The 57,671-nt window shown below is 67.3% G+C and carries 48 protein-coding genes (2 of these 48 cut by a window edge); 17 read left to right on the forward strand and 31 right to left on the reverse strand.

What is annotated here, in order from left to right:
• Window positions 1-598: the 3' portion of an IclR family transcriptional regulator gene (locus tag JL37_RS23525; RefSeq protein WP_043547346.1), read on the forward strand. 164 nt of this gene lie to the left of the window's left edge; the window shows 598 of its 762 coding nt (coding positions 165-762); the start codon falls outside the window, past its left edge; it ends in the stop codon at window positions 596-598.
• A 37-nt stretch (window positions 599-635) separates the two neighbouring features.
• Here JL37_RS23525 and JL37_RS23530 read toward each other — a convergent pair whose 3' ends face one another.
• Together JL37_RS23530 and JL37_RS23535 are read right to left on the reverse strand one after the other, a co-directional pair.
• Window positions 636-2,192: an FAD/NAD(P)-binding protein gene (locus JL37_RS23530; protein ID WP_231570419.1), complete on the reverse strand. Its 1,557-nt coding sequence runs from the start codon at window positions 2,190-2,192 to the stop codon at window positions 636-638.
• On the reverse strand, window positions 2,189-3,157 hold the full coding sequence (locus JL37_RS23535) for a tripartite tricarboxylate transporter substrate binding protein (protein ID WP_043547348.1): 969 nt from the start codon (window positions 3,155-3,157) through the stop codon (window positions 2,189-2,191). Before JL37_RS23535 ends, JL37_RS23530 begins: the two co-directional genes overlap by 4 nt.
• A 290-nt stretch (window positions 3,158-3,447) precedes the next feature.
• Here JL37_RS23535 and JL37_RS23540 point away from each other — a divergent pair, with 290 nt between their 5' ends.
• The 8 genes from JL37_RS23540 to JL37_RS23575 all read left to right on the forward strand — a co-directional run bounded on the left by JL37_RS23540 (window position 3,448) and on the right by JL37_RS23575 (window position 10,888).
• Window positions 3,448-4,617 carry a CaiB/BaiF CoA-transferase family protein gene (locus JL37_RS23540; RefSeq protein ID WP_043547350.1) on the forward strand — a complete coding sequence of 390 codons (1,170 nt, stop codon included), beginning with the start codon at window positions 3,448-3,450 and terminating at the stop codon, window positions 4,615-4,617.
• Window positions 4,614-5,336, forward strand: coding sequence for an enoyl-CoA hydratase/isomerase family protein (locus tag JL37_RS23545; protein ID WP_043547351.1), 723 nt, complete (start codon window positions 4,614-4,616; stop codon window positions 5,334-5,336). Before JL37_RS23540 ends, JL37_RS23545 begins: the two co-directional genes overlap by 4 nt.
• 31 nt (window positions 5,337-5,367) lie before the next feature.
• Entirely contained in the window at window positions 5,368-6,201 is an 834-nt protein-coding gene (locus JL37_RS23550) for a CoA transferase subunit A (RefSeq protein ID WP_043547355.1), read from the forward strand.
• The gene (locus JL37_RS23555) at window positions 6,194-6,928 is read left to right on the forward strand and encodes a CoA-transferase subunit beta (RefSeq protein WP_043547357.1); all 735 of its coding nucleotides are present in this window, start codon (window positions 6,194-6,196) and stop codon (window positions 6,926-6,928) included. The genes JL37_RS23550 and JL37_RS23555 overlap by 8 nt, the downstream gene beginning before the upstream one ends.
• A gap of 9 nt (window positions 6,929-6,937) precedes the next feature.
• Window positions 6,938-8,416: a class I adenylate-forming enzyme family protein gene (locus JL37_RS23560; protein ID WP_043547358.1), complete on the forward strand. Its 1,479-nt coding sequence runs from the start codon at window positions 6,938-6,940 to the stop codon at window positions 8,414-8,416.
• Between the two features lie 190 nt (window positions 8,417-8,606).
• Complete coding sequence (locus JL37_RS23565; RefSeq protein WP_052097571.1) at window positions 8,607-9,188, forward strand: SMI1/KNR4 family protein; 582 nt, start codon at window positions 8,607-8,609, stop codon at window positions 9,186-9,188.
• Between the two features lie 29 nt (window positions 9,189-9,217).
• The gene (locus JL37_RS23570) at window positions 9,218-9,847 is read left to right on the forward strand and encodes a hypothetical protein (RefSeq protein WP_043547359.1); all 630 of its coding nucleotides are present in this window, start codon (window positions 9,218-9,220) and stop codon (window positions 9,845-9,847) included.
• 24 nt (window positions 9,848-9,871) lie between these two features.
• On the forward strand, window positions 9,872-10,888 hold the full coding sequence (locus JL37_RS23575; RefSeq protein ID WP_043547360.1) for a hypothetical protein: 1,017 nt from the start codon (window positions 9,872-9,874) through the stop codon (window positions 10,886-10,888).
• Between the two features lie 37 nt (window positions 10,889-10,925).
• On the opposite strand, the gene JL37_RS23580 is transcribed toward JL37_RS23575, so the two are convergent.
• From JL37_RS23580 to JL37_RS23605, 6 genes are all read right to left on the reverse strand, one after another.
• Window positions 10,926-11,825 carry a GntR family transcriptional regulator gene (locus JL37_RS23580; RefSeq protein ID WP_043547531.1) on the reverse strand — a complete coding sequence of 300 codons (900 nt, stop codon included), beginning with the start codon at window positions 11,823-11,825 and terminating at the stop codon, window positions 10,926-10,928.
• Between the two features lie 5 nt (window positions 11,826-11,830).
• Entirely contained in the window at window positions 11,831-12,883 is a 1,053-nt protein-coding gene (pdxA, locus tag JL37_RS23585; RefSeq protein ID WP_043547361.1) for a 4-hydroxythreonine-4-phosphate dehydrogenase PdxA, read from the reverse strand.
• On the reverse strand, window positions 12,880-14,097 hold the full coding sequence (dtnK, locus tag JL37_RS23590; RefSeq protein ID WP_043547362.1) for a D-threonate kinase: 1,218 nt from the start codon (window positions 14,095-14,097) through the stop codon (window positions 12,880-12,882). The genes pdxA and dtnK overlap by 4 nt, the downstream gene beginning before the upstream one ends.
• On the reverse strand, window positions 14,094-15,125 hold the full coding sequence (locus JL37_RS23595; protein ID WP_043547364.1) for a 2-keto-3-deoxygluconate permease: 1,032 nt from the start codon (window positions 15,123-15,125) through the stop codon (window positions 14,094-14,096). Before JL37_RS23595 ends, dtnK begins: the two co-directional genes overlap by 4 nt.
• A 145-nt stretch (window positions 15,126-15,270) precedes the next feature.
• Window positions 15,271-17,388: a TonB-dependent siderophore receptor gene (locus tag JL37_RS23600; RefSeq protein WP_043547365.1), complete on the reverse strand. Its 2,118-nt coding sequence runs from the start codon at window positions 17,386-17,388 to the stop codon at window positions 15,271-15,273.
• 249 nt (window positions 17,389-17,637) lie between these two features.
• Window positions 17,638-18,162 (reverse strand): MarR family winged helix-turn-helix transcriptional regulator, encoded by a 525-nt coding sequence (locus JL37_RS23605; protein WP_043547366.1) that lies wholly within the window; start codon window positions 18,160-18,162, stop codon window positions 17,638-17,640.
• A 154-nt stretch (window positions 18,163-18,316) separates the two neighbouring features.
• On the opposite strand from JL37_RS23605, the gene JL37_RS23610 reads away from it, so the two are divergent.
• Both JL37_RS23610 and JL37_RS23615 read left to right on the forward strand, forming a co-directional pair.
• Window positions 18,317-19,291, forward strand: a complete 975-nt coding sequence (locus JL37_RS23610) for a Bug family tripartite tricarboxylate transporter substrate binding protein (RefSeq protein WP_043547368.1) — start codon at window positions 18,317-18,319, stop codon at window positions 19,289-19,291.
• Between the two features lie 8 nt (window positions 19,292-19,299).
• Window positions 19,300-20,868 (forward strand): sulfatase-like hydrolase/transferase, encoded by a 1,569-nt coding sequence (locus tag JL37_RS23615; RefSeq protein WP_043547370.1) that lies wholly within the window; start codon window positions 19,300-19,302, stop codon window positions 20,866-20,868.
• Between the two features lie 15 nt (window positions 20,869-20,883).
• On the opposite strand, the gene JL37_RS23620 is transcribed toward JL37_RS23615, so the two are convergent.
• From JL37_RS23620 to JL37_RS23665, 10 genes are all read right to left on the reverse strand, one after another.
• Window positions 20,884-22,587: an AMP-binding protein gene (locus tag JL37_RS23620; RefSeq protein ID WP_043547371.1), complete on the reverse strand. Its 1,704-nt coding sequence runs from the start codon at window positions 22,585-22,587 to the stop codon at window positions 20,884-20,886.
• Between the two features lie 14 nt (window positions 22,588-22,601).
• Complete coding sequence (locus JL37_RS23625) at window positions 22,602-23,192, reverse strand: chalcone isomerase family protein (protein ID WP_043547373.1); 591 nt, start codon at window positions 23,190-23,192, stop codon at window positions 22,602-22,604.
• Window positions 23,156-23,701 carry a DUF4442 domain-containing protein gene (locus tag JL37_RS23630; RefSeq protein WP_043547375.1) on the reverse strand — a complete coding sequence of 182 codons (546 nt, stop codon included), beginning with the start codon at window positions 23,699-23,701 and terminating at the stop codon, window positions 23,156-23,158. The genes JL37_RS23625 and JL37_RS23630 overlap by 37 nt, the downstream gene beginning before the upstream one ends.
• 17 nt (window positions 23,702-23,718) lie before the next feature.
• Window positions 23,719-24,915, reverse strand: a complete 1,197-nt coding sequence (locus JL37_RS23635; protein ID WP_043547378.1) for an acetyl-CoA C-acyltransferase — start codon at window positions 24,913-24,915, stop codon at window positions 23,719-23,721.
• A gap of 142 nt (window positions 24,916-25,057) precedes the next feature.
• Window positions 25,058-27,448 carry a 3-hydroxyacyl-CoA dehydrogenase/enoyl-CoA hydratase family protein gene (locus JL37_RS23640; protein WP_043547381.1) on the reverse strand — a complete coding sequence of 797 codons (2,391 nt, stop codon included), beginning with the start codon at window positions 27,446-27,448 and terminating at the stop codon, window positions 25,058-25,060.
• Between the two features lie 47 nt (window positions 27,449-27,495).
• Window positions 27,496-28,818, reverse strand: coding sequence for an OmpP1/FadL family transporter (locus JL37_RS23645; RefSeq protein ID WP_043547382.1), 1,323 nt, complete (start codon window positions 28,816-28,818; stop codon window positions 27,496-27,498).
• A gap of 31 nt (window positions 28,819-28,849) precedes the next feature.
• Complete coding sequence (locus tag JL37_RS23650; protein WP_043547383.1) at window positions 28,850-30,817, reverse strand: 3-hydroxyacyl-CoA dehydrogenase NAD-binding domain-containing protein; 1,968 nt, start codon at window positions 30,815-30,817, stop codon at window positions 28,850-28,852.
• The gene (locus JL37_RS23655; protein WP_043547385.1) at window positions 30,814-32,109 is read right to left on the reverse strand and encodes an acetyl-CoA C-acetyltransferase; all 1,296 of its coding nucleotides are present in this window, start codon (window positions 32,107-32,109) and stop codon (window positions 30,814-30,816) included. The genes JL37_RS23650 and JL37_RS23655 overlap by 4 nt, the downstream gene beginning before the upstream one ends.
• Before the next feature lie 12 nt (window positions 32,110-32,121).
• A complete protein-coding gene (locus tag JL37_RS23660; RefSeq protein ID WP_043547386.1) occupies window positions 32,122-34,470 on the reverse strand; it encodes an acyl-CoA dehydrogenase in 2,349 nt (782 codons plus the stop codon).
• Window positions 34,471-34,498: 28 nt separating this feature from the next.
• Window positions 34,499-35,170 carry a TetR/AcrR family transcriptional regulator gene (locus JL37_RS23665; protein ID WP_043547387.1) on the reverse strand — a complete coding sequence of 224 codons (672 nt, stop codon included), beginning with the start codon at window positions 35,168-35,170 and terminating at the stop codon, window positions 34,499-34,501.
• Between the two features lie 385 nt (window positions 35,171-35,555).
• Here JL37_RS23665 and JL37_RS23670 point away from each other — a divergent pair, with 385 nt between their 5' ends.
• From JL37_RS23670 to JL37_RS23680, 3 genes are all read left to right on the forward strand, one after another.
• The gene (locus JL37_RS23670) at window positions 35,556-37,160 is read left to right on the forward strand and encodes a hypothetical protein (protein ID WP_043547388.1); all 1,605 of its coding nucleotides are present in this window, start codon (window positions 35,556-35,558) and stop codon (window positions 37,158-37,160) included.
• Between the two features lie 565 nt (window positions 37,161-37,725).
• Entirely contained in the window at window positions 37,726-38,475 is a 750-nt protein-coding gene (locus JL37_RS23675; RefSeq protein ID WP_043547389.1) for a response regulator transcription factor, read from the forward strand.
• Window positions 38,476-38,832: 357 nt separating this feature from the next.
• Window positions 38,833-39,501: a response regulator transcription factor gene (locus tag JL37_RS23680; RefSeq protein ID WP_043547391.1), complete on the forward strand. Its 669-nt coding sequence runs from the start codon at window positions 38,833-38,835 to the stop codon at window positions 39,499-39,501.
• 176 nt (window positions 39,502-39,677) lie between these two features.
• Here the strand turns inward: JL37_RS23680 and JL37_RS23685 are convergent, their stop codons facing one another.
• The 13 genes from JL37_RS23685 to JL37_RS23745 are packed head-to-tail and all read right to left on the reverse strand — an operon-like array spanning window position 39,678 to window position 53,102.
• A complete protein-coding gene (locus JL37_RS23685) occupies window positions 39,678-40,925 on the reverse strand; it encodes a glycosyltransferase WbuB (RefSeq protein WP_043547392.1) in 1,248 nt (415 codons plus the stop codon).
• Window positions 40,922-41,482, reverse strand: a complete 561-nt coding sequence (locus JL37_RS23690; RefSeq protein WP_043547395.1) for a putative colanic acid biosynthesis acetyltransferase — start codon at window positions 41,480-41,482, stop codon at window positions 40,922-40,924. The genes JL37_RS23685 and JL37_RS23690 overlap by 4 nt, the downstream gene beginning before the upstream one ends.
• Window positions 41,479-42,366, reverse strand: coding sequence for a glycosyltransferase family 2 protein (locus JL37_RS23695; protein ID WP_043547398.1), 888 nt, complete (start codon window positions 42,364-42,366; stop codon window positions 41,479-41,481). Before JL37_RS23695 ends, JL37_RS23690 begins: the two co-directional genes overlap by 4 nt.
• A gap of 13 nt (window positions 42,367-42,379) precedes the next feature.
• Window positions 42,380-43,510, reverse strand: a complete 1,131-nt coding sequence (locus JL37_RS23700; RefSeq protein ID WP_043547399.1) for a glycosyltransferase — start codon at window positions 43,508-43,510, stop codon at window positions 42,380-42,382.
• Window positions 43,503-44,795 (reverse strand): O-antigen ligase family protein, encoded by a 1,293-nt coding sequence (locus tag JL37_RS23705; RefSeq protein WP_043547401.1) that lies wholly within the window; start codon window positions 44,793-44,795, stop codon window positions 43,503-43,505. Before JL37_RS23705 ends, JL37_RS23700 begins: the two co-directional genes overlap by 8 nt.
• A 27-nt stretch (window positions 44,796-44,822) precedes the next feature.
• Window positions 44,823-45,725 (reverse strand): glycosyltransferase family 2 protein, encoded by a 903-nt coding sequence (locus JL37_RS23710; protein ID WP_043547402.1) that lies wholly within the window; start codon window positions 45,723-45,725, stop codon window positions 44,823-44,825.
• 28 nt (window positions 45,726-45,753) lie between these two features.
• Entirely contained in the window at window positions 45,754-47,070 is a 1,317-nt protein-coding gene (locus JL37_RS23715) for a lipopolysaccharide biosynthesis protein (protein WP_043547403.1), read from the reverse strand.
• A 24-nt stretch (window positions 47,071-47,094) separates the two neighbouring features.
• Entirely contained in the window at window positions 47,095-48,048 is a 954-nt protein-coding gene (locus tag JL37_RS23720; RefSeq protein WP_043547404.1) for a GDP-L-fucose synthase, read from the reverse strand.
• A gap of 6 nt (window positions 48,049-48,054) precedes the next feature.
• The gene (gmd, locus tag JL37_RS23725; protein WP_043547405.1) at window positions 48,055-49,164 is read right to left on the reverse strand and encodes a GDP-mannose 4,6-dehydratase; all 1,110 of its coding nucleotides are present in this window, start codon (window positions 49,162-49,164) and stop codon (window positions 48,055-48,057) included.
• Window positions 49,165-49,174: 10 nt separating this feature from the next.
• Entirely contained in the window at window positions 49,175-49,720 is a 546-nt protein-coding gene (locus tag JL37_RS23730; RefSeq protein ID WP_231570420.1) for a VanZ family protein, read from the reverse strand.
• 34 nt (window positions 49,721-49,754) lie between these two features.
• On the reverse strand, window positions 49,755-51,185 hold the full coding sequence (locus JL37_RS23735) for a mannose-1-phosphate guanylyltransferase/mannose-6-phosphate isomerase (protein ID WP_043547408.1): 1,431 nt from the start codon (window positions 51,183-51,185) through the stop codon (window positions 49,755-49,757).
• A gap of 5 nt (window positions 51,186-51,190) precedes the next feature.
• Window positions 51,191-51,703: a GDP-mannose mannosyl hydrolase gene (locus tag JL37_RS23740; RefSeq protein ID WP_369798626.1), complete on the reverse strand. Its 513-nt coding sequence runs from the start codon at window positions 51,701-51,703 to the stop codon at window positions 51,191-51,193.
• Window positions 51,693-53,102, reverse strand: coding sequence for an undecaprenyl-phosphate glucose phosphotransferase (locus JL37_RS23745; RefSeq protein WP_043547409.1), 1,410 nt, complete (start codon window positions 53,100-53,102; stop codon window positions 51,693-51,695). Before JL37_RS23745 ends, JL37_RS23740 begins: the two co-directional genes overlap by 11 nt.
• A 249-nt stretch (window positions 53,103-53,351) precedes the next feature.
• On the opposite strand from JL37_RS23745, the gene JL37_RS23750 reads away from it, so the two are divergent.
• The 3 genes from JL37_RS23750 to JL37_RS23760 form a co-directional block, all read left to right on the forward strand.
• Window positions 53,352-54,488: a polysaccharide biosynthesis/export family protein gene (locus tag JL37_RS23750; RefSeq protein ID WP_043547410.1), complete on the forward strand. Its 1,137-nt coding sequence runs from the start codon at window positions 53,352-53,354 to the stop codon at window positions 54,486-54,488.
• 61 nt (window positions 54,489-54,549) lie between these two features.
• Window positions 54,550-56,811: a GNVR domain-containing protein gene (locus tag JL37_RS23755; protein WP_043547411.1), complete on the forward strand. Its 2,262-nt coding sequence runs from the start codon at window positions 54,550-54,552 to the stop codon at window positions 56,809-56,811.
• A gap of 21 nt (window positions 56,812-56,832) precedes the next feature.
• On the forward strand, window positions 56,833-57,671 hold the 5' portion of the coding sequence (locus JL37_RS23760; RefSeq protein ID WP_043547412.1) for a phosphomannomutase/phosphoglucomutase. Its footprint extends 565 nt past the window's final position; the window shows 839 of its 1,404 coding nt (coding positions 1-839); the start codon lies at window positions 56,833-56,835; its stop codon lies off the right edge, out of view.

The raw sequence follows: 57,671 nt of genomic DNA on the forward strand, positions 1-57,671 counted from the left end.
CGACGACGGCGGCGGCTATCGCGGCGCCGTGCGCCTGTTCGAGCTTGCGGCCCGCCAGTTGGCGCAACTGGATGTGCGCAAGCTGGCCGCGCCGTTCATGCGCGCGCTGGCGGACCATACCGGCGAAACCGTGCACCTGTCGGTGCTGGACGGTTTCGACGTGGTCTACATCGACAAGATCGACAGCCCGCAACCGATACGCGCCTATTCCATGGTGGGAGGGCGGGCTCCCGCCTATGCCGTGGCAACCGGCAAGGCCTTGCTGGCCTATCAGGCCGACGGCTATGTCGAACGCTATGCCGACAAGCTGTTGCGCCACACGCCTTCGACCATCGTGTCCATGCCCCTGCTGAAGGACGAGCTGCACAAGATCGCGCGCGCCGGCTACGCGGTCAACCGGGGAGAATGGCGCGAAGGCGTGGGCGGGTTGGCCGTGACCGTGCTCAACAGCCTGGACCAGCCCGTGGCCGCGGTGGGCATATCCGGCCCATTGGACCGCTTGAGCGCGGCCAGGATGAAGCAATTGGCGCCCGAGGTGTCGGCCTGCGCCCAGTCCATTTCGCAGGGGATGGGCTACCGCCGGGGTTTTCTGGGCTAGGGCCTGTTCATACTAAATCGAGCCTTGCACAGGCCAGTCATCGGGCGGCCGGCCGCGCAATTTCCTTGGCGATGCGGCGGGCCTGGTCGCGGGCGAGCCGCGAATTCACGTCCATGGACGTGGTCCAGAAATACGTGCCGCCCGCGAGGCTGCCCAGTACGGACAGGGCGGGCTGGATCTCGCCGCGCGCGTTCTTCAGGCAGCCCGTGCCGTAGTCCAGCGCCAGGCCGCCATGGGGATCGGGCTTCGCATGTTCCTCCCGCAACAGGGTGGCCACCAGCGGATCATCCGTGCGCAGCGCGTCCACGGAGAAGCTGGTGGCGTTGACCAGATAGCGGCTGGAATGCGTTGAGATTTCGCCGGAGGCGCCGCGCAGGCGGGTGTGGAACAGTCCGCTCGCGCCGTCGTGCCGGCTGTCGAGGTAGCCGGCGCCGATTTGCAGCTGGCCCGCGCGGAACAGGCTCTGGAGCTTCAGCGCATTGCGCATGGGGAAGGTGGCTCGCCGCGCCATCCACAGCGAGCGCCATTGCGACTGGAACCTGCCGCGTTCCGCGTCGGGCATCAGATGCCAGATCTGGTCCACGGCGGCGTTGGTCGCGGCCGCCACGGCCTGCCACGGCCGGGCCGCCAGCGCGGACCGCCTGATCTCTTCGTCCAGCGCCATCCGCGCATCGCCCGCCAGGCCGAACAGATCGTCCGTGTCCACGCTGCCGCCCAGAGCCAGCACCTCTTCCTTGAGCGCGGCGGCGATCACGTCCACGGACAGGCCGCCGCCATGCCTCGCGGCAAGCTGGATGGCGCCGTCCCGGCTGAGTTGCCGCAGGCTGTCCGGCGGCCGGTTGTGGGGGCTGCGCACCGAGGGCAGGCGGCCATTGCGGGACACGCACAGGATAGGGCCGCGATGGGCGGCCTGCTGCAGGGCGGCCACGGCATCCACGGCGCTCAGGCTCGTGCCGATGACGCAGACGGCGGCATCCGGCGCGATGCCGCCGGCCAGCGCCTGCACGGGATAGGGGCTATTGAAGTAGCCGGGCGCGTCCCGCAGTTCCGGGAATGCCTGCGAGGGCAGGTTGCCATTGCATAACGCCACATAGCGCGCGGTGCAGGGCTGGCCCTGCTCGGGCTCGATGCGCGCGCCGCCGAGAGGCAGCGGCGCCACGCGGCGCACCCGGCTGCGCGTGTGCGTGAGCGTGGTGCCCAGCGCGCGCGCCAGGTCCTGGGCGCGCGCATAGACCGCGCGCATGTAGGCGCCGAACAGCGGGCGGGGCAGGAAATCCGAGGGGGCGATGGTGTCAGCGCCGTGCGCGCGCAGCCACGCCGGATCCTGTGCGCGCAGCCATTCCACGAAGTCCAGCCGATGGTCGGCCAGCGCCGACATATTGCCGGCCGGGATATTGAGCAGGTTGCTGGAAAGATCGTCCTGGTAGGCGCCGCCCGGGCCAGGCTCGGCCTGCGGTTCGAACAGGCGGATAACGGGAGGGCGGCGGGCGGGATCCAGGGACAGCAGGAACTGATAGAGAAAGCTGACGGCCACCGAGCCGCCGCCGACAATGGCCAGGTCCGCGTTCGAGGACGCCGTTTGCGGTGCGGTCATTTGGCTGCCGACAGGCGCACGACTTCAGCCCAGCGGGAAACTTCCTGCTTGAGCACGCGGCTGGTGTCGGCGGGCGTGGTGGCCACGGCATCGGCGCCCAGCTTCAGCGCGGCCTGCTGCACCGAGGGCATGGCGGCGGCTTTCTGCATTCCGGCCGAGAGCTTGTCCACCACGGCGGGCGGAGTGCCGGCCGGCGCCAGCAGCGCGTAGGTTGTCGCGACGGAGTAGTCCTTGACGCCCTGTTCGATCAGGGTTGGCAGATCGGGCAGCGCCGTGGCGCGCTTGGCCGTGGTGACGCCCAGCAGCCGGATCTTACCGCTGGCGAGCTGCGGCAGCAGCGCGGGCAGCGTTTCGATGACCATGTCGATCTGGCCGCCCAGCAAATCCGTGATCGCCGGGCCGCTGCCGCGGTACGGTACGTGCATGAGGCGGGCGCCGGTCGCGACCTGGAAGAGTTCGCCCGCCATGTGCTGGGAAGTGCCTGGCCCCGCCGATCCGTAGGTGATGGCGCCGGGCTTGCTCTTGGCCAGGGCGATGAGCTCCTGGACATTCTTGGCGGGGATCCTGCTGCTGTTCACCGCCACGGCCATGGGCATGCTGGTGGCCATGGACACGCCGACGAAGGCGGTGCCGAAGTCATAGCCTGGCTTGTCCGGCATGGCGGCATGGATCGCATGGCTGCCCACGGCGCCCATCAGCAGCGTGTAGCCGTCGGCCGGCGATTTGGCCACGTACTCCGCGCCGATTTCGCCGCCGGCGCCGGCCTTGTTCTCCACTACCACGCTCTGGCCCAGGTAGTCCCCCAGGTGCTGCGCATAAATGCGGGCGGCGGCGTCCGTCGCGCCGCCGGGCGGGAACGGCACCACCATGCGCACGGGTTTCGCGGGCCAGGCGTCGGCCGCGGCGGGGCCGCCCGCCAGCGCCAGGACCGCGCCCGCCAGGGCAATGCGCCACAACTTATTCATGGAAGTCTCCTTTGGTGCCGTTGGTGCCGGCATGCGTGGGGAGCGGCCGCGGCTGCGGGCGCATTCGTGGCTGCCGTCATTTTATAAATCCTAAATATTAGGATGTATGTATCAATAAATGATTTACGTAGAATTCCACACGGTGATATGCTGGTCAAGAATTAAGCGGGTAACCTAGGGATTGCACTAGGATTCATCTGCCAGAGCGGCATGATGCCACTGCCAACAGGCTCGCTCTTATAATATTTTTCGAGTCCCAAATATTGAATTTTCATAACGAGAGGTCAGACATGACACCCAGTGCGGCACTAGCCGGCATCACGGTGCTGGAGATTTGCAACGTCGCGGCGGGCCCGTTTTTCGGCCTGCTGGTGGCGGAAATGGGCGCCGACGTCATCAAGGTCGAGAATCCCGAAGGCGGCGATACGCTGCGCAGCTGGCCGCCGATCTCCGACGGCTACAGCGAGAACTTCGCGTCCCTCAACCGCAACAAGCGTTCGGTGACGCTGAACCTGAAGGACGCGGGCGATCTGGCCCTGGCGCGCGAATTGGCGTCCACCGCGGACGTGCTGATCGAGAACAACCGGCCGGGCGTGATGGATCGCCTGGGGCTGGGCTACGCGCAATTGCGCGAAGCGAATCCCAAGCTGGTCTATTGCTCGATTTCGGCCTACGGCCAGTCGGGGCCGCGTTCGCAGGAAGGCGGCTTCGACCTGACGATCCAGGCCATGAGCGGCTTGATGAGCGTGACGGGCGAAGCCGGCGGGGAACCTGTGAAGTGCGGCGTGCCGGTGGCGGATTTTTCGGCGGGCCTGTATGGCGCCTTCGCCATCGCGTCGGCCTTGCGCGCGGCGCAGGCCAGCGGGCAGGGCACGCACATCGACGTGCCGATGCTGGGCGCCACGCTGGGCATCGCTGCCTTGCAGACCTCGGAGTTCTTCGGCAGCGGCCGGGATCCGGTCAAGCTCGGTTCGGCGCACCCGCGCAACGCGCCGTACCAGGCCTTCCGGTGCAAGGGCGGCTACTTCGGCATGGCGGCGGGCAACCAGGCCCTGTGGAAGAGCGTATGCGCCACCGTCGGCCGCGAAGACCTGCTGTCCGATTCGCGCTTTACCGACACCATCTCCCGCGCGCGCAACCAGACCGCGCTGCGCGAGATCCTGGAGGCGATCTTCGAGGCCGAGGATGCGCAGGCCTGGCTCTCGCGCTTCCGCGCCGCGGGCGTGCCGTGCGCGCCGATCAACACCTATTCGGAAGTGCTGGCCGACCCGCAGGTGGAACACATGGGCTGGGTGCAGCCGGTGGAGCTGCCCAACGGCGTGCGCACGCGCACCTTCGGCCTGCCGGTGCGCTTCGATGGCGAGACGACCGCATTGCGCCGCCGTCCGCCCGCGCTGGGCGAGCACAACGACGAAGTGCTGGGCGCGCTGCGCGCGGGCAAGAAAGGAGCGGCGGCATGAGCGGGGCGCTGCGCATCGACAAACAAGGCGCCCGGCATGTGCTTACGCTGGCGCGGCCCGAAAAGATGAACGCCTTGTCGGCCGACCTGGTCGAGGCGTTGATTGCGGCGCTGGACGAGGCCGAGGCGGAGGGCGCCCGGCTCATCGTGCTGAAGGGCGAGGGCAAGAATTTCAGCGCGGGTTTCGATTTCGGCGATTGGCAGGCGCAAAGCGAAGGCGACCTGCTGCTGCGTTTCGTGCGCATCGAGATGTTGCTGCAGCGGTTGGCGGGCTCGCCCTGCCTGACCCTGGCGTTGGCGCATGGCCGCAATTTCGGCGCGGGCGTGGACCTGTTCGGGGCCTGCAAATGGCGAGTGAGCGCGCCGGACGCCACGTTCCGCATGCCGGGGCTGAAGTTCGGCCTGGTGCTGGGCACGCGGCGTTTCGCCAGTTTGGTGGGCGCGGAGCGCGCGCGGGCCGTCCTGGAGCAGGCCGCCACGTTCAGTGCGGAAGAGGCCTTGCGGGACGGTTTCGCCAGCAGGCTCGCCACGGCGCAGGAATGGCCGGACATCGAACAGCAGGCGCTGGAAACGGCATCCGCCCTGACTTGCTCCAGCCGCGTCCAGCTATATGAAGCGCTGTCGACGGAAACGCCGGACGCCGATCTGGCCCGCCTGGTGCGCTCGGCGGCCCAGCCCGGCCTGAAGGCGCGCGTGGCGGCGTATCTGCAGGCGCGCTAGCGGCACAAGACAAAGCAGCAAAGGAGACAACATGGCATCGGGATTCAATCAGAAGAACAAGCAGTGCTCGCTGGCGGAGCTGGCGGCGCTGGTGCCCAACGGCGCGTCGATCGCCTTGGGCGGCAGCTTTCTGCACCGCGGGCCGTTCGCCTTCGTGCGCGAACTGATCCGCCAGGGGCGGCGCGACCTGGAACTGGTCAAGCAGTCGCCGGGCTATGACGTGGACATCCTGTGCCGCGCGGGCGCGCTGCGCCGCGTGCGCGCGGGCATCGTCGCCATGGAAGGGAACTTCGGCCTGGCGCCCTGGTACCGCAAGGCCGTGGAGCGCCGCGAGATCGAACTGGAGGAACATGCCTGCGCCAGCCTTACCGCGGGGTTGAGGGCGGCCGCGTTCGGCGTGCCGTTCCAGCCTTGCGGAGGCCTGCACGGCAGCGGGCTGCCCGAACTCAATGGCTGGAAGTGCCTGGACGATCCCTACGGAAGCGGGCAGAAGACCTGGGTGGTGCCGGCCATCCGGCCCGACTTCGCCGTGATCCAGGCTTCCGAGGTGGACGCGCAGGGCAACGTGCGCGTGCAGGGCACGGCGCACTGGGACCGCATCATGTCGCGCGCCGCGGGCAGCGTGCTGGTGGTGGCCGAGAAGCTCGTGGACAGCGCCGTGTTCGAGGCCAATCCGGAATCCACCCTGATCCCGTTTTTCATGGTGCAGGCGTACGCGGTGGTGCCGCAGGGCGCATGGCCAGGCTCCTGCTGGCCCGATTACGCCATCGACTATCCGGCGGTGGAGGCATACATGGACAAGCAGGGCGATCTGCAGGCGCACATGGCCGCGGCGCCCGAAGCGCGGGAGGTGAATCATGGCTGAGCAATGGTCGGGCTTTTCGTACATCGTGACCAACCTGGCGCGTTTCATCCGGCCGGACGAGATCACGTTCAGCGGCGTGAACTCCACCATGCCGATGCTGGCCTGCCTGCTGGCCAAGCGCGCCTACGATTGGGACTTCGTCTACATCAACGTGGCCGGCGGCGTGAACCCGCGGCCTTCGCACATCCCGCTGTCCAGCTCGGATCCGGTGCTGGCGGAACACACCGCGTCGATTTTCTCGAATGAGGACTTCTACGATCTGTGCACCCGCGGCCGCATGGATCTGACCTTCCTGGGCGCGGCGCAGATAGACGGAGAGGGCTGCGCGAACAATTCCTGCATCGGCAACTGGCACGAGCCCAAGGTGCGGCTGCCGGGCGGCGGGGGCGGCGCGGTGATGCTGCCGACCGCCAGGCGCGCCTGCACATGGCGCACGGAGCATTCGCGCCGCACCTTCGTGCCCAAGCTGGACTTCATGACGTCCTGGGGCGGGTTCCATGGCGTGGTGACGCCCATCGCGGTGTTCATCAAGCGCGACGGGCGGCTCGCACTGCAATCGTGGCATCCCGAGTCCAGCCTGTCCGAGGTGCGCGAGCGCACGGGTTTCGAGTTCGACGCCACGGGCGCGGCGCCGTCCGCGCCGCCCACCGCCGCCGAGGCCCGCGCCTTGCGCGAGCTCGATGCGGACGGGCAGTTCGAACGCGACGCTGCGGTCACGCTCCGCTAGGAGGCCAGCATGACGATAGTCGATGCCACCCTGGCGGCGGCGTGCGCGCGCGCCTGGATCCAGCCGCAGTGGGCGGCGCGCCCCGCCATCGTGACCGCGCAGGGCGTGCTGGCCTACGAGGACCTGCATCGCCGGGTCGGGCGTGTCGCGGGCGGCCTGCGCGCCGCCGGCGTCGCGCGCGGCGCCTATGTGGCGGTCGCCATGGAGCGCTCGCTGGAACAGGTGCTGGCCATACTGGGCGTGATGGCGGCGGGCGCGTGTCCGTGCCCGCTGGAGCCCCGGCTGGCGGCCGACGAGACCGCGAGGCGCGTGGCGGCGGTCGGCCTGGAATGGATGCTCTACGACGAAGCCAATGCCGGAACCGCCCAGGCCAGCGGCCTGGCGCCGGCGCGCCGGCTGGACGCGGAACGCATCGCGCACGGTCCGCAGGATTGGACCGGCGCCGGCGAGGTGGCGCCCCAGGATCCCGGCCTGCTGCTGTTCACTTCCGGCAGCACGGGAAACCCCAAGGGCGTGCTCCTGAGCCATCGCGGCCTGGCGAACAATGCCCGCGGCGTGCTCGCGCACACGGGGCTGACCCCGCAAGACCGCCTGCTGCACGTGATGCCGCTGCATCACACCAACGCGCTGAACAACCAGATTTTCGCGCCGTTGCTGGCCGGGGCCAGCGTGGCGCTGGCGGGCCGCTTCCGCGCCGACGACATGCCCGGCCTGCTGCGCGCGTTCCGGCCCACCATCATTACGGGCGTGCCCACCATGTATGCCCGCATGCTGGAGCTGGAATTCGATCGGGACAGCCTCGCGGGCCTGCGTTTCGCGCGCTGCGGCTCGGCCCCGATCACGGAAGCGCTGCACCGGCGCATCGAGGCCTTCCTGGGTTGCCCGCTGGTCGTGTCCTACGGGCTTTCCGAGGCCACGTGCACCTCGACGATGAATCCGCCCGGCGCGCGCCGCGTCGGTTCGGTGGGCACGGTGCTGGCGGGGCAGAGCGTCACCCTGCGGCTGCCCGACGGCGCCGAAGCGATGCCGGGCGGCGAAGGCGAGATCTGCATCGCGGGCGACAGCCTGATGCTGGGATACCTGGGCGTGGAAGGCGGCGAGGGTGCGCCGTCGCTGCTGCGCACGGGCGACCTCGGACGGTTCGACGCAGAGGGCTACCTGAGCATCACCGGCCGCATCAAGGACGTGATCATCCGCGGCGGCGAGAACATCTCGCCCGCGCTGGTCGAAGGCGTCGTCACCGGCCTGCCGGGCGTGGCGGCCTGCTGCGTCGTTGGAGCGCCGGACGAGGACCTGGGCGAAGTGCCGGTGATCTTCGTGCAGCGCGCCGGCGAGCCTGCGCCCGACGCGGCGGCCATCCAGGCCGAGGTGCTGGCGCGCCTGGGCCGGATCTATGTGCCTCGCGACGTGCTATGGGTGGAACGCCTGCCGGAGAACGCGGTGGGCAAGGTGGACCGCAAGGCCCTGGCGCGGCAGCTAGCCGCGTAGCGGCCTGCCGGGTGCGGCCGCATCCATTCTTCTTTTCCGGATTCCCGCCGCGGACGCCGACCCGCGAGGCTGGCTCGCGGGCTTTACCGGCGCGTCCGCCGGGCCGCCGCATTCAAGGATATAGTGGTGCGCCTTCACGGTTTCCGCCTTTGCGGCGGGCCGGGATTTTTCTTAGCTTCAGGAAGATTGCATGACCATGACCGCCGAACAGTTTCACGAACGCATCTGGGAGATCCTGGATCCCGTGGACACCCAGTATTTCGAGGTCGTGGCGGCGCCCGCGCCTGGCGCGGAATCGATCGCCGAGCTGGAGGCCGCCGTCGGCTTCCCGCTGCCGGCGGCGCTCACGGCCTTCTGCCAGCGCACCAACGGTCTGTGCGTGATGGCGCGCGAGGAAGCCTGGCCGCAAGCGAAGGAGTTCGAGGTCGGCCCCGCCTGGACCTTCTGGCGCGGCCTGGTGCTGCTGGGCATCGATGCGCCGGAGTTGCCCGAATGGGCCAGCATCTCGGCGCAGCAGCGCCAGCTCGCCGAGGCCGGTGTGTCCGGCATCCTGCCCGTGCTCAAGATCGTGGGCGACGGCAGCCGGATCTGGGGCGTGGACCAGGCGGGGACGGTCGTGGTGATCGATGACATGGCCGATCCGGAGCCCCTGGGAGGCGACCTCACCGACCTCTACGCCGAGCAGATCGCCGAACTGATGCAGCGCCAACAGGATATGGCGCTGCGGCTGGCCGAGCGCGCGACGCGCAAGAAGGGCAGGCTGCCGGGCTAGGGCCGCGCCAATCCGTCCAAGGACAGGAAATGATCCGTTTACCGCTCAAAACAGCAGCCCTGATCGCGGGAATGGCGATGACGCTGGCCTGCCAGGCGCGGCAGCCCGCGCCCAGCTCGGCAACGGCGTCGGCGCAGCCGCCCATCGTCGGCGCCTGGCGCAAGGTGTCCGACGCCCAGTTCAATCAGCAATATCGCTTCTCCATGCTGCCCGAGGCCGCCGCCGCGGGCAGCAAGTGGGCGGCCTACGATCTCGGGGCCGGCAAGACCGTGTGCTGCCTGGTCGTGGTCGGGCCGGAGATCGGCGAAGCCGAGCTGGACGGCACCTATGGCATTCCGGGCCCGTGGATCACCGATCTGGTCAACGGCTGGAACCTGGACGCCGCGCCGTATCGGCCCCGCGTGCAGCTGCTGCGCGCGGAAGAGGCCTTGCTGGACTACGAGTTCCCGGACATGGCCGACGGGCTGGGGGGCTTGCTGTTGCCTGCCCAGGCCCGGGCGGTCGCGCCGCGCACGCTGGAACTCGATGGCCAGCGCTATACCGTGGAGCGCCGGGACGCGCCGCTGGCCAGCGACGACGGCATGGTGCATGCCTATGCGCTGCGCCCGGCCCAGGGCGGCAAGCCCTTGGCCGTGGAGGTTCCCTATGGGACCTATTGAGCGCGCCCATGGCGCAATGCACGCATGAGCGCAACCCTGCAAGTCTCGGAAGAACCGCTGACCGACGAGGACATCCAACTGCTGCGGCGCAGCCGCCGTGGGAGATCGCTGACGGCCGTGTTCGCCAGCCTGATGTTCCTGCTGCTGGCGAGCAGCGCGATCCTGTTCATCGTCCTGTTCGCATCCGACCGCAGCTTGCGCCGCGGCGGAGACGGCGTGGTGGTCCTGCTGTGCTCGGCGGCGATGGCGGGCTTCGCGGTCTTTCTTGGACGCAGACTGTGGCGCCTGCCGCGCGCCTGGCGCCGCTTCAACCGGGTCTTGAAGGGGCGCGTCCCCAAGCAGATCGTTTCCGGCCATCTGACGGGCTTCGGTCCGGCCGGTAGGCCCGGCATCTGCTACGCCTTCGGCGAGCAGCGCGTGGACGTGGCCCTGCCGTTATGGAACGAGATCACGAGGGATACCCGGGATGGCTTCCGGCCCATGACGGCCGCGGCGCTGACGGACCTGCCCGTGCGACTGCATCTGCTGCCTCTGCAGCCCGATGCGCCGCCCGTGTTGCTGCGGGCCGAATACCCGATGAGCGCGCAGGCCTGGAATTCGGTCGAGGAAGTCAGCGATGCCGACCGCCAGGCCGTGCGCAAGGAAGAGCTGGGCGTGCGCAAGTTCTTCTACGCGCTCGCCCTGGCGGCGCTGGCCGGCAGCCTGTTCCTGGGGCCCCTGATCCTGTTGGCCGCGTTCTTCGTTCTCATGGGGCTCGTGCTGGGCATGCGCAGCCCCAGGCTGAAGCGCGCCCGTTACAAGCACGGGGTGCGCGGCCTGGTGGAGGAAGTCGTGACCTATCGCTTGCGCGCCACCAACTCGAACGTTTCCACGCTGGTCCACAACTATCGCATCGGGGGCGTGATGTACCGGGTCGAGCACTTCGGGCAGGTGGCCGCGCCGGGCCAGCGCGTCGAGTTCGAGTATCTGGACGCGTCGGGCATCATGGGGCCGAGCGCCCTGTTCTTCCGGATCGAAGACCAGCCGACCATGACGCTATGAGCGCGCGGTGGCCCGGAAGCGGGCGAGCGCGGGGGCTTCAGCGCTGGCCGCGCAGCCTGGCCAGTTCGGCCGAGAGCTCGGCCACGAGGGCCTGAGCGCGGGCCAGCGGATCTTGCCCGTCGGGCGTGCCGGGCGCATCGGGCGCGGCGTCGGGCGGCGCCTGCAGCCGGGGCTGGACGCTTTCATGGCCCACGCTGACGTCCACGTCGAATACCCGTTGCTCCGCGCGGTGCCAAGTGGTGAACCACTCCAGCGGCCGGCCGTGCTGGTCCATGCCGCGGCCTTGCAGCATCAAGAGCGGCGTGCCCGCCGGCGTGGCCAGCAGGTCCGCAAGCCTGGCATCGGCCGCGACCGCCCGGATCTGGTTGCGTCCCGCGCCGGGGCGCAGGCCGAAGCGGCGCGTCAGCACGCCGTGCAGGGAGGCGTCGGCCAGGTCTTCGGCGCGCAGGCCGGGCACGGTGTCGATGGCCAGCCAGGTGCGCACATAGGCAAGGGGCGCATCGGCCACGTGGCGCAGGCGTTCCAGCAGCAGCAGCTGCGGCGTGCCGAAGAACTCGGCCACCTCGGCCGGCGGTTCGGCGCGGGCGAAGGCCAGCACGCGGGTTTGCAGGGCAACGCCCGATTGGGCGAACTGCTCGTACAGGCCGGTGGAGCGCTGCACCAGGCGGCGATGCTCCTGGGGAGCCGCGACGGTGGCGGGGCGCCCGCTTTCACGCTGGATCAGGCCTTCGGCGGCCAGGGCGGCGAGCGCCTGGCGCACCACGCTGCGCGCCACCCCGAATCGTTCGCACAGGGCGGCCTCGCTGGGCAGCGCCGCGCCGGCCGCCAGCTTGTTCGCGCGGATGTATCCGCGCAGCTGGGCCGCCACCTGGGCATGCAGCGGCGTATCGCCGGAGCGGTCAAGAACGGGCAATGCGTCGTGCGTGGCGGGCGCCATGGAAATCAACCTCCGGTTTGTGCCCGCGCAGTTTCCCATACATGCGTCCATCCCGGGGCCAGGTGAGCGGCGCGCTCGGCGGCCAGGACCAGGCTGTCTTCGCGGGCGATGCCGCGGCCGGCAATGTCGAAGGCCGTGCCGTGGTCCACGGAGACGCGCACCACCGGCAGGCCGACGGTGATGTTCACGCCGTCATCGCCGTAGACGGCCTTGAAGGGCGCATGGCCCTGGTCGTGGTAACAGGCGATCACGAACTCCCACTTGCCGCGCACCGCCTGCGGGAACAGGGCGTCCGCCGGGATCGGGCCGGCCGCCAGGATGCCGGCCGCGTTGGCTTCGGCCACGGCCGGCGCCAGGATGTCGGCGTCCTCGGTGCCGAAGATGCCGTTCTCGCCCGCATGCGGGTTCAGGCCGGAAACGGCTACCGGCTTGTCGCCGCGGCCCAGCGCCTTGGCGAACGAACCGGCCAGGCGCAGCACCGCGCGCATGCGCGCCGGGGTCAGGTTTTCGATGGCCTGGCGCAACGACACATGGGTGGTCGCATGGAAGATGTAGAGATCGCCGGCCGAGAGCACGAGCGAAAAGGTCTTGACGCCGAATTCGTGCGCCAGCAGTTCGGTGTGGCCGGGCCACTTGTGGCCGGCGGCATGCATGGCCGCCTTGTTCAGCGGCGCGGTCACGATGCCGTCGACCTCGCCGGCGCGCGCCAATGCGCATGCCGTGGTGACGAAGCGCACCGAGCCGTCGCCTGCGTCCGAGTTGATCTCGCCCAGCTTGACGTGCGCCAGCGACGGGCCCGCCTGCAGCACTTCGATCGTGCCGGGCGTGTTGGTGCAGTCGGCGGCGCGGTCCAGCTTGCGGACGATGGCGGGGTCGGCGCCCAGGCTGCGCACGGCGTTGGCCATCACGTCCACATCGCCGACCACCAGCAGGCGGGCCTTCTGGCGCAGGTCGTCATGGCCCATCAGCATCTTGGCCGTGATCTCCGGCCCGATGCCCGCCACGTCGCCCAGGGTCACGGCCAGCAGCGGCAGCTTGTTGGGTTGGGATTGTGTCATCGCTTGAATCTCCTGTCGCGGATCGCGCGCACCGCGCGAACCAATACGTCTTCGGTGCCAAAGCCGCCGGCCTTGGTCACCACGGGCAGGCCGGCGGCCGTGCCTCCGGTCAGCGTGCCCAGGGGCACGCCGCCCATCACTTCGTCCACCAGCGCGATGCCGCGGGCATCCAGCGCCAGCAGCACGCTGCGCGCGCCGTCGCCGCCGGTGGCGACCACGCCGGCCGCGCGCGAGGCAGTGATCAATTGCGCGGCCAGGGCGCCCAGGCGCTCGGCCACGGTTTCGGAATCCAGGCCTTCCAGCTGCCCCTCGGGCGCCAGCAGCAGCACCGTGCCCGCGTGGGCCGGGGCCTGCGAGTGCGTCTGCACCAGGGGCTGGCTCCAGGCCTGCCAGGCGGCGTCATCGGCCAGTTGGGCCAGCGAGGGCGTCCAGGTGTCGGCGCCCGAAGCCTGCAGGGCGGCGGCTTGCGCGCGCGCCGCGCTGTGCTGGGACGTGACGACCACGACGACGGGCGCCGTCTGGTCGGCGCCCGCCCAGACCCGGGCCAGCGGCATGGCCAGGCCGCCCGCGCCCACGGGCAGCGCATGCTCGCCCAGCAGGCCGATGGCGCGGGCCAGCCGCTCCAGGTCCGCGTCCGTCGCGGCGTCGACCACTACCGTATGGCCGGCCTGCCGGATGCGCCCGGCCAGCGCTTCCGGCGTATCGCCTTCCCGAGCGGCCACGTGGGCGCAGCCCAGCAGGGTGGGGATGTGGCTTTCCTTCACCGGCGTGACCGGGTCGGTGGCGGCGGAGGTTTCCGTGACCGGCTTGCCGTTCACATGGAGAACGCCGTTCTCCACAGTGCGGCCGGTGGCGGGGAAGGCGGGGCAGATGACCGCCACCGTGTCCGGGCCCCAGGCCTCGCGCGCCGCATCGATCTCGGCCTTGAAGGCGCCGCGCAAGGTGGAGTCCACTTTCTTGTACAGGCGTGATACGCCGGCGGCGCGCAGCTGCTGCACGTTTTGCCGCACGACCTGGGCCGCCTCGGCGGCGGACAGGGCGCGGCTGTTGGTCGTTACGGCCAGCACTTCGACGCCGGCGGTGGCGGGCCCCGACAGCGCTTCGTCGGCGCCGCCGATGGATAGGTGCGTGCTCCAGCCGGCGCGGACGAACTGCACCGCCGTATCGCCCGACCCGGTCAGGTCGTCGGCGACGATGGCGATCGCGGGATTCAAAGTGCCTCTCCGCGCGCCTCGCGCAGGCCGGCGGGCGTGCCCGCCGACGTATCGGCGTCCTCGGACTTGAGTTCGCCGGCGCGCTTGAGGAAGTACGAGGCGAGCACCGGGGCCAGGATGGAGCTGATCAGCACGCACGCGGCGACCTGCGCGGTGGCGGTCGAGACGTATTGCTGGAAGTTGGGGTCGGCCGCGGCCACGACGGCGGGGGTGGCGATGGCGTTGCCGGCGGTGGTGCCGGCCGCGAAGCCCAGGCCGCTCTTGCCGCCACGGCGCAGGATCAGGCGATAGCCCAGATAGACCAGGCCGCCCGTAATGGGGCTGATGATCAGGCCCAGGATCAGGCCGCTGATGCCGCCGCTGACGACGGCGCCCAGGTTGATGCCGGTACCCAGCGCGAAGGCGAAGAACGGGATGACGATGTTGGGCACGGGCTTGAGCACGTCGCGCCACTTGGGGTCCAGGTTGCCCACGACCACGCCGAGCAGGAAGGGCACCAGCGCCGCCACCAGGGCGATCATGGGGATGTCGGCCAGGCCCGAGGCGCCCAGGAACAGCAGGCTGAAGAAGGGGCCGTCGTTGACCGCGCTGGCCACGTAGGCGCCGCGGTCGCGGGCATCGCCGTACTGGCCCGTATAGGCCAGCCACAGGCCGCCGTTGCTATTGTCGAAGGCGGCCAGCAGCGCCAGGATGGACACGCCCAGCACGCCGTCCAGGCCGACGTAGCTGCCCAGGATGATGATGAGGGTGGCGGGCACCAGGGTCTTCATCAGCAGGATGGTGCCGGCGGTGGCCAGGATCGGGCCGCCGGTGCGCGCATTGACCTGGGTGCCGGTGGCGAAGATCAGCAGCGCGATGAGGGGCAGGGCGCTGTTCTTGAACAGGGCAGTGGTGAAGCCGCCGATCGCCAGGGCGTCGGGGGCGAAGGTGCCGATCAGGGAACCCAGGATCAGCGGCACCAGCATCAATCCACCGGGGATTTTCTGCATCGTGCCAAAAAAGGGCGAGCGTGAAGTTTCGGTCGACACTGTAGGAGTCTCCAGGACGGTCTTTCTGGTTGCAGACGTTCGTGCGCGCGTCTGTCAGGCGGTTGAAAATATGGGGAAAAACCGTAGTGTACACCTGTACGTACAGCATGTACGTACAGGTTTTCCCGCCCTGGGAGAGATGGTGCTAGAAACGGTACGCGCCGCTCAGCATGACGGTGCGGCGGGCACCGTAGAAGCAATCGCCGCGATCCAGGCAGACCACCTCGTAGGTGCGGTCCGCGATGTTGTTCACGTTCAGGGCATAGCGCCACGGGCCGTTGTCGTAGCTGAGCATGGCGTCGAACAGCGTGACGGCGGGGGTCTCGGGGGCGCCGCCGTCACGGAAGGCCGACAGGTAGCGCACGCCGGCCCCCACCGCAAAGCCGGGTTGGCCCGCCAGCGCGAAGCGGTATTTGCCCCACATGGACGCCATGTGCTTGGGCTGGGCTTCAAGCTGCGGATCCAGGTCGGTGTAGATGTAGTTGGCGATCACGTCGAGCTCTTTGGTGACGCGGCCGCGCAGCTCCAGCTCCACGCCGCGCGTGCGCGTCTTGCCGGCCTGCAGCTGGTTGTTGGGGTTGTCGGGATCGTTGGTCTGGCGGTTCTTTTCCCGCAGGTCGTAGGCGGCCGCGGTGAATTCGATGTCGGCGTCCTTGGGCATGTACTTGATGCCGGCCTCCACCTGCTTGCCGCGCATCGGCTTCCAGCGCTGGTTATAGAAATCCGCGCCCGCGATCGGGGTGAACGATTCGCTGTAGCTGATATAGGGCGACCAGCCATTGTCCGCGGCGTACATCAGGCCGAAGCGCTTGGTGGTGGCCTGGTCCGTTTCCCGGTCCTGGCCTTCGGTGGTGCTGTCCGCGCGGTCGCGGCGGATGCCGGCCAGGAAGATCCAGTTCCTGTCGAACTTGATCTGGTCTTGCGCGTAGAAGCCGATCTGCTGCTGGTTGATCTTGGGATTGTCCGACAGCTCGTACTCGGGGACGTTGCCGTATTCCGGATGGAACAGGTTCAGCGGCGAACCGGCGCCGCCCGCCGTCTGGCTGGTTTCGCGGTAGCGCGAGTAATCCATGCCGAAGATCACCGTGTGTTCGGTGCGGCCCCAGTTCAGCTTGCCTTCCAGGTTCTGGTCGGCCAGCAGGGTGCGCATGCGCGGCTTGTTGACGTAGAAGATGCGGTCGACGGTCTGTTGCTCCGGATCGATGTAGGAATCGCCGCGGCGGGCGCCGTACACGTTGGGGTAGAGCGTCTTGTAGTCCACGCTGCTGACCGTGTTGCGGAAGTTCTGGCGGACTTTCCACTTGTCGTTGAACTGGTGCTCGAACAGCCAGCCCACGCTGAACTGCTCGGTATCGTACGCATCGAAGCCCGGCTCGCTGGCGAAGCGCCGGGTCGGGATGCGGCCATTGGGGTTCTCCTGCACCGAACCGCTCCAGGGCAGGAACGATTGCGTGGTGCCCGCGCGGTCCTTCTGCCAGGTGGCCTGGAAGGTCAGCGAGGTGGCGGCGCTGGGGCGCCAGGTCAGCGACGGCGCCAGCATCAGCCGGTCATCCGGCGCGTACTGCACCTGGGTGTCGCTGTCGCGGCCCACGGCGATGACCCGGTACAGCCACTGGCCGTCCTCGCTGGCGGGGCCCGTCAGGTCGGCCTGGATTTCGCGCCGGTTGTGATTGCCCAGCACCACGCCGATCTCGCCTTGCCGTTCCTCCAGCGGACGCTTGCTGACCAGGTTGACGATACCGCCGGTGCTTCCCTGTCCGTACAGCATGGACGAGGGGCCGCGCAGCACCTCGACGCGTTCCATCGCATAGACCTCGGTGCGCGGATTGTTGTAGCTGAAGTATTGCCGCAGCCCGTCCAGATACTGGACCGGCTCGACGCCCCGGACGCGGACATAGTCGGCGCGGTTGTCCACGCCGTACGCGTTGGGGCGCACTCCGGCCGCGTAATTCATGGTGTCCTGGATGTTCTGCGCGCCCTGGTCGACGATCTGGTCGCGCGGGATCACCGTGATGGCCTGGGGCGTTTCCGACAGCGGGGTGTCGGTCTTGGTGCCGGCGGAGCTGCGCGTGGCCACGTATCCTTCTACCGGACCGGTGGCGGTTTCGCCCACGCCCATGACCTGCACGGCGGGCAGGATCGTGGCGGGCTCGGAGGGCTGCGCCAGCGCCGGGCTGCCGATGCAGGCGGCCAGCGCGGCGGCGATGGGCAATAGAGCGTGGGGCCGCGCGCGCCGCGCGACTGGTTGAGTGTGGCGTTTCAAGAGTTTTTCCCCAGCGGCCGCGGACGGTCCGCAACCGATTGAATATACGAATGGCAACGATAATTATTATTAATTAATTGTGGAGACGCTGTCAGGAAACGGGGCGATCCCATATGTAAAAAAGCCCTGCGGCGTGGCGCCTCCGGCCGGGGAATGCCGAAAAAAAGCCGTGCTATCAGCGATTTGCAGGTCGTTCACACAGCAGCGATACGGGCTGCCAGTTTGTTGGCGCGGCGCGACAGGCGGGCCTTAGGCGTAGCGCGCGCGGCGCGTGCCGCCTTCGCGGCGGCTGGCCTTGTCCGCGACGATATTGTCTTCGGCCATGCGGCGGCCGCGCTGTTCGATGCGGCCGAGGAAGTCGCGCAGCAGGGCCACCTCGTCGGCGCTCAGATCCTGCACGAGGAGATCGTTCAGCCGCGACACTTCGGGCAACAGCCCCTGGTAGCGCGCCACACCCTCGTCCGTCGCCTCCACGCGCACCACGCGGCGGTCGGCGCTGTCGTGCAGGCGCCGCAGCCAGCCTTTTTCGCACAGTGCGCCCAGAGTGCGCGACGTGCGGGGCAGGTCCAGCTTGGCGGCCGCGGCCAGTTCGGCCGAGCTCATGATGCCGCCTTCGACTGCGCAGGCCAGGATGCGCCATTCGCGGCGCGTGATGCCGAATCGTCCTTCGCACAGGCGCAGGAAGACGGGATTGGATTGCGACCAGGCCTGGTAGAGCCGGTACATCAGCATGTCCGCAAGATGGCGTTGGCCGGGCGGGGGGACGGTCGGCATGGCTGCTTCTCCTTGACGCGCCGCATATCGTTATCGGAAGTCCTGGATTAGATCAACAAATGTCCACGTTGCTAAATTCAATTTTCCTATTTGGGAATCGGCCAGACAGTGACAACCATAATCGACAGCCGGCCGCTGTCTCCAGGAGAAGGCAATGCGTAAGTGGATGGCAGGGGCCGCGGTCGCGGCAACGCTGGCGGGGGCCGTCCCGCTGGCCTGTGCGCAAGAGGCGCCGCTGGACGGGGCGCTGACCATTGTGGTGGGGTATCCCCCGGGCGGCAGTTCCGACCGCATCGCGAGGCTGGTCGCCGATCGGCTGAAGGAGCGGGTCGGCGTGCCAGTGGTGGTCGAGAACAAGACGGGGGCGGGCGGCCGCATCGCGGCCCAGGGGCTGCATGCGGCTCCCGCCAGCCAGAACGTGCTGATGCTGGCTAATCCCGCCGTCATGGTGGTGGCGCCCCTGGTCTACGCCCAGCCCGGCTACGACGCCCAGCGCGACTTCAAGCCCGTGTCGCTGGTCAGCCGCTACAAATTCGCGCTGGCCGTGTCCGCCGGTTCGCCGATCCAGGACCTGGGCGGCCTGCGCCAGTGGCTGCGGGCGCACCCGGGGCAATTCACGGTGGGCGTGCCCGCCACGGGCAGCCTGCCGCACTTCTTCGCGCTGATGCTGGGCCGTGAAATAGGCCAGGAACCGGAAGTGGTCGGCTACCGGGGCTCTTCGCCGCTGATCTCCGAGCTGATCGGCGGCATTCTTCCGCAAGGCATCGACACGCTGGATACCCTGCTGCCGCAGCACCGCGCCGGCAAGATCCGCATCCTGGCCGTTTCGGGCGACACCCGCGACGCCGAACTGAAGGACGTGCCCACGTTCCGCGAGGAGGGCGTGAACCTGGCGGCCGACGGCTGGAACGCGTTTTTCGCGCCCGCGGCGATGCCGCAGGCCAAGATCGGGCGCCTGGGCGCGGACATCGCGGCCATCCTGCGCGAGCCCGCCATGCAGGAAGCCGTGCGCGCGGCCTATCTGGAGCCGGTGGCCCTGGACGCGGGCGGCACTGCCGACGCGCTGGCCGCCTACCGCAAGCAATGGGAGCCGGTGGTGCGCGCCTCCGGCTTCAAGGCGGAACAATAGGAGCGGAGATGAGCGCGGTACAGAACGTATTGTTCATCATGGCGGATCAGCTGCGCGCCGATCACCTGAGCTGCTACGGCCACCCCTATCTGCAGACCCCCAGCCTGGACGCGCTGGCGGCGCGCGGCGCGCGCTTCGAGCGCGCCTTCGTGAACTCGGGCGTCTGCGGCCCGTCGCGCATGAGCTACTACACGGGGCGGTATCCGTCGCGCCACGGCGCGACCTGGAACCGTGTGCCCCTGTCGGTGAACGAAATCACGCTGGGCGAGTACCTGGCGGGGCAGGGGCGGGAACTGGCGCTGGCCGGCAAGACGCACATCATTCCGGACAGGGCCGGCATGGAGCGGCTGGCCATCGACGGCGCTTCCGAGCTGGGCGTGCTGCTCGCCCGCGGCGGCTTCACCGAGCTGGACCGCTACGACGGCCACCACACCCCCGGCGAGGAAAGCGGCTATCCCGCTTTCCTGCGCCGGCATGGCTATGACAGCGCCGACCCGTGGACCGACTATGTCATCGCGGGAGTGGACGCGGACGGCCGTGTCGTAAGCGGCTGGAACATGCGCAACGTGCATCTGCCCTCGCGCGTGGCGGAAGCGCATTCCGAGACCGCCTACATGACGGACCAGGCGCTGGACTTCATGAAGCGGCGCGGCGGCCAGCCATGGGTGCTGCACCTGAGCTACGTGAAGCCGCATTGGCCGTACATGGCGCCGGCCCCTTATCACCAGCGCTACACGGCCGACCAATGCCTGCCGGTGCGGCGCAACCGCGAGGAGCTGGCGGACGCGCATCCGGTGGTGGCCGCCTACCGGCAGCAGGAAGAGAGCATCAGCTTTTCCACGGACGAGTGCGTGCGCGTGGTGCGGCCCGCCTATCAAGGCCTGATCCGGCAACTGGACGATCACTTGGGCCGCCTCTTCGACTATATGGAAAGCGCGGGCTTGATGAAGAACACGCTCATTGTGTTCACGGCCGATCACGGCGACTTCCTGGGCGATCATTGGCTGGGCGAAAAGGAGCTGTTCTACGACACCGTGCAGCGCGTGCCGTTCATCGTGATGGATCCCTCGGCGCAAGCCGACGCCACGCGCGGCAAGGCGTTGGCCGACATGGTCGAAAGCGTGGACCTCGTTCCCACGGTGCTGCGCGCCCTGGGAACGCCGGGGCCCGGCCACCTCCTGGAGGGCAGGGAGCTGCAAACGCTGCTGCACGGCCGGGATGCCGCCGCGCCGTGGCGGGATTGCGTGTTTTCGGAGCTCGACTACAGTTTTCGCCAGGCGCGCATCCTGCGCGGCAAGACGCCGCAGAACGCGCGCGCCTGGTCGGTGCGGACGGACCGATGGCGCTACGTGCACTGGCTGGACGAGCCCGAGCAGCTCTTCGACCTGCACGCGGATCCCGACGAGTACCAGGACCTTGGCTGCAGCAGCGCGCATGCGGGCATCCGGCAGGAACTGCGCCAGCGCCTGCTGGATTGGATGCTGCGCGGCAAGCGCCGCACGACGATCAGCGACGAGGCCGTGGAAAAAGCGACGAATGCCCACAAGCGGGCCGGCGTTTTCTTCGGCCAGTGGTGAGCGCGTCGGGCGCGCTCAGGTCTTGGCCGGGGAGCCCGCCTGGGCCCGCGCGGCTTGCTGCGCGGCGGGCTTGAGCTCGCGGCGCAGGATCTTGCCGACGTTAGTGCGAGGCAGGTCTTCGCGGAACTCCACGTAGCGCGGCACCTTGTAGCCGGTCAGTTGCTGGCGGCAATGCGCGATCAGGGTCTCGGCGTCCAGGGCCGGGTCCTTGCGGATCACGTACAGCTTGACGGCTTCGCCCGAACGCTCGTCGGGCACGCCCACCGCGGCCACTTCCTTCACGCCGGGATGCAGGGCGGCCGCGTCCTCGACCTCGTTGGGGTACACGTTGAAGCCTGAGACGAGGATCATGTCTTTCTTGCGGTCTATCAGGAACACGTAGCCGTTCTCGTCCACGTAGCCGATGTCGCCCGTGCGCAGGAAGCCGTCCGGGTACAGGACCAGCGCGGTTTCGTCGGGGCGCTTCCAATAGCCCTGGGTGACCTGCGGGCCGCGCACGCAGATCTCGCCGCTTTCCCCTATGCCCAGTTCCCGGCCTTCGTCGTCGCGGATGGAAATGTCGGTGGACGGCACGGGCAGCCCGATCGACCCGGTGAAGACCTTCACGTCCAGCGGGTTGATCGTGACCGCGGGCGAGGTCTCGGTCAGCCCGTAGGCCTGCGCCAGCGACCGGCCGGTCAGCGCCTGCCAGCGGTCCGCCACCGAGCGTTGCACCGCCATGCCGCCGCCCATCGTCAGGCGCAGCCGCGAAAAATCCAGGCGCGCGAAATCCGGATTGTTGAGCAGGGCGTTGAACAGCGTGTTGACGCCCGTGAAGGCGGAGAACGGCACCTTGCGCATTTCCTTGACCAGCCCGGGAATGTCGCGAGGGTTGATGATGAGCAGGTTGCTGGCGCCCATCTTCATGAAGGTCAGGCAGTTCGCCGTGAGCGCGAAGATGTGATAGAGCGGCAGCGCCGTGACGATGCATTCCTCGCCTTCTGTCACCAGCGGCCTGACCCAGGCATAGGCCTGGCTGAGATTGGCCACCAGGTTGCCGTGGGTCAGCATGGCGGCCTTGGCCACGCCTGTGGTGCCGCCCGTGTATTGCAGGCAGGCCAGGTCGCGCTGCTCCAGCTCCACTTCGGCAAAGGGCGCGTCGCGCCCCGCGCGCAGCGCGTCGCCCAGCCTCGTGGCGCCGGGCAGGGACCAGGCTGGGACCATGCGCTTGACGCGGCGGACCGCGAAGTCCACCAGCCGGCCCTTGAGCGGCCCCAGCAATTCCCCGATGGAGGTCACCAGCACGCGTTCCACCGCGGTGCCGGCCCGGGCCTTCTGCAAGATGGCGGCGAAGTTGTCGGCGACCACGATGGCGCGGGCGCCCGAGTCGGCCAGCTGGTGCTGGAGCTCGTGCGCGGTATAGAGCGGGTTGCAGTTCACGACCACGCAGCCGGCGCGCAGGGCACCGAACAGGCAGACGGGATACTGCAGCAGGTTGGGCATCATGAGGGCGACGCGGTCGCCGCGGCGCAGGCCGTTGGCGTGCAGCCATGCCGCGAAGTCCCGGGTCAGCCGGTCGAGTTCCGCATAGCGCATCGACCTGCCCATGCTGATGTAGGCGGTCTTGTCCGCGTAGCGCCGGCAACTGTCGCGCACGACCGAGACCAGCGTCGTCGCGCCGTCGATCTCGATCTCCGCGGGCACGCCGGGAGGGTAGCTTTTCTGCCAGATTCGTTCCATCGTCGCTATGTGGCTCAGTTGCCCAACAGGGCATTCTTAAGGGAGGCCTGCGCGGGCTTGTCGCCCAGCCAGACGCGCAACAGGGCGCGGGCGAAGGCGGGGCTGTCGATGCGGCCCCGCGGTTTGCCATTGTCGGTGATCGAGACGCCCCGGGCGTCGAAGTCCAGATCGACCACGTCGCCCTCCCGGACGGCTCCGATTTCCGCCATCAGGGCGGACAGGCGATCCGCCGGCGCTTTCAGCGCGGTAAGCTCCTGTGCGGGCGTATTGTCGCGCAATCCTTCCTGCAGGGCGCCGTCCAGGCTTTTGCTGTCCACGTCGCGCAGCAGCATCAGCCGGACGCGGCGAGGCTTGTCGCTGTCGATGAGGGCGGCCGCGACGCTGCTTTTCTCGGTGGCGTACAGCGCCGCCACATAGACCTTGACGATGAACTTGGTGCGCACTCCGGCGCCATTGAGCACAAGCTCCTGCCCGCCCGAGGACAGGGCGGCCGGCACGCTCACGCCGGCGATCTCCACATCGGCGGCTTGCGCGCTGCCGCCGGCCAGGCAGGCCGCCAGCACAAGGCTCAGGGCGGCGGATCTCGCTCCGGGGATGCTGGGCATTTGTCTCCTCCTGGGGTCTTCTGCTTGTAGAACTTCTTGTCGGCGATGTAGATCGTGCGTTCGACGACGGCGTAGACGACGCCTTCCTTGTCCTTCAGCTCCACCGTGTAGTTCCGGGTGGTTTCGTGTTCCAGGGCCAGGAGCCGGCGGATTTCCGCGATTTCTCCGGGCGGCAGGCGAAAGTCGGCATACAGGGTCGCATAGGCGGGCTTGCGGTACCGGATGGAGGCCGCCTTGTCCCAGACCACGTGATCCGCGCCCAGCGCGGACATCAGCATCGTGGGGTGGGCCCCGTCCGTCACCGCGAAGAGCGAGCCGCCGTACATGGATCCGACGATGTTGCGGGTACGGCGCAGCAGCGGCAGCTTGATGCGGATGTGCTGGAAATCCGGCGACACGAGCACCACGCGGCCGCCGGTGGCGCGAAACGCCGGATGCAGGTTGAACCCCACCCGCATCAGGCGCGCGCGCCACTGAGGCGACAGGCTCTTGAACCAATAAGGCTTCATGTTGCCGGCCGCGGCGCCTACATGGCCTCGAACAGGCCGGCGGCGCCCATGCCGGTGCCGATGCACATGGTCACCAGGCCGTACTTGCCGCCGGTGCGGCGCAGGCCATGGGTGATCGTGGCCGTGCGGATCGCGCCGGTCGCGCCCAGCGGGTGGCCCAGCGCGATGGCGCCGCCCAGGGGGTTCACCTTGGCCGGGTCCAGCTTCAGTTCGCGGATGACGGCCAGGGACTGGGCGGCGAAGGCTTCGTTCAGTTCGATCCAGTCCAGGTCGTCCTGTGAAATGCCGGTGCGCGCCAGCACCTTGGGGATCGCCGCGACGGGGCCGATGCCCATGACCTCGGGCGGCACGCCGGCCACGGCGAATCCGGCGAAGCGCGCCAGCGGGCTGAGGTTGAACTCGCGCAGGATGCGGTCCGACACCAGCACCACGGCGGCGGCGCCATCCGACATCTGCGAGCTGTTGCCGGCCGTCACGCTGCCGCGCGCGGCGAATACGGGCTTCAGCCGGGCAAGCGCCTCGGCGCTGCTGTCGGGGCGCGGGCCTTCGTCCACCTCGACCAACCGGCGCACGACGCGCACGGCGCCGCTGGCGTCGGGCAGGTGGGACACCACTTCGTAGGGCGTGGTCTCGGCCCGGAAATGCCCGGCGGCGATGGCCGCGCAGGCCTTTTGGTGCGAGGCCAGGGCGAAGGCGTCCTGGTCCTCGCGCGAGACCTTCCAGCGCTCGGCGACCTTTTCGCCCGTCAAGCCCATGCCGAACGCCATGCCGATGTTTTCATCGTGCGCGAAGATGGCCGGGTTCATCGACACCTTGTTGCCCATGATCTGCGGCATGGCGCTCATGGATTCGGTGCCGGCGCCGATCATGATGTCGGCCTCGCCCATGCGGATGCGCGAGGCGGCGTCGGCGACGGCTTGCAGTCCCGAGGCGCAGAAGCGGTTCACGGTGACGCCGGCCACGCTTTGCGGCAGGCCGGCAAGCAACAGACCGATGCGGGCCACGTTCATCCCTTGCTCGGCCTCGGGCATGGCGCAACCCGCGATCACGTCTTCGATGCGGGCGTGATCCAGCCCCGGCACCTGCGCCAGCGCGCCGTTCAGCGCGGCGGCCAGCATGTCGTCGGGGCGGGTGGTGGCGTAGGCGCCGTTGCGCTTGCCCACCGGCAGGCGCGTTGCGGCGACGATGTAGGCGTCTTGAATCTGCTTGCTCATAGTGGTTCCTTGTGTGTCCATGGCACATGGCCTCCCGCATTCCGCTGCCTTACCTCATCGGGGCCGCGCGGATCCGGCTTTGCCGGTCCGCAGCCGGCGCCCCCTTGCAGGGGGAAGCGCCGAAGGCGCTGCGGGGGTGGGCCTAGTTCCTCAGGGGCTTGCCGGTGTCCAGCGTGTGGCGGATGCGCGCCTGGGTTTCGGGCGTGCGCAGCAGCGCCACGAATTCCTTGCGTTCCACCGCCAGCAGCCATTCCTCGTCCACCTTCGTGCCGGTGTCGACCTCGCCGCCGCACAGGGCCACGGCCGCGCTGCGCGCCACGCGGTAGTCGTGGGCGCTGATCATGCCGCCCTCTCGCATGTTGACCAGCACCATTTCGAAATTGGCGATCCCGTTGCGGCCCGCCACGGGAACGTCGCGCAGGCGCGGGGGCGGCGTGTAGCCGGCGTCCGCCGCGGCGCGCGCCTGGCCGATGGCGACGAACAGCAGTTCGCCCGGGTGGAACACGACCACGTCGTGGTCGCGGGCGAAACCTGCCGCGACGGCTTCGAGCGCGCTCTTGGCCACTTGCGCCATGGCGATGTTCTGGAAGACCGGCTGCAGGTACGGGAAGACCTCGCCCGGCGTGGCCGTGCGGGCGGCCAGCGCGGCGGCGCGGCCGGCGAATTCCTTGCTGCCGCCGCCCGCCGGGATCAGCCCCACGCCGGCTTCGACCAGGCCGATATAGCTCTCCAGCGCCAGCACCCGGTGCGAGGCATGCATGAGGAATTCGCAGCCGCCGCCCAGGGCCATGCCCTGCACGGCCGCGACGGTGGGGATCTGCGCATACTTGAACGATTGCGAGGTGCGCTGGAACTTCTCGACCGTGGCCTCCAGCATTTCCCACTGGCCGGCCGCGCAGGCTTCGGCGACCTGCTGCAGATTGGCGCCGACGGCGAAAGGCGCGTCATGCCAGATCACCAGCCCGTCGAATTCGCGCTCGGCCTGCGCCACCGCCTGCAGAATGCCCTCCAGCACCTCCGCGCCCAGCGTGTGGTTCTTGGAGGTGACCGAGAGAATCGCGATGCCCGCGTCCACCTCGGGGAGGCTCCACAAGCGTACGCCTTCGTTTTCCCACACGGTGGTGCCCCGGTCGTCCGGGCCTTCGCCGAAGACGCGCTCGGGGAACAGCTGGCGCCGGTACACGGGCAGCGTCGAACGGGGGCGCAACTGGCCCGAGCGCGCGGAATAAGAGCCCTCGGGCGTGTGCACGCCCTGGCGGCCGGGTTCCAGCACCCAGGCCGGCAGCGGCGCGTCGCTCATGCTCTTGCCGGCCGCGATATCCTCGGCCACGGCGGCCGCGATGCCTTGCCAGCCGGCGGCCTGCCAGGTTTCGAACGGCCCTTGCGACCAGCCGAAGCCCCAGCGCATGGCCAGGTCCAGGTCGCGGGCGTTGTCGGCCACGTGTTCGAGCTGCACCGCGCTGTAGTGGAAGATGTCGCGGAACAGGCTCCACAGGAATTGCGCCTGCGGATGGTTGCTCGCGCGCAGCGCGGCGAAGCGGCGGGCGGGGTCGCGCTCCTTGAGCACGGCCGCGACTTCGTCGGCCAGCTTGCCCGCGCTGGGCACGTAGTCCTGGGCCTTCAGGTCCAGCACCTGGATTTCCTTGCCCTGCTTGCGGTAGACGCCCGCGCCGCTTTTCTGGCCCAGCGCGCCCTTGCCGATCAGGGCCGACAGCCAGCCGGGCAGGGCGAAATAGCGGTGCCAGGGGTCGTCGGGCAGGTTCTTTTCCATGGTGCCCACGACGTGGGCGAGCGTGTCCAGGCCGACCACGTCGGCGGTGCGGTAGGTGGCGCTCTTGGGGCGGCCGATCTTAGGGCCCGTGAGCGCGTCCACTTCGTCGAAGCCCAGCCCGAGGCGGGCCGTGTGGTGCATGGCGGCCAGGATCGAGAATACGCCGATGCGGTTGGCCACGAAGTTCGGGGTGTCCAGCGCGCGGATCACGCCTTTGCCCAGCTTGGAGGTAAGCCAGGTTTCCAGCTGGTCGAGCACGGAGGCCTGCGTGTGAGGGGTGGCGATGATCTCCACCAGCCGCATGTAGCGCGGCGGGTTGAAAAAATGGATGCCGCAAAAGCGGTCGCGCAGGCTTTCGGGAAGCGCGTGGGCCAGGGCGTCGATGGACAGGCCGGAGGTGTTGGACGCGATGATGGCGCCTGGCGCGACGTGCGGCGCGATGCGTTCGTACAGCGCCGTCTTCCAGTCCATGCGTTCCGCGATGGCCTCGATGACCAGGTCGCAGCCGCGCAGTCGGTCCAGGTGGTCGTCGTAGTTCGCCGGCGTGATCAGCGCCAGGCGGGCGGCGCCCGCCAGCGGCGCGGGCTCCAGTTTCCGCAGGCCGGCCAGCGCCTTCTTCACGGTGCCGTTGCGGTCGCCTTCCGGCGCGGCCAGGTCGAAGAGCGTGACGGGCACGCCGGCGTTGGCCAGGTGGGCGGCAATCTGCGCGCCCATGACGCCGGCACCCAGCACGGCGACGTGTTTGACGACGAACTTGCTCAAGGGATTCTCCTGAAAGAGCGGAAGGCGGGCGGACCCGCCGTCCGGGGCTAGAAGCGGGCCGACAGCTGCACGCCCAGGATATGGGCGCTGCTGTCGTAGGTGCCCGCGACGCGGCCCTTGGTCAATTGGTTGCCGGACGTGGTGTCGATGTCCGTCTTGCGCAGGTACAGATAGGTATAACCCACGTCCAGCGTCGTGTTCTTGGTTGCCTGCCACTGCACGCCGGTGGAGAACCAGTAGCGGTCATTGTCGGGCAGCGAAGTCGGGCGGTCGGATTCCTTGTAGACGGGCGACTGGTCGAAGGCCACGCCGAACTTCCACTTCCAGTCGGGCGCGAACTTGTAGTTGGCGCCCAGCGCGACGCGCCAGGTGTCGCGGAAGTTCAGTGGCAGCTCGTCGTCGCGCGCGCCGGTGCCGGAGTTGCGGATCTTCAGGCTGGGGATGCTGCTCCAGCCGGTCCAGGAGACGTCGCCCAGCAGCTCCCAGCGTTCGTTCAATTGGTGCGACGCGCTCAGGATCAGGGTGTCGGGCAGGGACACGGTGGCCTTGGAATCGAACGATACCGAGTTCCCGCGCGGGTAGATGTTGTCGATGTCGGTGTCGCCCTTGGCCGTGTGCTTGATCTTCGAGCGGTAGGACAGCCCGATGCGGGTGTCCTCGGTGGGTTGCAGCATGAAACCCACATTCCAGCCCCAGGCGTCGCCCTTGAGGTTCAGGTCGGCGTCGCCGGTCGTGCCCAGCGGCAGGCCTGGCACGGGGACCACGGTCTTCTTCTTGTAGTTGGCGTCGATATGCTGCCAGTTCAGGCCGAAGCCCATCGAGAACTTTTCATTGACCTTGTACGCGACCGAGGGGTTGATGTTGATCGTCTTGATGTCGAACTTGTTGGAGTGGTACTGGCCCACCCAGTCGTCGTCGTATTCGGTCATGAGGCCGAACGGCGCGCCGATGCCCAGGCCCAGATACCACTGTTCGTTCAATTGCCAGGATGCGTAAAGGTTGGGGACCACGCCGAGATTGCCGGCGTCGCCGCCATTGCCCCCGGTGGGCGCCGAGCCGCCCAGGCCCGTGCCCGGCAGGCCGGGGATGCTGGGGTTGCGGCTGTCGCCGTTGTCCTTGAACTTGAAGGACGGCTTGATCAGGTTGACCCCGCCCGACACGTTGAAGCCGGGCAGGTAGGTCATGCCTGCCGGGTTGTAGTAGATGATGCTGGCGTTTTCCGGATTTGCCGCCGAGCCCGCGTATGCGTTGCCCAGGCCGCTGGCGTTCTGCTCAAGGAGCTGAAAGCCGGCCGAGTGGGCCGCCGTAGCCGCGCCCATGCCGACCACGAAGGCCGACAAGGTGCTCAGGGACAATGAACGTCTGCTCATGGTACTGCCTCCTCGTGTTGGATATATGCCGCTATTGCACTGCGGATCCTGCCATCCCGGCCGGTGCCGGTCCCTCACTGCCTTGGTAATGCATGGGGCCGCCCGTGAAAGGCGCGAACCCCGTGCCGAAAATCACGCCTGCGTCGGCCAGGTCGGCGTCGGCGACGATGCCGGCATCCACGCGCTGACGCGTGGCGTCGATCAAGGGCTGGATCAGGCGCCGAGCCAGCCCCGGCGGCGCGCCGGCCGGTTCGCCTGCGTTCTTTACCGCCTTGCCGTCGCGCCAGGCGTAGAAGCCCTGGCCGCTTTTCCTGCCGAGCTCGCCGCGCGCCAGCCGGTCGGCCAGGCAGCGGGGTGGCGCGGCGCCGCCGGCCAGTTCTTCGCCGGCGGCGCGCGCGATGTCCAGGCCTACCGTGTCGGCCAGTTCGAGCGGCCCCATCGGCATGCCGAAGGCAACCATGGCCGCGTCCACGGCCTGCGGCGCCAGGCCCTCGTCCACGCTGCGCATGGCTTCCAGCATGTAAGGCGCCAGCACGGCATTGACAAGGAAGCCGGGCGCGCTCCTGACGGGCAGCGCCAGCTTGTCGATCTGGCCCACGAAGGCGCAGGCGCGGGCCTGCGCGTCGCCCGCGTCGCCTTCCGCGTGCACGACTTCCACCAAGGGCATCTTGGCCACGGGATTGAAGAAGTGGATGCCGACCAGGCGGCCGGGACGGACCAGGCCGGCGCGCAGGGTCTCCAGCGACAGGCTGGACGTGTTGGTGGCGAGCAGGGCGTCCGCTTTCATGCGGGGCTCCAGGGACCGGTACAGCGCGCGCTTGGCGTCGGGCTGTTCGCTGATCGCTTCGATGACCACGTCGGCCAGAGGCACGCCGTCGCCCGACGGGTCGGGGATCAGGCGATCGAACGCGGCCCGCGCCAGGCGCGGATCTTTCAGGCGGCGCGCGAACAATTCGCCCGCGCGCTTGAGGGCGGGCGCGATGCGGGCCATGTCCTGGTCCTGCAAGGTGACCGTCATGCCCTTCAGCGCGCACCAGGCCGCGATGTCGCCGCCCATCACGCCGGCGCCCACCACGTGCGCGCGGCGCGCGGGAGCGATGCCGGCTTGCTTGCCGTTGGCCTTCAGCCGCTCCTGCAGGCGGAACACGCGCAGCAGGTTGCGGGCGGTGCCGGACGAGAGGATGCGGTCGATCAGTTCTGGCGCCAGCAGCGCATTGCCGCCGTGCTTCTCCCAGAGGTCCACGATCGCGGGCGCGGCGGGGTAGTGGCCCTGAGGATCCTTGGCGGCGATCTGCTTGCGGGCGCGCTGGGCCACGATGGCTTTCAGCGGCCAGAGATTGGTCAAGCTCGCAAGGCCGCCCGCGCGTCGCGCCGCCTTGCCGGACAGCACGGTCTGGCGGGCGGCCGCCAGCAGCAGGCGCGGCGGAACGCGGGCGTCCGCCAGACCCAGCGCCGCGGCGCGGCGCGCGTCGGCGCCGCGGCCCGTCAGCATCATGTCCAGCGCCGCAGGCGCGCCGATCAGGCGCGGCAGGCGCAGCATGCCGCCCCAGCCCGGGAAAATGCCGAGCATGACTTCGGGCAGCGCGAGCGAGGTGCCGGGCTGGTCCGCCACCACGCGATAGCGGCACGCGAGGGCAAGCTCCAGGCCCCCGCCCAGGCAATGGCCTTCGATCAGGGCCAGCGTGGGGTATGGCAGGGCGGCCACGCGCTTGAAGAGATTCCAGCCGCGGGCAACCAGCGCGCGCGCCTGTTCGGGCGTGTCCAGGCTTGCGAATTCATTGACGTCGGCACCTACGATGAAACCCGTGGCCTTGCCGGAGCGAATGACCAGGCCCTTGGGCGGTGCCTTGTCCAGCGCGTCCAGCACGATGCCGAGCTCCGCCAGGGTGTCGGCCGACAAGGCGTTGACGGCGCTGCCGGCGCGGTCGAAGGTCAGCCAGGCCAGGCCATCGGGATCGCGGTCCAGGCGCCAGTGGGAGAGCGTGTCCATCGTGGTCATGGGCGGTCCTCGTCCAGGGTTTCGACCAGCATCGCGCCGCCTTGGCCGCCGCCGATGCAGATGGCCGCCATGCCGCGCCTGGCGCCGCGGCGCTTCAGGGCGTCGAGCAGGTGCAGCACGATGCGGGCGCCGGATGCGCCCACCGGATGCCCGATCGCGATCGCGCCTCCGTCGACATTGAGCCGGCCGGGATCGAGATCTCCCCAGGCCGCCGTGCCGAGATGTTCCCGGCAATAGGCTTCGTCGCGCCAGGCGGCGAGGCAGCCTAACACCTGCGCGGCGAAGGCTTCGTTGATCTCCCACAAGTCCAGGTCATTGAGCCCCAGGCCGTGGCGCTGCAGGATCGGGGTGGCGGCGTGCACGGGACCCAAGCCCATCTGCGCCGGGTCCAGGCCGGCCCATTGGCTGTCCACGATGCGGCCCAGCGGCCGCAGGTTCCACTCGCGGACGGCTTCTTCGGAGGCCAGCGCCAGCATGGCGGCGCCGTCGGTAACCTGCGAACTGTTGCCTGCCGTGATGTTGCCCCAAGGCTTGTCGAAGACGGGTTTGAGCTTGGCCAGTTTTTCGGACGTGGAGTCCGCGCGCACGCCATCGTCTTCAGGGTACAGCCGGCCTTGCGTGTCGATCAAGGGCGCGATCTCGCCCATGGCGCCTGCGGAGCGGGCCGCGAGCGCGCGGCGGTGGCTCTGCGCCGCGTAGGCGTCCATCGCGGCGCGGTCGATGCCGAAGCGGGTGGCGAGGTTTTCGGCGGTCTGCCCCATGGAGAGCCCCACCACGGGATCGGTAAGCCCTTTGAGCAGGCCGATCACGGGCGCCAGGCTGCGCAGCCGGAACCGGCGCAATGCCGCAAGTTTGGCGCCCATGCCGCGGGCCGCATACCATTCCGCCAGCCAGCGCACCATGTCGTCCGAGAACAACACCGGCGCGCGCGACAGCGCGTCCGTGCCGCCGGCCAGCACCAATTGCGAGCGGCCCGATTGGATGTTGGCGATGGCGGAATCCAGCGCCTGCATGCCCGATGCGCAGTTGCGCATCACGGTCCAGCCCGGCACCTTGTTGCCGCAGCCCAGCCGCAGCGCGATCACGCGGCCGATGTTCACCTCGTCGGGGGAAGGCGCGGCGCAGCCCACGATGACCTCATCGAGATCCGATGGCGCGTAGGGCTGGCGCAGCAGCAGGGCGCGGCCCGCCTGCACGGCGAGGTCTCCGGCGGAGAAGGGGCCCGGGCCCGTGCGCGCCTTCAGGAAGGGAGTGCGCAGGCCATCGACCACGTAGACCGGTTTGAATGCCATCCGATTCCTCCGTCAGGCGACCTTGCGTTCGGCCGTGGGCTCGATGCGGTCCTCGGCGCCGAAATCAAAGCTGAAATCATCCACTTTCACCACGGCATCGCGCAAGCGGTTGCGGCGTTTCACCACCGCGTATTCTTCCGCGGTGATCCCTCCGATCGCGAAAGCGGCATCGGCGATGTCGCGCACGTTGGCCTGCGGATTGCCTTCCAGCGCGCCGCGTTTTTCCAGGTCGCGTATCTTGGCTTCGATGGGTTCGGCCTCGAGCGTGGCGGCCAGCGCCTGTTCGATGGCGCCCACCGGCTCCTGGTCAGTGTCGGGGAGGTGGCAACCCGAGGTCAGGCGGTCGCGCGCGGCGCTGGGCTGGATCAGCAGGCGCGCCACGTCCTGGCCCAACTGGTCGGACGGCAAGGCCTGGCGGCGGCCCCACGGAAAGATCAGGCGGGCAAGGATCCATGCCACAGGGCGGTTGGGCAGGTTGTCCAGCACGCCGTCGAAGGCTTGCTGCAGCTTGAAGAGCGCATCCTGGACGGACCAATGCGCCAGGGGGGCGTCGGAGGCCTGGCGGCCTTCGTCCTCGAAGCGCTTGAGCGCGGCGCAGGCCAGGTACATCTGCGAGAGGATGTCGCCCAGGCGCGCGGACAGGCGTTCGCGTCGCTTCAGGCTGCCGCCCAGCACCAGCATGGAGGTGTCGGCGAGCAGCGCGAACGCCGCGCTGTAGCGGCTGAGCAACTGGTAATAGCGCTTCATTTCCGGCGCGACATCGGCGTTGACGCCGACATGTCGCGCGCCCGTCAAGGCCGTGCCGGCGGCGCGCAGCGCGTTCCGGACGACGAAGGCCGCATGGCCCCAGAAGGCCCGGTCGAAGTCGGCCAGGCCCTGCCGACGGTCGGACGACTGCGCGGCCTGCATTTCAGCCAGCACATAGGGATGGCAGCGGATCGCGCCCTGGCCGAAGATGATCAGGCTGCGGGTGAGGATGTTGGCGCCTTCCACGGTGATGCCGATGGGGATCTGCTGATAGGCGCGTCCCAGGAAATTGGATGGGCCCAGGCAGATGCCCTTGCCACCGATGACGTCCATGCCGTCGTTGACGACCTGGCGCGCGCGTTCGGTCACGTGGTATTTGACGATGGCGGAAACGACCGAGGGCTTTTCGCCGAGGTCCACCGCGCCGGCCGTCATGCTGCGGGCGGCGTCCATCATGTAGGTGTGGCCGCCGATGCGCGCCAGCGCCTCTTCGACGCCTTCGAACTTGCCCACGGGCATGCGGAACTGGCTGCGCACGCGCGCATAGCCGCCCACGGCGCGCGCCGTCAGCTTGGACATGCCGGTGTTGGAGGAGGGCAGCGAAATCGAACGCCCCGCCGCGAGGCACTCCATCAGCATGCGCCAACCCTGTCCCGCCATGGCGGGGCCGCCGATGATGAAGTCCAGCGGCATGAAGACGTCCGTGCCGCGCGTGGGGCCGTTCATGAACATCGCGTTCAGCGGGAAGTGGCGCCGGCCGGTGTCCACGCCGGGATGGTCGTGCGGCACGAGCGCGCACGTGATGCCCAGGTCTTTCTTGCCGCCCAGCAGGCCGTCCGGATCGTACAGGCGGAAGGCCAGGCCCAGCAGGGTGCAGACCGGCGCCAGCGTGATGTAGCGCTTGTCCCAGGTGACCTTCATGCCGATCACTTCGCGCCCTTGCCATTCGCCCTTGCACACGATGCCGCTGTCCGGAATGGCTGCGGCGTCGGAACCGGCCCAGGGGCTGGTCAGCGCGAAGGCGGGCACTTCCTCGCCGCGGGCGAGGCGGGGCAGGTAATGGTTCTTCTGTTCGTCCGTGCCGTAGTGCAGGAGCAGCTCGGCGGGGCCGAGAGAATTCGGCACCATGACCGACACCGCCAGGGCGGACGAACGCGTGGACAGCTTGGTCACGATTTCGGAATGCGCGTAGGCCGAGAACGCCAGGCCGCCGTATTCCTTGGGAATGATCATGCCGAGGAAACCCTGGGCCTTGAGGTAGCTCCAGACCTCCGCGGGCAGGTCGTAGCGTTCCTGGGTGACGTCCCAGTCATTGACCATGCGGCACGCCTCTTCGGCCTGTTCGTCAAGGAATCGCTGTTCCTCTTCGGTCAGCCGCGGGCGCGGATAGGCGAGCAGGCGGCTCCAGTCGGGCCGGCCGCGGAACAGTTCGCCTTCCCACCATACCGTGCCGGCCTCCAGCGCATCGCGCTCGGTGTCCGACATCTGCGGCAGCACCTTGCGGTACAGGTTGAAGATGGGGGCGGACAGCAACGCCCGGCGGATGGGACGCACGCCCACCACGATGGCCGCGAGCAGCACGATGACGACCAGGGCGACGATGACTGCGTTCATGTTCTTGCCTCCATGGATATTGGACGCCCTAGGCTGAGGGCACTTGCGGCAGCGGAGAGCGCAGGCCCCCGAGCAGGAAACTCATCAGGCGGGGCAGCAGCAGATCCGGATTGTTGGGCTGTTCGGCTTCGTCGATGGTCCAGCCCGTCACGGAGCGCAGCAGGTCGGTGCCGATGATGGCGTACGAGGTGGCGCCCAGCATGAACTGAAAGCGCCACATGATTTCCGCCTTGGGCACGTCGGGCAGCGCCGCGAACAGCGCGTTGCGGTAGCGCTCGAGCACGTCCGCGTACTCCTCGGCGAACAGGCCGCGGATGAAGTCCGAGGGGTCGGTCATGGTGCGTTCCAGCAGCGGCAGGAAGGTGCTGCCGGCCTGGGCCGGGTCGGCCGCCAGGCGCAGCAGCGTGCCGAAGAAGGCGTCCACGATCTGCGACGGCTTCAGGGGCTTGCCCTGGGCTTGCGCCTCCAGTTCATCCAAAAGCCGCAGGCGCTCGCGGTTCAGCACCGCCAGGCGGCGTTTGAGCACCGCTTGCACGAGTGACTCCTTGGAGCCGAAGTGATAGTTCACCGACGCAAGGTTCACGCCGGCGGCGCCCGTGATCTGCCGCATCGACGTCGCGTCGTGGCCTTGTTGCGCGAACAGGGCCTCCGCCGTATCGAGGATCGCTTCACGGGTGCTGGGGGATCTGATTTCTTGCATAAGGTTGAATTCAAACGTTCGTTTAAAAACCATTATGCGTTAGGGACGGCGGAGAAGCGAGCCTCGGCTATCCCCAATAGGGTTTACCACTAGCGTGCAGGCGCCCGGCCAGAGAGGCCCGTCCGCGGCCGCCCCAGTATCGGCCAAGCGGATGAGTTCCGCCATGCAGGCGGGCGAGCCGGCGTCTCCGCCGTTCGCGCGAATCTGAGCCTTTTGTCCTCGGACTGCCGCTCTAGGATAAATGTGGTCTGGAAGACAAGCCAAAAACACCGCAGTATCAGCGCGAGGACTCGAATGCGCGGCACTCACAAGACCGGCATGCATGGCTAGCCCGTTCGCCGTACGGGCAGCGGATGCGAACTCGCCCGACACAGGAGCAGGAGAAATGAAGACCTACAGAGTGGGACTGCTGGTTGATGGGTATGAGCAGCCCGGCTGGATGCATGAGATGGTCGAGTGGCTTCGGCACAGCCAGGATTTCGATTTGGCTGCTTTGCTGGTGATGAACGGGTCGTCCAGCGACAGGTCGCCCCGCCTGGGCGTGAAAGCCCTGTTCGGCACCTTGTCCCGTCTGGAGTCTCGGCTGCTGCCCGCCAAACAGCGCGAAATGCTGGCCTGCCACGACATGCGCGACAGCATGCCGCCGGACACGGCCGCCGTCGTATCCCTGGAACCGGATGCCGCCGCGGCGGAGGCGCGCGACGAAGTGGCGGCAATGGGGCTGGATCTGGTGATCACGCTGGGCGCGCCGCCGGCTTCGCGCGAACAGATGGTGGGCTGGGCGCGGCTGGGCGTATGGCAGTTGAGTTATTCGGACATTGCGGTGGCGACCAGCCGGTATGCCGGTTTCTGGGAGGTCTATCAACGCGAAGACCACACCACGGTAAAGCTCTGGCGCGTCGGCGCCAGGCTGGAAGAGGACGAATTGCTGGACCAGCGCAGTTTCAATACCGAAGTGTTCTGGCTGAAGAATCAGGCCCGTGCGTTCAGCCTGGGAAATCTCATGGCCTTCGACGCGCTCCAGGCGCTGGTCCGCGCCAGGCAAGCCGCGGCGCCGCCCGGCATGCAGATCATGAGCGGCCAGCGCCGGGACGATCCGGTCGAGTGGAATAGCGCCGCCTATATCGCGCGCCAGGCCTGGTTAATGTCGGATTTGATTGTGCGCCGCGTCATGAAGCGCAACATACGCTGGCGGATCGGTATGTTTCCATCGGCCAGGCAACAAGCGGTGGTATCCGAGGCCATGGTGCTGCAGCCTCCCAAGGGTAGATTCTTCGCGGATCCGTTCGTATATACCCAGGATAAAAAGCCATATATATTTTTCGAGGATTACGATTTTAATTCCCGCAAGGGGACGATCTCCGTCGCGACCTACTCCGACGGGGCTTTCCGCCTGCTGGGGACGGCCTTGAACCTGCCGTACCACCTATCGTTTCCGTATATATTCGAGCATGAGGGCGTTACCTATATGGTGCCGGAGACCTGCGGAAATCGTAGTATAGAGCTATGGAAATGCACGGAATTTCCGCTCAAGTGGGAGTTGGATGTTAATCTGATGACTAATATATCCGCGGTGGATACCATTATTTTCAAGCACGGCGAATATTGGTGGCTATTAACAAATATCGATCGCACAGACGGGCAAAGCCACTGCGATGAATTATTCGCCTTTTTCGCCGATTCACCGCGCTCAACGGAATGGACGCCGCATGCCTGCAACCCCATCGTCCGCAACCCGATGCGTGCCCGCAACGCCGGGATCGTTGTGTCGCCTGGCGGGGAAGTGATGCGCTGCGCCCAATACCAGGGCTTCTGCCACTACGGCAAGGGCGTTTCGCTGAACCGGATCGAAGAGCTCTCACCCTCCACGTATGTGGAAACGGACGGCGAAATCCACTACGCCAGTTTCCTGAGAAAGCGTCATGCTTCAATGCACCATTGGCACCACCAGGGGGGGCATACGGTATTTGATTTCGCCTATATGGAGTAAATCATGCTGGCGGCGCACAAATTAAAATGTTACCCATATTTCGAATACGGAAAGCGCGCACGGGCATGATGTGTCCGTGGAAACATATAGACAGCTATCGGACCCGATATCGGCGGTTCATGGCCGCGTCCGGCGGATGCCCGGGGGCGGCCTTTTTCTTGGCCGTGACAGCTGCGGCTCCGCCGGAATAGGGCACCGCCCAGGCCTGTCTTCATAGGGAAAACGGCGTTTGCGCCGCAGGAAGCGCTGGTGAAAACCCTAGCGCCCGAAAGGACGAAAGCGACATCTCATCCTGATTTACGGCAGTGATTAAGGCTAACGAATGATTTCTGTTTTTGTCGGATTATATCGCCCCGAAACGTCTTGATTTTGCCAATTTCGAACCATAAGATGGGTCCATGCCATCCGTTATGTTGGCTACCAAAGTCTCCCAGCCCAAACGCCCCGGTGCGGCTTCATTAGATATTCCGGGATATTGCGGACCACCCCCGCAGGGCTGGAAAAAAAATAGTCTTCAGCACAGCGAAGATCCCTTCTAGGCCCGTCGAAAAACCGGGAGGACACCATGGCCAAGATGGTCCTGATTGAAGCCCATCCGCTCTTGCGGTTGGGGTTGTGGCAGATTCTTAGCAAGTTGGATGATGTGTGGGAAATCGAGGGGATGGGCCTGGCGGATGTATCCAAGGCCGATGGCGTGCATGCGGGTGCCGATCTCCTCATCTATGGGTTGCCGGTGGACACCGACGAGGCCTGGAGCGCTTTGCATGAGATCCAGCGCGTCCTTACGCCGAAGCGGATCCTGCTGTTGACGGACGTCATGCCGTTGCCCATGCCGGTACAGGGCCTGCCTGGCGCCAGCGTGTATGGTTGCCTGATGAAAACGGCCTCGGTCGAAATCCTGGAGGCGGCGATCCGCCTGGTCATGGCTGGCGGGCAGTGCTTCCCCAGCGAACAGGCCTTGCAGGCGCCCGCGCAAGCGGTCTGCGCGCTGCCCGCCCGGGATGCCGAAGACACCGTGGCCAAGGGCGCGATGCCCGTCAGCGCGGGAGCCCAGCTGCTGCAGATCACGCCGCGCCAGTATGAGGTGCTGGTGCTCCTGGCCCGCGGCTATCCGATCAAGACGGTCAGCAGGATGCTCAATATTTCGGTGGCCACGGCGAAGACGCACGCTTGCACGCTGTACCAAAGGTTGCATGTCAAGAACAAGGGCGAAGCCGTGTACGCGGCGCTGCAACGCGGCGCGACCCTGGAATGGCATGAGCCCAACGGCAGGGATGTGGACGCCGGGCAGATTTATGGTCGCAAGGTTGGATGAGGTTGTGGGTCGCGCAGCCTGCCCCGGCAGCCTGGAACGCAAGTTTCATGGCTGCCGGGTCCGCGCATAGCCATCGCGGCTACGTCTTACATAGCAGTGCGGTGGTTGCAGTGCAACGGCATTCCTCCACCATTCATCCACCTGAACGAGATTCAGCGAACGTAGCCGCTGATAGCATGGGTTGTGTCCGCTAGCATGGGTTGACAGGGCGATCCACCACCGCCTCGCCAATTCGATCCGATGCGGTGGACGAGCTTCCCGTGAGGCCGGTGGCGCAAGCAGCCTGTCATTGCAGCGACGATGCGCCAGCGTCATGGGAACCGTGTATGGGCCACGTGTCACAAGGTTCCCTCCGGGATGACAACCGTACTGATCGAAGACTACGCTCTGCTTCGTGTCGCGATCCAGCATGTGCTGGAGCGTGTGCGCAACGCCGACGACATCCTGGCCATCTCGCCAGCGCATCTGCTCAATATGTCCAGCTCGATCAACCGCCCAGTGGAATTGCTGGTCGTGGGTTGCAGCGGCCTGGCGGAACAGGACGTCGGGCTCCTGTCGCAGTCGATGGCATTTTTCATGCCCCGGCTGGTCCTCGTGCTCTATTCCGTGCTGGACCAGGGCGTCATGGCGGCGTGTGCGCGCGCCGGCGTCGCCGGCTACCTGCCGAAGGCGTCCAACCCGGACGCGCTAGCCGCCGCGGTGAGCCTGGTGCTTGCGGGAGGGGAGTGCTATCCGCAGCCCATTGCCCGGCCGCAAGGCGCCGCGCATGCTCCGACGCCGGAACTACGCGAATTGACGCAAAGGCAGGAAGAGATCCTGCAGCTGCTGGTGCAGGGCAAGACCATGCGGGAGATCGGCGAGCAGGTAGGCATTTCGGTGGCGACCGTAAAAAGCCACGCGCGCACCCTGTACTGGAAACTCAATGCGCGCAACCAGGCCGAAGCGGCCTACATAGCCGTGCAGATGGGATTGGTGAGAAGCGGCGCCCAGCCGCCCGCGCCCGCCAAGCACAATTCGAACCCGTAGGATGGGTGCAGCGCGAGAGTTCCTAGGCAAGAACGCAGGCTCCCAGCGCGCGTAACCCATGCGGCCGCAATCGGCTGTTTTCCGACCCGTGCCGGGCACTGTCTGCCCACGGCCGCATGGGTTACGCGCGCTCGACATCAGAGTTCTTGCTCAAGAACTCTCGCGCTGCACCCATCCTACGCTTCTCGCGCGGCGGGCTTGTCCTTGGAGGCCAAGACGGCCTCGAATTCGCGTTCTGCGGCGCCGAGCACCGCGTCGACGTGCAGATGGGCCTGCGCGTACTGGCGCGCGGCGGCGCCCAGCGTTTCGCGCATGCGCGCGTTGTAGCCGAGCTTGCGCACCGCTTCCGCCATGGCCGCTCCATCTTCGGGCGGCGTCACGAGGCCGCAGTGTTCCACCACGGAGGCCAGTTCAGTGCCTGGCGCCGCGCCGCATACCACGGGCCGGCCACTGGCCAGCATGCCCGTCAGCTTGGAAGGCATCACCAGGTCGGCAGCGCCGGCGCGCTGCGGCAGCAGATGGATGTCGGCGGTATTGAGCAGTTCGCCCAGCCGTTCAGCCGGCTGCAGGTCGAGAAAGCGGACGCGGGGCAGGCCCTGGCACCGGGCCTCGAGCGGAGCGCGTTCCGGGCCCTGGCCGCAGAACACGAACCACAGGCGATGCTCGCGGCTGAGGCGCCGCGCCACGTCCGCCAGCGTCTGCAGGCCCTGCTTGCCTCCCATGTTCCCCGAGTACAGCGCAACCACGGCATTTTCCGGTATGCCCAGTTCGGCGCGGTAGTCGCCGCCGTCACGCGGCGCGATCGCATCCACGTCGATCCAATTGGGCAGCAGCACCGCGCGGCCTGGCTCCACGCCCTTGGCCAGCGCCAGGTCCAGCATGCGGTTCGAAATCGTGGAGACGCGGTCGAAGCGGCGCATCAGCCAGCTCTCGGCCCGCCGCACGGCGGCGCGCAGGCCGGCACCCTTGAGCAGCCCCAGCTCGAAAGCGGCATCGACTTCGTAGTCCTGGATATGCAGCCATGCGCGGGCGCCGCAAAGCCGCGCCGCCAGCCAGGCTGCGGGCGCGCAGAAGAGCGCGGGCTCGACCACGAGTATGACGTCGGGGCGTCCGGCGGCGGCGCGCAGCAGCGAGGGCAGGCTGGACAGGGCGAAGCTCGCAAGGTGGATCAGCCGCTTGAGCCCGCCTGGCTTGCCGGGAACCCAGAGCGGCGCCCGGCGCACGGTGACGCCGCGCCGCAGTTCTTTGCGGTAGCGGCCCGCCCGGTAGCTTGCGTGCACTTCCCACTGGGGGTAGTAGGGCGGGGCGGTTACCGCGCTGACTTCATGGCCGCGTGCGGCCAGCCATTCGGCCATCTCGGCGCTGTACTTGCCGATGCCGGTGAGCTCGGGCGCGTAGTTGATGCCGTAGATGAGGATTTTCATGCCGGCCCCGCCTTGCGGGACCGGACGGGGCGGCAAGGATTGCCGTGGCACACCATGGCGGGCGGCATGTTGCGGAATACGGAGCTGCGGGCTCCGATCACGGCCTCCCGCCCGATGGTCACGCCGGGGCCGACGAACACGTCGGTCGCGACCCAGGCGCCTTCCTCGACGCGCACGGCGCGTTCGCGCAGGGGAAATTCGGGCTGCCCGGCATCATGGTCGGCCGCGCACAGATAGCTGCGCTGCGAAACCACCGCATGGGCGCCGATGTGGATGGGGCCCAGGCTGTAGATCACGGCCTCGTCGCCGATCCAGGCATAGTCGCCGATCTCCACCTTCCAGGGGTAGGTCACCGTGGCGGTGGGGCGGATCAGCACCTTGCGTCCGATGCGGGCGCCGAAGCAGCGCAGCAGCCACCGGCGGAATCCGTAAGCGACTTGCGGCGACCAGCGGAACAGGGTTCCCTGCACCATCCACCACAGCTGCACGGTCAGCGCGGAGCGGCCGCGCTGGCCGGGCGCCAGCGCAAAGCGGTCGAGACGCTGGAGGGCGCTCATTTCGCGGCTCCCGCCACGGCGTCGTCGCGCGCCGCGGCCGCGCTGGCCTGCCGCGCCTTCTGGATTTCCTCGGTCTTGATGCGGATTTGCCAGTAGTACATGGCGCGGGCCACGGCATAGTCGTAGCCGGCCTTGCCATCCAGGAAGCCCAGCCGGAAAAGATAGGAATGAAGGAAGGCGATCGGCGCCTTGAAAGGCATGGCCTGGAAGATGCGCTTGAGCAGCGCGCGGGCGCCGACGTTGGCTTCGCGCGGGTCGTTCATCAGGCCTTTGGTGCGGAGGTTGGCCTCCCAGTCGGAGTAGCGATTGTGCTTGTCGAAATAGTGGAAGAGCGAGTCATGGTCGTTGTGCACCATGCGCTGGCGCAAGGCAAAGGTCTCGCCCTCGACCTGCGGCTGGTAGTGCCCTTCCACTTCCCACATATGGGCCACATCCAGGTCATCGTAGTCCAGGAAGCGGGAGCGGTCGCGCGCCAGCAGCGCCAGCTTGTAGACGCGGTGCCCGTGTTCCAGCTTCCTGCCGCAGAACACATAGTCGAACGGCACGAAGGCACCGCCCGCGCCCGCCGCGAAGCGCGGCAGCGCCTCGCGTATCTCGGCGGCGAGCCCGGGCGTCATTTCCTCGTCGGCGTCGACGTACAGCACGACGGGATGCGAGAAAGGCAGTTGCTCCAGGCACCATTGCTTTTTCTTCGGATACTTGCCGTCCCACTGGAAATTGGAGATCTTCGCGCCCATCGCCGTCGCGATCGCGCAAGTGGCGTCCGTGCTGTTGGAGTCCACGACGAAAACCTCGTCGAATTCGACCAGCGCCTTCAGGCACTTGGCGATATTGCGTTCCTCGTTCTTGGTCATGACGACGACCGAAACCGGTATCTTCTGCATGATGCTGTCCTGTTCAGGGCGTGCCGCGCTGCATGAGCGGCTGAAATAGCGCGATGACGTTGCGGCAGTGCCGCTCCAGGGAAAAGGCGTCGGCGCGTTCGGGGCCCTGGGCGGCAAGCCGTTCCCGCATTTCGCCGTCGTAGGCCAGGCGGCGCACGGCTTCCGCCAGCGCCGCGGCGTCGCCCACCGGCACGAGCAGGCCATAGCGCCCGGCGTCCAGGATCTCGGCGGGGCCATGGGGACAGTCGGTGGAGATCACAGGCACGCCCAGGCACAACGCTTCCACGAGCACGTTGCCAAAGCTCTCGCGCACGGAGGTCAGGGCGAACGCGCCGGCGCCCGCGATCACCGGAAATGGATTGTCGATGTGGCCGGCCAGCGTGACGGCCGTGCGCGACCCGTGGTCGTCGATCCGTTTTTGCAGGGCGTCGTGCTCGGATCCTTCGCCCAGGATGGTGAAGGCGATGCCGGGGTCGTCCAGCAGCGCGGCGGCATCGATCAGCGTGGCGTAGTCCTTCACCGCCTCGAGCCGGCCGACGGCCACCACCTGGTAGGGGCTGCGCCCGGACGGCTCCTGCGCGCGATGCGCGCCTTGCCGCCTGACGTTGTCCAGCGGGACGCCGTTGTAGATGGTGTGCACCTTGCCGCGCAGCGGCGGGAACATGCTGACCAGGTCTTCCTTCACGCCCCGCGATACGCCGACCACGGCGTCATGCCGCCGGTAGGTTTGGCTGACCAGCCAGCATTTGAGGCGGCGCATGCGGGAGGCCCCGTAGTGGATTGCGGGGCTGCTGTGTTCGAAGGCGACCGTCTTGAACCCGCCGCCCAGCAATTTCCTGGCCAGCACGACCAGCATATTGCACAGCAGGCCGTGCGAGCAGACGATGGCCGGCTTATCGCGCCGGATCTGGCGCAGCAGGCGGATGAAGGCCAGGGGCAGCATCATGCGCAGCTTGGTGGGCGATTCGATGACGGGCAGCGCGCGGGTCACCTTGGGGTTGGAAATGGGATACTCCCGGTTGCGGGAACGCAGCAGGAACAGGGCGGAGTCCACCCCCTGTTCCGGCAAGGCATCCACGATGAAGGCGACGCATCTTCCAACGCCGCCGTGCAGGTCCGGCGCGACAAACAAGACATCAGGCATGAGGGATCACTCGCGGTGGCGCCCGGCGCGCGGCGTCCGGGCGGGGGCTGGGGACGGGCGGCGTACTGGAGGGAACAGGCATGACCTGGGCATTGCGCATCAACGACAGGCAATAGCACAGCAGGAAACCGGTGAAAGCGGTCTTGGGCGCGTAGGCCAGCCCCCCCGAAAGCGAGTCGATGAAGATATAGATGGGCGCGGTGGCCAGCAGGTAGCGCCGGTGCAGCTCCAGGCCGGGATGCGCGTATCGTCGGAGCAGGGTCAGCAGCAGGATGAGCAGCGGAGGGAGCATGATCATGGTCGTGCCCACTACGCCGAATTTCATCAGGTAGAACGCCCATGAATTGTGGGCGAAGGTGCTGAGTTCGAAGCCGTTCTCGCCCATGACCCAGCTGCGAAAGCCGGCGCCCTTGCCGAACACGGGGCTTTCGGCGAAGAAATCCATCTGCCCCTGCATTTCCTGGATGCGCGCGCCGTAGCTGGAGTCCTCGTCCAGGCGCTCGACGCTGAAGATGCGGTTGGTCAGCACGTCCAGGTAGCCGATGCTGGCGAAGACCAGGACGCCGGCGACGGCGGCGGGCGCGAAGACCATGACGGCGCGCCGCCGGATCTCGGGGCCCGCGCCCAGCATCACCGCGATCAGGACGGAAGCCGCCAGCTGCAGGTACTGGCTGCGGTTCAGTGAAAAGACCAGCGCCAGCAGCATGTAGACCGTCAGCGCATAGGCCTTGGGCCCGGAGACGTTCAGGGTGCGGCGGAAGTACAGCAGCGATACCACGCCGAACGGAATGGCCCAGACGCCCAGGCGCACGTTGCGCAGCGGATTGGATACGCTGAAACCCTGCAGCTGTTCCGCCAGCATCAGCGTGGCAACGGCGAGGCAGGCCGCCACGATGTACTTCTGCAGCACCGCATAGGCGGCGGGACTGTCGATGTCCTTGTAGCAAAGAAAGGGCGTGCACAGGAAATAGAACACGATGCGCAGATCCCGCGCCACGTCGCCCGTTTCGATGCCCGGGTGGTGCAGGGACACCAGCAGCAGGTAGATCACCGACAGGCATTGCAGCCCCAGCAGCAGGCCCAGCAGGCCGCGGGGCAGGGCATAGGCGGCGGGATCCGCAAGCCGCAGGGCCTTGACCGCCAGCATGGCGACGAACAGCAGGTCGAAGGGAGACAGCTTGAAGCTGCCCACGCCCAGGACGAAGTGGTCGTCGTTCAGGGCAAGCGCCGTGAAGGCGAACAGACCCAGCAGGTGCAGGGTGGAAAGGCGGCGGTGCGGCTTCATTGCGGCTCAGCTCCTCGTGTGCGGGTCCTAGTGCGCAGCCCAGTCGTCGCGGCCGAATATCTTGGTGGTCAGCTTTTCGAACAGGTACGACAGGTCTCCCTGCCGCGCATGCGCAGCCACCTTGGACGCGCGGCAGGAAAGCTCGAACAGCCGTCCCAGGCCCGGCTCCGTGCGCCGGATGCGGGTGACGATCTGCTCGCGCTCTTCCAGCAGCACGTCCTGCATTAGCGCGGTCTTGGTTTCGTCATGGGCCGTGTAGACGCCCATGGCGTCCGGCACGATCAGGTTCTTGCCTTCGCGCAGCAGGCGGCTCCACAATTCCAGGTCCATGCAATAGCGCATGCTTTCCTGCAGCAGGCCGTACTTGCGCAGCAGGTCGCGGCGGAAGATCGCGGACTGGTTGGGAATCGATGCCTTGACGACCGTCAGCGTGCCCCGGTTGACCGGGGTGTAGTGGATCTTGCGGAAGATGCGGTTGTTCGCGTCCGCCACGAACAGGTTGCCGCTGACGATGGGCGCCCGGCCCTTGGAGGCGGCGGCGCCCAGTTTGCGCAGCGCGCCCGGGAAATAGAGATCGTCCGAGTTCTGCCAGCCCACGTAGTCGCCGGTGGCGCGTTCGAAGCCCTTGTTGATGGCGTGCGACTGGCCGCGGTCGGGCGTGCTTTCCCAGTACGACAGGTAGCGTTCGTACTTGCGGATGATGTCCACGCTGCCGTCGGTGGAGCCGCCATCGATGATGATGTACTCCAGCCGCGGATAGCCCTGGTTCAGCACGGACAGGATCGTGCGTTCCAGGAAGCGGGCCTGGTTGAACGAGGGGGTCACGATCGTTACCTTCGGCATCAGGCCGCCCGCGATCGGGGCAGGCGGACGAAGCTCGCGGACGAAGTCGATGAGCTGACGTGAATACTCGTTGTGACGCTTGCTCATGCAAGGCTCCTTTTAGTGTGGGCAGGCCCTAGCGGCTGGCCGCAGGCAAGGCGCCCGGGAAATCGGGGCGGGATTGACGGATGGCGAAGGCCACGCCGGCCAGCGTGATCGCCGCATAGGCCATGCGGCCCCAAGCCGCGGCGTGTTCGCCTGCGACGTGTACCAGCCCCGCCATGACGCACAGCATCGCCAATCCGCCCAAGCCGTTCAGGATGGCGACCGCGCGGGAATTTCCGAGTCCGAGCAGGGAGAAATGGGCCGCGGCATTCAGGGAGAGCAACCCCGACGCCACGATGAGCAATTGGAAGGTCCCGAGATGGTCCTGGGCCACGCTCGCGCTCAGCAGCACGTTCAGGAGCGGATGGCTGACCGCCAGCACGGCAAGGGTCGCGCCGGCCGACAGGGCCAGGTTCCACAGCATCATGCGCCGGATTTCGCGTTCGGCGGCTCCGGGGTAGGGAGGAGAGGCCGACAGGCGGCTGACGCGCGGCATGGCCTTCTGGAAAATGGCGACCGACGCGGTGTGGATGATCTGGCCGACCTGCACGCCCACCGTATATATCGCGAGCGCCGCCGGCCCCATCAGGCTGCCGACCAGCACGCGGTCCACCGAACCGAAGGCCAGGGCGCTCAGGCTATTCAGCCATGACCAGCGCGAGAACCGGAAGGCGTCCATCATGGCGCCGCGGTCGCGCACGGGACGCACGAGCAGGCGGCCGTAGCTGCGCGAGAACACAAGCATCTTCACGGAGCCGGCGAGCAGCAGCCCGAGCGCCTGGGCCAGGCCGGTCCAGGTGGGCGAGGCAGTGAGCCAGGCGGTGGCGCAGGCCAGCGCCATCGTGCCGCTGCGGCTGAATACTTCGCACAGCGCCGTGGCGCGGAAGTCCTCGCGCCCCTTCAGGCAGCCCGAGAAGAGCTGGTCATACTGCTGAGTCAGGTAGATGGCCAGGGCTGGCAGCGCCAGCATCGTCACCGCCACGCCGCCGAAGGTCGCGCCGGGCCATCCCAGGCCCACGGCGCCCCAGAGCATCAGGGCGGCCAGCGTCACCACGCCCAGCGCGCAACCGATGAGCGACATGCTCACGCCCGCCGCGCGGTAGGCGCCGCCGGGTTCGTGCAGGCGTTCGGACACCAGCTTGGTCGCGGTCACGGCCGCGCCAAGATTGGCGGCGTTGCCGAAGCCGGCCAGGGCGATGATCATGGAGTATTGGCCGAAGCCCACCGTTCCGAGCTGCCGGAACAGGATGGGCAATGCCACCAGCGCGGCGACGGGGCCGATGCCGTACTCCACCAGCCCCCAGAAGGAGGCGTTGCCGGCGATGTGTTTCCTGAGAAAACCAAGCATGGCTATAGCCTCTGAGCGTGGCCATCAGGCCACGGGCAGCGCCTGTTGGGTGCGCTCGCGCAGGAAATGCCCGTAGGCCAGCGTGATGCCGTGCGTCAGCGAAATTTCCGGCTTCCAGCCCAGTGCCTGGACCCGGCCCGAGTCCATCAGCTTGCGCGGCGTGCCGTCAGGCTTGCTGGTGTCGTAGACGATGTTGCCGGTGTAGCCGACGACGCGCGCGACCAGCTTGGCCAGCTCGGCGATCGAGATGTCCTGGCCGGCGCCGATGTTGTAGATCCCCTCCGCCTCGGGGTGTTCCATCAGCATGACGCAGGCCTGGGCCAGGTCGTCCACGTACAGGAACTCGCGCAGCGGCGCGCCCGTTCCCCAGATGGTCACGCTGTCCTGGCCCGATTCGCGTCCTTCATGGAACTTGCGGATGAGCGCTGGCAGCACGTGGCTGCTGTGCAGGTCGTAGTTGTCATGCGGGCCGTAGAGATTGGTCGGCATGGCGCAGATGAAGCGCGCGCCGTACTCGCGCTGGTACGCCTCGCAAAGCTTCAGGCCTGCGATCTTGGCGATGGCGTAGGGTTCGTTGGTGGATTCCAGCGGCCCCGTCAGCAGCGCATCTTCGCGGATGGGTTGGGGCGCCTCCCGCGGGTAGATGCATGACGAACCCAGGAACAGCAGCTTGCGCACCCCCGCCGCGTACGCGGCGCGGATGACGTTGCACTGGATCATGAGGTTCTTATAGAGGAACTCCACCGGATGCGTCTGGTTGGCGAGGATGCCGCCCACCTTGGCCGCCGCCAGGTACACCACGTCGACCGGCGTGGTCGAGAAGAAGCGGTGCACCTGGTTCTGGTTTTCCAGGTCCAGCTCCTCGCGGCTGCGGGTCACCACGTTGCCGTAGCCGCGGCGGTGCAGTTCGCGGGTGATCGCGGCGCCCACCATGCCGCGATGGCCGGCGACGAAGACGCGTTGCTCCAGGTTCGTCATGTCCGACTACTCCTTGTAGGCGTAGATTTCGTAGCCGTTCTGCTCGACCAGCGCATCGCGCCGCGCGTCCCGCAGATCGCTCTCGATCATTTCCTTGACCAGCTCAGCGAACGAGGTGCGCGGCGACCAGCCGAGCTTCTCGCGCGCCTTGGTCGGATCGCCCAGCAGGGTTTCCACTTCCGTGGGACGGAAGTAGCGCGGGTCGACGCGCACGATGACCTGGCCGGGCTTGACGTCGTGCACCGGCGAGAACAGCACGGTCGCCGTCTCGTCCAGGCCTTCTCCCTCCCAGGCCAGCAGGATGCCCAGTTCGCGCGCGGCGGTGTTGATGAACTCGCGCACGCTGTACTGCATGCCGGTCGCGATGACGTAGTCCTCCGGCGTGTCCTGCTGCAGCATCAGCCATTGCATTTCGACGTAGTCGCGGGCGTGGCCCCAGTCGCGCAACGCCGACAGATTGCCCAGGTACAGGCATTCCTGCAGCCCAAGCACGATGCGCGCCAGGCCGCGGGTGATCTTGCGGGTCACGAAGGTCTCGCCGCGCTTGGGCGATTCGTGGTTGAACAGGATGCCGTTGCAGGCATACATGCCATAGGCTTCGCGGTAGTTCACGCTGATCCAGTAGGCATACAGCTTTGCGGCCGCGTAGGGGCTGCGCGGGTAGAAGGGCGTGGTTTCCTTCTGCGGGATTTCCTGCACCAGGCCGTAGAGCTCGGAGGTGGAAGCCTGGTAGAAGCGGGCCTTGTTCTCCAGCTTCAGGATGCGGATGGCTTCCAGCAGGCGCAGGGTGCCCAGGCCGTCGGCGTTGGCCGTGTACTCGGGCTCCTCGAACGACACCCCGACGTGGCTCTGCGCGGCCAGGTTGTAGATCTCGTCCGGCTGTACCGACTGCACGATCCGGATCAGGCTGCAGGAGTCCGTCATGTCTCCGTGGTGCAGCACGAAATTGCGGGGCTGATCGTGGGGATCCTGGTACAGGTGGTCGATGCGGGCCGTGTTGAACAGCGAAGCGCGCCGCTTGATGCCGTGGACTTCATAGCCCTTGGCAAGCAGGAACTCCGCCAGGTAGGACCCGTCTTGGCCGGTTACGCCGGTAATCAGTGCCCGTTTTGGCATGGTTGTATCCTTAAGACTTAGTGACTGCACGAAAGGAGCCGAAGGCTGCGGTACCAATGTGCAATGAGATTACTGTTGCACCAGCCGCGGAGATATCGGCCAAAAGGTCTAAGAGTTCAGCCTGTCGATAGGGAAAAAGGGACTGGATTGATTCGTCCAGCGCGCCCAGCGCCGTGATGGCCAACAGGGACACCAGCACCGGGCGCCGGTTGACCGAGGCGTAGATGAGCCCGCTCAGGAAGGCGTAGGCGGCGAGGTGCAGGCGCTTGTCGCCGAAGGCGTCCGACATGTCCGCCGCCAGCCCCGGAAGGTTGCCCACCGTCACCAGCACAAGAAAGAACAGCCCCGCCACCGGCAGGCATAGCCGCGCCATTCCAGGACGCCAGAAAGGATCCTTGTCCACGTGGCGTGGGGGGCCGTTTTTGCCGCCGGGCCGCCCCAAGGCAAAAAGCGCCCCCTTGGGGGGCAGCAAGCGCGCGAAGCGTGCGCGGCGTGGGGGGCCGTTTTTGCCGCCGGGCCGCCCCAAGGCAAAAAGCACCCCCTTGGGGGGCAGCAAGCGCGCGAAGCGTGCGCGGCGTGGGGGCTCCTTCTCACACTCGTCCATACATGTCCTGGAATCGAACGATGTCGTCCTCGCCGAGATAGGCCCCAGATTGCACCTCGATGATCTCCAGCGGGATCTTCCCGGGGTTCTCCAGGCTGTGGATCTCGCCCAGCGGGATATAGGTCGACTGGTTCTCGGTCAGCAGGTACTGCTTGTCGCCGTTGTAGATGCGCGCCGTACCCGACACCACGATCCAGTGCTCCGCCCGGTGATGGTGCATCTGCGAGGACAGGCGCGCCCCGGGTTTGACCGTGATGCGCTTGACCTGGTAGCGGGGGCCCTGGCCGACGGAATCGTAGGATCCCCAAGGCCGCTGGACCTCGCGGTGGTGGTTGAGTTCGGAGCGGTGCTGCGTCTTGAAGATCTCGACCAGGCGCTTGACGTCCTGAGAGCGCGACTTGTGGGCCACCAGGACGGCGTCGGCCGTTTCGATCACGACGATGTCGTCCAGCCCCACCGAGGCGACCAGCCTGCTGGTCGAATGGATGAGGCAGTTGCGTGAATCCTCCACCATGACGTCGCCCGTGGTGGAGTTGCCCTCGACCGTCTTCTGGGCGATGCCCCAGACCGCGTCCCACGCGCCTACGTCGCTCCAGGAGGCCGCCAGCGGAATGACCACGGCGCTGTCGGTGCGCTCCATGATGGCGTAGTCCATCGAATCGCTGGGGCAGGCCTCGAAAGAGGGACCGTCCAGGTGGAAAAGCGCGTTCTCGCCGTGCCCGATGGCCACGGCCGCCTGCACCTGCTCCAGGATCCTGGGCGCCAGCCTGGCCATTTCCGACAGGAAGACCGAAGCCTGGAAGGCGAACATGCCGCTGTTCCAGTAGTAGCCGCCGTCCTCGATGAAGCGCTGGGCGACCTCCGGCGACGGCTTTTCGACGAAGCGGCGCACGCGGCGGGCGGGCTCCATGGCGCCGGGCTCGTCGGCCTGGATATAGCCATAGCCGCTGAGCGGGGCGGTCGGTGTGATGCCGAAGGTCACCAGCGCGCCCTGCAGCGCGGCCTGGTAGGCCTCGGCAAAGGCGGCGCGCAGCACCTCGCCGTCTTCCAGGACATGGTCCGAAGGCATGATGAGCATGACGGGATCCTCGCCGTCCCGCATGGCGCGCAGGGTGGCGGCGGCGATAGCCGGCGCCGTGTTGCGGGCGTACGGTTCGAGGATCACCTCCGCGTCCTTGATGCCCAGTTCCAGCGCCTGTTCCGCCGCGATGTAGCGGTGAGCATCGTTGCACACCAGCGTGGGCCTGGCTTCGGCGCCCGCGGACCCCAGGCGCAGCAGCGTGTTCTGCAGCAGGCTGCGGTCATCGGTCAAACGGATGAACTGCTTCGGCAGCAACTCCCGGGACAGCGGCCACAGGCGCGAGCCGGAGCCGCCGCAAAGGATGACAGCCCGGTACGGGGGAGGGGGATTGGTCATGGCGCTCACTCCTTGAAGTAGGCCTGGGTGTACGGATGCACGCCGGGGTCGGCGGCGATCGCCTCCGCGGGCTGCCAGCGGTAGCTGCGGTGCTGGGCCTGGGGCAGGCTGGATAGGTCCAACGAAACTTCCGCCTCATAGGCGAGGACGACGTAATGGGTGGAGCGTCCCGCCTCACCCGCGAAATTGGTGCCATAGAAGTGCTCGTACACGCCCCGAGGCGTCCAGGCCTGTTCCGGGACGGGCAGGCCGAGCTCGTCGCGCGCGATGCGGCGCAGCGCGTCGCGCAGCGTTTCGTTCTTGCGGATGCGCCCGCCCGGCACGAACCAGGCTCCCTGGGCGGGAGGATTGGTGCGCAGCCCGGTCAGATAGCGGCCGGAGGCGTCGCGCAGCAACAGGTCGATGGACACAAGGGGGAGCATTTCCACCGCCCGCCGGAAATCGGGGCCGGCCAGCATGCCGTTGCTGCGCGCGGCCGCCTCGCGGCGCTCGGGCCATCCCAACGGTTCAGTAGACATTGCGGCCCGTCCATCCGGATATCGCCGTCCGGGCGATGATCAGCAGGTCCATCCGGAACGTCCAGTTCTGGATGTAGTAGATGTCGTGCTCGACGCGGTCGCTCATCTTGCGCAGCGTGTCCGTCTGCCCGCGCAGTCCATTGACCTGGGCCCAGCCGGTGATGCCCGGCTTGACGCGGTGGCGCATCATGTAGCGCTGCACCAGGTCCTTGTACAGCTCGTTGTGTTCGAGCGCGTGCGGCCTGGGGCCCACCACGGACATGTCTCCCATCAGCACATTGAGGAACTGGGGCAGCTCGTCCAGGCTGGTGCGGCGCAGGAAGCCGCCGATGCGGGTGACGCGGGCATCGTTGCGGGTGGCTTGCGTCACAACCCCTTGCTCCTGGTGCACGGTCATGGTGCGGAATTTGTAGACATGGAACACCTTGCCGTCCACGCCCAGCCGTGGCTGGGTGAAGAAGACGGGGCCGCGCGAGGTGGCTTTCACCAGCAGGGCCACGGTCAGCATCACGGGAGACAGGCCGATCAGCGCGCAGAAGGCGAAGCTGCGGTCGAAGACTTCCTTGGCCAGGCCGCGCACGCCGGCGGCCGGCAGGCTGTTCAACTGGATCGCGGGCAGGCCCAGGAATTCCCCGATCTGGTGCCCCAGCAGCTGGATGGACATCACGTCCGGTATCCAGCGGATGTCCACCAGGTCATTGCGCAGGTGATGGAGGACCTCGCGCAGTTCCTGGCCCGCCTCCATCGGAAGCACGATCCAGATTTCGCGGACGTTGTTCTCGTTCACGAAGGCATGCAGGCCGTCCAGGTCGTGTAGCCGGCGCACCTGCGGAGGCAGGTTCTCGTGGGGTTCCGCATAGATGCCCGCCACTTCGTAGCCCGTGCCGCGATAGCGTTCGACCCGGCGCCACAGGTCGTGCCCCAGCGCGCCGAAACCCACCAGCAGCACGCGCTTGCGGTCCAGGCCGCGGTCGCGCGCGGCGCCCAGGGCCGCGTAGACCGCTATGCGTACGCCGGCCAGCGTCAGCGCCGCCATGACGAACCAGGTTGCCGCCCATATGCGGGATATCGCGGCGGTCTGGTGCATGAGAAAACTGATGCAGATGCCCAGCGCGAAAACCAGGGCCCATGCCGCCAGGCTGCGTCCCACGAGATCGGCCAGCCGCCGCCCGCGCCACGACACGTACAGCCGGAAGGCGGGGAAGATGGCGATCACCCCCAGGCCGCACAGATAAACGAGGAACAGATGGATTTGCGGAGGGTCCGCCAGAGCATCGTCCGAGAATTTCAAGCCGGTGGCAGTCAGGCCGCAGGTTATGACGATCGCGGCGTCGAGCAAGCGATAGAGATAGCTTGCCCCGCTGAATCTTGCCGACGTGTCCGTTTGGGACGGTTCCATCGCGCACTCCTGTTCGTGGGGAGTCACCTCGCGGCGCGCGGGAACAAAAGCCGTGCGCTGCCGCAACGAGTGTGGCTACCGACAAAATCTTATTGAGTGCCAAGCTCACCCGAAACCTCCAAACGATGTAGGAGAAGGCTTAGGGCATCCGTCGAATGTGCGGGGCCTGGAAAAGGGAGTGGAATGTCGCAACCCGTTACGCATCGGGCTCCTTTCCAAGCAACGAAGTCATTCACAAGTGGATTTGCCATGACTACTTTTTTCGGAACGTTGAGCCGAGCCATAGCCGCTATCGCGCTCGTGTCCTCGCTGGGCGCTTGCGCCTTGTCCCCCGGTATGACCTTTGACGCCAATCAGCTCGCAGACCCGCTGGATCCCAATTCGAAGGCAGTGATCAAGGAAATCACGCCCAGTCTCGTTCTCGACGATCAACGCGCCCGCGAGGCGCTGCTCGACAACGAAGGCGTCGATCGCCTCTACGGCAAATCGGGGCCATACCTTATCGGTCCGGGAGACATCCTGTCGGTCGTGGTGTGGGACCACCCCGAGCTCGTCCTTCCGACGCAAACCTACGCCATTGGTTCTGGGGTAACCGAACTAGCCATTGGGGATACCGCATCGGGCATTCCGGGCTATACGGTCTCATCCACTGGATATATCCAATTTCCCTATGCCGGACTGCTGAAAGTGGCGGGGTTGACGGAACTCCAGGCGCGCAATCTCATAGTGAGCAGGTCCAGCAAATACATCCAGGATCCGCAGATCACGGTACGCGTTCTGGGGTATCGCAGCAAGCGTGTTTACGTCGATGGCGAAGTGACCACGCCGGGCACGGTTGCGATCAACGACATCCCGATGACGCTGCTGGAAGCGATCAACAGGGCAGGCGGAATCCTGCCGACCGGCGACCGCAGCGCAGTGTACGTGATCCGGGACGGGCGACGTACTCGCGTGAACTTGCCGGCGTTGATCGAGCGTGGGCAGGACCTGAACCAAGTGCTGCTGCGGTCGGGCGACATCGTGAGAGTGACGCCGCGCGACGACAGCAAGGTATTCGTGATGGGCGAGGTCACCTTGCCCACCGCGGCAGTGATGCGTGACGGGCGCATGTCGTTGACGGAGGCGCTGGGCTTGGCTGGGGGACCGAACCAGCTCACCTCCAACCCGTCGCAGATCTTTGTCGTTCGCAGCACGGAGCAGGCGACGCCGCTGGTGTTCCACCTGAACGCCGGCTCGCCGCAGGCCCTCGCGGTGGCGGAGAAGTTTGAGTTGCAACCCAAAGACGTTGTGTTCGTGGATTCGGCCGGCCTGGTGCGGTGGAACCGCTTCATCAGCAACCTGTTCCCGAGCGCGCAGACGGTACAGACCGTGAAAGCCATTGACTAGTTTCTAACCCACGCCTTTGGGGACGCCGCGACCGCAGCGGCGTCTTCTCTTGGAGAGCTGCATGTCGTTGCCTATCGAATCCTTCGAGCCGTCCGTGCCGGCTCGCCAGCAGGAAACCCCACTGACGTCGCACGTGGACGCCATCTTCTCCAACCGGTGGATGATCATCGCGATCACGCTGCTTGCCTTCGTGGGAGCGCTCGCCTACGTAATGGTCACCCCCAAGGTGTTTTCAGCCGACATCATCGTTCAGGTGGAAGAGGAAATGCCGCAGGGCCAGAGCCGCAGCCTGTTGGGCGACGTCTCGACCATGTTCGACACCAAGGCCGAGACATCGGGCGAAATGGAGGTGCTGCGTTCGCGCATGGTCGTGGGCCCGGCCGTCGACAAGTTCCTCCTGTACATCCATGCCAAGCCGCGCTACTTCCCGGTGGTGGGCGAGTGGCTCGCGCAACGGTACGAAAGCCTGCCGTATCCCTCGAGCCTGCCGCGCGGCGGCTATGCGTGGGGCGGCGAAGCCATCGCGATCTCGCAGCTGGACGTGCCCAACGAATGGCTGGGCAAACCCTTCCGCGTGACGACGCTGGGCGAGGGGCGCTATACGCTCAGCGACAAACTCACCGGCGCGACCTTCAACGGCACCGTCGGCAAGCCGGAGCACTTCCTGCTGCCGGGCGGCGGCGCCATGGACGTGCACATCGATGCGCTGACGGGGCGTCCGGGCACGGAATTCACCGTGTCGCGCAGTTCGCGCCTGGCCGCCATCGAGGACGTGCAGTCGCGCCTGGGCATCTTTGAGCGCGGCCGCACGTCGGGCGTGATCGGCGTGACGCTGGAAGGCAACGATCCCGCGCTGACCACCGCGGTGCTGAACCAGATCGGCCAGGAGTACGTGCAGCAGAACGTCAACCGCAAGTCGGCCCAGGCGGAGAAGTCGCTGGTCTTCCTCGAACAGCAGCTGCCCATCCTCAAGGGCGAGCTGGACGCGGCCGAGACCAAGTACAACTCGCTGCGCAACAAGCGCGGCACCATCGACCTGAGCGAAGAGGCCAAACTGATCCTCGCGCAGTCGGTGGACGCGCAGACCAAGGTAATGGAGTTGCGCTCCAAGCGGCAGGAAATGATCACGCGCTTCGCGCCGACCCACCCGAGCATCGTGGCCATCGACAGGCAGATCTCGGCCTTGACCGGCGACGTGAACCGCATCGGCAATAACATCCGCCAACTGCCCGATCTGGAGCAGGACGTCGTGCGCCTGGTGCGCGACGTGCGCGTCAACACCGAGCTCTATACGGCGCTGCTCAACAACGCCCAGCAGTTGCGGCTGATCCGCGCCGGCAAAGTGGGCAACGTGCGCATCCTGGACGCCGCGGTGCAGCCCGACAAGCCCGTGCGCCCCAAGGCCGCCATCATCATCGGCGTGGCGACCGCTTTCGGCCTGATCTTCGGCATGCTGTGCGCCTTCGTGCGCAACGCCCTGTTCGGCGGCTTGTCCGAGCCGGACGACGTCGAGCGCCATACCGGGCTGCCCGTGCTCGCCGCGATTCCCTACAGCGACATGCAGGACAAGCTGTGGCGCAGGAGCCGCCGCAAGAACGCCACCGTGCCCGCGCTGCTGGCGCAAAGCCAGAGCAATGCGCCGCCCATTGAAAGCCTGCGTTCCTTCCGCAACGTGCTGCAGGCGTCGCTGCGCCAGTCGGCCAACAACATGGTCATGTTCACGGGGCCTGTGGCGGGGGTGGGCAAGTCCTTCCTGTCGGCCAACTTCGCCTTCATCCAGGGCGGCGTGGGCAAGCGCGTGCTGCTGATCGACGCGGACTTCCGCAAGGGGCAGCTGAACCGGTATTTCGGCGTGCCGAAGGAAGACGGCCTGTTCGAGGTGCTGTCGGGCACGATTCCGCTCAGCCGGGTAAGAAAGCACAGCGTTTCCGAGGGCGTGGATTTCATCGCCACCGGCGCGGTCACCTTCGATCCTTCCGAGTTGCTCGCCTCGCCCGTGTTCGGCGAGACCCTGCGCGAGTTGGCCTCCCAGTACGACATGGTGATCCTGGACACGGCGCCCGTGCTGTCGTCTCCGGATGCGGCCGTGGTCGGCACGCATGCCGCGGCCGTCATGGTGGTGGTGCGATCCGGGATGAACACGGTGGGCGAGATCCGGGAAACGGCCAAGCGCCTGATCCAGGCGGGCGCGCCGGTGGACGGCGTGCTTTTCAACGGACTCAAGCTTCTTCCGGAACGCTTCGGCTTCCGGTCCAAGTACGGCAGTTACCGCTACTCCCGCGCGGCGTACTACGGCGATTTCAAACAGAACGGCCCTAAGTGAACGCCACCCGGAGAAAATGGCATGCACGGAACATTTGGGTGGGACACCCCGCAAATTCTGGATGCGGTTTTCAAGGCTTATGACATACGCGGCACGGTGCCGGACGAGATCGACGCGCGTTTCGCGCACAGCCTGGGCATGGCGGCGGGGACCCGGGCGCGCGAACTCGGAGCGCGGTCGATGGTGGTGGGGCGCGACGGCCGCCTGAGCAGCGTGGAGCTGGCGGCCGCGCTGCAGGCGGGCCTGCGCTCGGCGGGCATGCACGTCATCGATATCGGCATGGCGACCACGCCCATGGTGTATTTCGCGACCCGCCTGATGGACACGGGCTCGGGGATAGCGGTGACGGGCAGCCATAACCCGCCCACGCACAACGGCTTCAAAATCGTGCTGGACGGCGCCTCGCTGTACGGCGACGGCATCACCGCGCTGCGCGATGCGATGCGCCAGCCGATCGAATCGGCCAGCGTGGCGGGCGGCCGCACGCAGATGCAGATCCAGCCGTGCTACGCGGCGCGCCTGATGGGCGACATCCGCATGGCGCGGCCGATGAAGATCGCCATCGATTGCGGCAATGGCGTGGCGGGCGCGGTGGCGCCTGCTCTGTTCCGCGCCCTGGGCTGCGAAGTGACCGAACTGTTCTGCGAGGTCGACGGCACGTTTCCCAGCCATCATCCCGACCCCGCCGATCCGCAGAACCTGCAGGACCTGATCTATTGCCTGCGCTATTCCGACTGCGAGGTCGGCCTGGCGTTCGACGGCGACGGCGACCGGCTCGGAGTGGTGACCAAGTCGGGCCAGATCATCTGGCCCGACCGCCAGCTGATCCTCTTCGCGCGCGATGTGCTGTCGCGCAATCC

The sequence above is a fragment of the Achromobacter sp. RTa genome, from assembly GCF_000757485.1.
Lineage (GTDB): Bacteria > Pseudomonadota > Gammaproteobacteria > Burkholderiales > Burkholderiaceae_B > Achromobacter.

Coding starts and splice junctions, on each gene's coding strand:
- JL37_RS23635 (WP_043547378.1), bottom strand. CDS start 24,915: ATGAGCAAGCAGATTCAAGACGCCTACATCGTCGCCGCAACGCGCCTG.
- JL37_RS23675 (WP_043547389.1), top strand. CDS start 37,726: ATGGCCAAGATGGTCCTGATTGAAGCCCATCCGCTCTTGCGGTTGGGG.
- JL37_RS23755 (WP_043547411.1), top strand. CDS start 54,550: ATGTCGTTGCCTATCGAATCCTTCGAGCCGTCCGTGCCGGCTCGCCAG.
- JL37_RS23650 (WP_043547383.1), bottom strand. CDS start 30,817: ATGACCACGATGGACACGCTCTCCCACTGGCGCCTGGACCGCGATCCC.
- JL37_RS23610 (WP_043547368.1), top strand. CDS start 18,317: ATGCGTAAGTGGATGGCAGGGGCCGCGGTCGCGGCAACGCTGGCGGGG.
- JL37_RS23665 (WP_043547387.1), bottom strand. CDS start 35,170: ATGCAAGAAATCAGATCCCCCAGCACCCGTGAAGCGATCCTCGATACG.
- JL37_RS23645 (WP_043547382.1), bottom strand. CDS start 28,818: ATGAGCAGACGTTCATTGTCCCTGAGCACCTTGTCGGCCTTCGTGGTC.
- JL37_RS23700 (WP_043547399.1), bottom strand. CDS start 43,510: ATGCCTGATGTCTTGTTTGTCGCGCCGGACCTGCACGGCGGCGTTGGA.
- JL37_RS23615 (WP_043547370.1), top strand. CDS start 19,300: ATGAGCGCGGTACAGAACGTATTGTTCATCATGGCGGATCAGCTGCGC.
- JL37_RS23535 (WP_043547348.1), bottom strand. CDS start 3,157: ATGAATAAGTTGTGGCGCATTGCCCTGGCGGGCGCGGTCCTGGCGCTG.
- JL37_RS23680 (WP_043547391.1), top strand. CDS start 38,833: ATGACAACCGTACTGATCGAAGACTACGCTCTGCTTCGTGTCGCGATC.
- JL37_RS23555 (WP_043547357.1), top strand. CDS start 6,194: ATGGCTGAGCAATGGTCGGGCTTTTCGTACATCGTGACCAACCTGGCG.
- JL37_RS23695 (WP_043547398.1), bottom strand. CDS start 42,366: ATGCAGAAGATACCGGTTTCGGTCGTCGTCATGACCAAGAACGAGGAA.
- JL37_RS23655 (WP_043547385.1), bottom strand. CDS start 32,109: ATGGCATTCAAACCGGTCTACGTGGTCGATGGCCTGCGCACTCCCTTC.
- JL37_RS23560 (WP_043547358.1), top strand. CDS start 6,938: ATGACGATAGTCGATGCCACCCTGGCGGCGGCGTGCGCGCGCGCCTGG.
- JL37_RS23530 (WP_231570419.1), bottom strand. CDS start 2,192: ATGACCGCACCGCAAACGGCGTCCTCGAACGCGGACCTGGCCATTGTC.
- JL37_RS23750 (WP_043547410.1), top strand. CDS start 53,352: ATGACTACTTTTTTCGGAACGTTGAGCCGAGCCATAGCCGCTATCGCG.
- JL37_RS23705 (WP_043547401.1), bottom strand. CDS start 44,795: ATGAAGCCGCACCGCCGCCTTTCCACCCTGCACCTGCTGGGTCTGTTC.
- pdxA (WP_043547361.1), bottom strand. CDS start 12,883: ATGACACAATCCCAACCCAACAAGCTGCCGCTGCTGGCCGTGACCCTG.
- JL37_RS23670 (WP_043547388.1), top strand. CDS start 35,556: ATGAAGACCTACAGAGTGGGACTGCTGGTTGATGGGTATGAGCAGCCC.
- JL37_RS23685 (WP_043547392.1), bottom strand. CDS start 40,925: ATGAAAATCCTCATCTACGGCATCAACTACGCGCCCGAGCTCACCGGC.
- gmd (WP_043547405.1), bottom strand. CDS start 49,164: ATGCCAAAACGGGCACTGATTACCGGCGTAACCGGCCAAGACGGGTCC.
- JL37_RS23625 (WP_043547373.1), bottom strand. CDS start 23,192: ATGCCCAGCATCCCCGGAGCGAGATCCGCCGCCCTGAGCCTTGTGCTG.
- JL37_RS23740 (WP_369798626.1), bottom strand. CDS start 51,703: ATGTCTACTGAACCGTTGGGATGGCCCGAGCGCCGCGAGGCGGCCGCG.
- JL37_RS23745 (WP_043547409.1), bottom strand. CDS start 53,102: ATGGAACCGTCCCAAACGGACACGTCGGCAAGATTCAGCGGGGCAAGC.
- JL37_RS23550 (WP_043547355.1), top strand. CDS start 5,368: ATGGCATCGGGATTCAATCAGAAGAACAAGCAGTGCTCGCTGGCGGAG.
- JL37_RS23715 (WP_043547403.1), bottom strand. CDS start 47,070: ATGCTTGGTTTTCTCAGGAAACACATCGCCGGCAACGCCTCCTTCTGG.
- JL37_RS23605 (WP_043547366.1), bottom strand. CDS start 18,162: ATGCCGACCGTCCCCCCGCCCGGCCAACGCCATCTTGCGGACATGCTG.
- JL37_RS23620 (WP_043547371.1), bottom strand. CDS start 22,587: ATGGAACGAATCTGGCAGAAAAGCTACCCTCCCGGCGTGCCCGCGGAG.
- JL37_RS23580 (WP_043547531.1), bottom strand. CDS start 11,825: ATGGCGCCCGCCACGCACGACGCATTGCCCGTTCTTGACCGCTCCGGC.
- JL37_RS23720 (WP_043547404.1), bottom strand. CDS start 48,048: ATGACGAACCTGGAGCAACGCGTCTTCGTCGCCGGCCATCGCGGCATG.
- JL37_RS23735 (WP_043547408.1), bottom strand. CDS start 51,185: ATGACCAATCCCCCTCCCCCGTACCGGGCTGTCATCCTTTGCGGCGGC.
- JL37_RS23660 (WP_043547386.1), bottom strand. CDS start 34,470: ATGAACGCAGTCATCGTCGCCCTGGTCGTCATCGTGCTGCTCGCGGCC.
- JL37_RS23570 (WP_043547359.1), top strand. CDS start 9,218: ATGATCCGTTTACCGCTCAAAACAGCAGCCCTGATCGCGGGAATGGCG.
- JL37_RS23710 (WP_043547402.1), bottom strand. CDS start 45,725: ATGAGCAAGCGTCACAACGAGTATTCACGTCAGCTCATCGACTTCGTC.
- JL37_RS23565 (WP_052097571.1), top strand. CDS start 8,607: ATGACCATGACCGCCGAACAGTTTCACGAACGCATCTGGGAGATCCTG.
- JL37_RS23575 (WP_043547360.1), top strand. CDS start 9,872: ATGAGCGCAACCCTGCAAGTCTCGGAAGAACCGCTGACCGACGAGGAC.
- JL37_RS23630 (WP_043547375.1), bottom strand. CDS start 23,701: ATGAAGCCTTATTGGTTCAAGAGCCTGTCGCCTCAGTGGCGCGCGCGC.
- JL37_RS23690 (WP_043547395.1), bottom strand. CDS start 41,482: ATGAGCGCCCTCCAGCGTCTCGACCGCTTTGCGCTGGCGCCCGGCCAG.
- JL37_RS23540 (WP_043547350.1), top strand. CDS start 3,448: ATGACACCCAGTGCGGCACTAGCCGGCATCACGGTGCTGGAGATTTGC.
- JL37_RS23545 (WP_043547351.1), top strand. CDS start 4,614: ATGAGCGGGGCGCTGCGCATCGACAAACAAGGCGCCCGGCATGTGCTT.